Annotated in this window: 51 protein-coding genes and 4 pseudogenes (2 of these 55 only partly in view); 14 read left to right on the top strand and 41 right to left on the bottom strand. The window is 57.2% G+C overall.

Features of this window, described 5'->3' with window-relative positions:
* The 5 genes from RAM80_RS05265 to RAM80_RS05245 all read right to left on the bottom strand — a co-directional run.
* Positions 1–92: the beginning of a JAB domain-containing protein gene (locus tag RAM80_RS05265; RefSeq protein WP_416425176.1), read on the bottom strand. 403 nt of this gene lie to the left of the window's left edge; 92 of the gene's 495 nt are visible here — the first part of the coding sequence; its start codon is at positions 90–92; the stop codon falls past the left edge of the window.
* A gap of 67 nt (positions 93–159) precedes the next feature.
* Positions 160–417: a hypothetical protein gene (locus RAM80_RS05260; RefSeq protein WP_416425175.1), complete on the bottom strand. Its 258-nt coding sequence runs from the start codon at positions 415–417 to the stop codon at positions 160–162.
* A 65-nt stretch (positions 418–482) separates the two neighbouring features.
* Entirely contained in the window at positions 483–1,046 is a 564-nt protein-coding gene (locus tag RAM80_RS05255; RefSeq protein ID WP_416425174.1) for an STY4534 family ICE replication protein, read from the bottom strand.
* A gap of 760 nt (positions 1,047–1,806) precedes the next feature.
* The gene (locus RAM80_RS05250; RefSeq protein ID WP_416425173.1) at positions 1,807–3,789 is read right to left on the bottom strand and encodes a DNA topoisomerase III; all 1,983 of its coding nucleotides are present in this window, start codon (positions 3,787–3,789) and stop codon (positions 1,807–1,809) included.
* 131 nt (positions 3,790–3,920) lie between these two features.
* A complete protein-coding gene (locus RAM80_RS05245) occupies positions 3,921–4,262 on the bottom strand; it encodes a helix-turn-helix domain-containing protein (protein WP_416425172.1) in 342 nt (113 codons plus the stop codon).
* Positions 4,263–4,400: 138 nt separating this feature from the next.
* Between RAM80_RS05245 and RAM80_RS05240 the strand changes: the two genes are divergently transcribed.
* Complete coding sequence (locus tag RAM80_RS05240; protein WP_416425171.1) at positions 4,401–4,628, top strand: hypothetical protein; 228 nt, start codon at positions 4,401–4,403, stop codon at positions 4,626–4,628.
* Positions 4,629–4,728: 100 nt separating this feature from the next.
* Here the strand turns inward: RAM80_RS05240 and RAM80_RS05235 are convergent, their stop codons facing one another.
* The 9 genes from RAM80_RS05235 to RAM80_RS05195 form a co-directional block, all read right to left on the bottom strand.
* Positions 4,729–5,166 (bottom strand): single-stranded DNA-binding protein, encoded by a 438-nt coding sequence (locus tag RAM80_RS05235; protein ID WP_416425170.1) that lies wholly within the window; start codon positions 5,164–5,166, stop codon positions 4,729–4,731.
* Positions 5,163–5,672 (bottom strand): DUF3158 family protein, encoded by a 510-nt coding sequence (locus RAM80_RS05230; protein ID WP_416425169.1) that lies wholly within the window; start codon positions 5,670–5,672, stop codon positions 5,163–5,165. The genes RAM80_RS05235 and RAM80_RS05230 overlap by 4 nt, the downstream gene beginning before the upstream one ends.
* The gene (locus RAM80_RS05225) at positions 5,669–6,430 is read right to left on the bottom strand and encodes a PFL_4669 family integrating conjugative element protein (RefSeq protein WP_416425168.1); all 762 of its coding nucleotides are present in this window, start codon (positions 6,428–6,430) and stop codon (positions 5,669–5,671) included. Before RAM80_RS05225 ends, RAM80_RS05230 begins: the two co-directional genes overlap by 4 nt.
* 255 nt (positions 6,431–6,685) lie before the next feature.
* Entirely contained in the window at positions 6,686–7,894 is a 1,209-nt protein-coding gene (locus tag RAM80_RS05220) for an STY4528 family pathogenicity island replication protein (RefSeq protein ID WP_416425167.1), read from the bottom strand.
* Positions 7,888–8,439: a DUF2857 domain-containing protein gene (locus tag RAM80_RS05215; RefSeq protein WP_416425166.1), complete on the bottom strand. Its 552-nt coding sequence runs from the start codon at positions 8,437–8,439 to the stop codon at positions 7,888–7,890. The genes RAM80_RS05220 and RAM80_RS05215 overlap by 7 nt, the downstream gene beginning before the upstream one ends.
* A gap of 16 nt (positions 8,440–8,455) precedes the next feature.
* Complete coding sequence (locus RAM80_RS05210; protein ID WP_416425165.1) at positions 8,456–10,018, bottom strand: ParB family protein; 1,563 nt, start codon at positions 10,016–10,018, stop codon at positions 8,456–8,458.
* A 60-nt stretch (positions 10,019–10,078) separates the two neighbouring features.
* On the bottom strand, positions 10,079–10,933 hold the full coding sequence (locus RAM80_RS05205) for a ParA family protein (protein ID WP_416425164.1): 855 nt from the start codon (positions 10,931–10,933) through the stop codon (positions 10,079–10,081).
* Between the two features lie 4 nt (positions 10,934–10,937).
* Positions 10,938–11,150 carry an AlpA family transcriptional regulator gene (locus RAM80_RS05200; protein WP_416425163.1) on the bottom strand — a complete coding sequence of 71 codons (213 nt, stop codon included), beginning with the start codon at positions 11,148–11,150 and terminating at the stop codon, positions 10,938–10,940.
* A 119-nt stretch (positions 11,151–11,269) separates the two neighbouring features.
* Positions 11,270–12,001 carry a hypothetical protein gene (locus RAM80_RS05195; RefSeq protein ID WP_416425162.1) on the bottom strand — a complete coding sequence of 244 codons (732 nt, stop codon included), beginning with the start codon at positions 11,999–12,001 and terminating at the stop codon, positions 11,270–11,272.
* Positions 12,002–12,566: 565 nt separating this feature from the next.
* Here RAM80_RS05195 and RAM80_RS05190 point away from each other — a divergent pair.
* Complete coding sequence (locus tag RAM80_RS05190) at positions 12,567–13,613, top strand: hypothetical protein (protein ID WP_416425161.1); 1,047 nt, start codon at positions 12,567–12,569, stop codon at positions 13,611–13,613.
* Positions 13,614–13,688: 75 nt separating this feature from the next.
* On the opposite strand, the pseudogene RAM80_RS05185 reads toward RAM80_RS05190, so the two are convergent.
* The 13 genes and pseudogenes from RAM80_RS05185 to RAM80_RS05125 form a co-directional block, all read right to left on the bottom strand.
* Positions 13,689–14,347 (bottom strand): annotated as a pseudogene (locus RAM80_RS05185) (tyrosine-type recombinase/integrase); the annotation flags it as partial.
* Positions 14,348–14,583: 236 nt separating this feature from the next.
* Positions 14,584–15,066, bottom strand: a complete 483-nt coding sequence (locus RAM80_RS05180; RefSeq protein WP_416425160.1) for an Lrp/AsnC family transcriptional regulator — start codon at positions 15,064–15,066, stop codon at positions 14,584–14,586.
* Positions 15,067–15,079: 13 nt separating this feature from the next.
* Complete coding sequence (locus tag RAM80_RS05175; RefSeq protein WP_416425159.1) at positions 15,080–15,928, bottom strand: ABC transporter ATP-binding protein; 849 nt, start codon at positions 15,926–15,928, stop codon at positions 15,080–15,082.
* Positions 15,929–15,931: 3 nt separating this feature from the next.
* A complete protein-coding gene (locus tag RAM80_RS05170) occupies positions 15,932–16,645 on the bottom strand; it encodes an ABC transporter permease (protein ID WP_416425158.1) in 714 nt (237 codons plus the stop codon).
* Positions 16,642–17,307: an ABC transporter permease gene (locus tag RAM80_RS05165; protein ID WP_416427417.1), complete on the bottom strand. Its 666-nt coding sequence runs from the start codon at positions 17,305–17,307 to the stop codon at positions 16,642–16,644. The genes RAM80_RS05170 and RAM80_RS05165 overlap by 4 nt, the downstream gene beginning before the upstream one ends.
* A 129-nt stretch (positions 17,308–17,436) precedes the next feature.
* Positions 17,437–18,216 (bottom strand): ABC transporter substrate-binding protein, encoded by a 780-nt coding sequence (locus RAM80_RS05160; protein ID WP_416425157.1) that lies wholly within the window; start codon positions 18,214–18,216, stop codon positions 17,437–17,439.
* A 224-nt stretch (positions 18,217–18,440) separates the two neighbouring features.
* Positions 18,441–19,484, bottom strand: a complete 1,044-nt coding sequence (locus RAM80_RS05155) for an ornithine cyclodeaminase (protein WP_416425156.1) — start codon at positions 19,482–19,484, stop codon at positions 18,441–18,443.
* A 28-nt stretch (positions 19,485–19,512) separates the two neighbouring features.
* A complete protein-coding gene (gene ctlX, locus RAM80_RS05150; RefSeq protein ID WP_416425155.1) occupies positions 19,513–20,430 on the bottom strand; it encodes a citrulline utilization hydrolase CtlX in 918 nt (305 codons plus the stop codon).
* A gap of 373 nt (positions 20,431–20,803) precedes the next feature.
* A complete protein-coding gene (locus RAM80_RS05145) occupies positions 20,804–21,415 on the bottom strand; it encodes a DUF3237 domain-containing protein (protein WP_416425154.1) in 612 nt (203 codons plus the stop codon).
* A gap of 61 nt (positions 21,416–21,476) precedes the next feature.
* A complete protein-coding gene (locus RAM80_RS05140) occupies positions 21,477–23,336 on the bottom strand; it encodes a CocE/NonD family hydrolase (RefSeq protein ID WP_416425153.1) in 1,860 nt (619 codons plus the stop codon).
* Positions 23,337–23,368: 32 nt separating this feature from the next.
* On the bottom strand, positions 23,369–24,097 hold the full coding sequence (locus tag RAM80_RS05135; RefSeq protein ID WP_416425152.1) for a TorF family putative porin: 729 nt from the start codon (positions 24,095–24,097) through the stop codon (positions 23,369–23,371).
* A 170-nt stretch (positions 24,098–24,267) separates the two neighbouring features.
* Positions 24,268–25,371: a polyamine ABC transporter substrate-binding protein gene (locus tag RAM80_RS05130; protein ID WP_416425151.1), complete on the bottom strand. Its 1,104-nt coding sequence runs from the start codon at positions 25,369–25,371 to the stop codon at positions 24,268–24,270.
* Between the two features lie 40 nt (positions 25,372–25,411).
* A complete protein-coding gene (locus RAM80_RS05125) occupies positions 25,412–26,686 on the bottom strand; it encodes a serine hydrolase domain-containing protein (protein ID WP_416425150.1) in 1,275 nt (424 codons plus the stop codon).
* 147 nt (positions 26,687–26,833) lie between these two features.
* Here RAM80_RS05125 and RAM80_RS05120 point away from each other — a divergent pair, with 147 nt between their 5' ends.
* The gene (locus RAM80_RS05120; RefSeq protein WP_416425149.1) at positions 26,834–27,445 is read left to right on the top strand and encodes a TetR/AcrR family transcriptional regulator; all 612 of its coding nucleotides are present in this window, start codon (positions 26,834–26,836) and stop codon (positions 27,443–27,445) included.
* A gap of 443 nt (positions 27,446–27,888) precedes the next feature.
* Here the strand turns inward: RAM80_RS05120 and mdlD are convergent, their stop codons facing one another.
* Both mdlD and RAM80_RS05110 read right to left on the bottom strand, forming a co-directional pair.
* Positions 27,889–29,199 carry an NAD(P)-dependent benzaldehyde dehydrogenase MdlD gene (gene mdlD / locus RAM80_RS05115; protein WP_416425148.1) on the bottom strand — a complete coding sequence of 437 codons (1,311 nt, stop codon included), beginning with the start codon at positions 29,197–29,199 and terminating at the stop codon, positions 27,889–27,891.
* Between the two features lie 69 nt (positions 29,200–29,268).
* Positions 29,269–30,867: a GMC family oxidoreductase gene (locus RAM80_RS05110; protein WP_416425147.1), complete on the bottom strand. Its 1,599-nt coding sequence runs from the start codon at positions 30,865–30,867 to the stop codon at positions 29,269–29,271.
* A 171-nt stretch (positions 30,868–31,038) separates the two neighbouring features.
* Between RAM80_RS05110 and RAM80_RS05105 the strand changes: the two genes are divergently transcribed.
* Positions 31,039–32,136 (top strand): helix-turn-helix domain-containing protein, encoded by a 1,098-nt coding sequence (locus tag RAM80_RS05105; RefSeq protein ID WP_416425146.1) that lies wholly within the window; start codon positions 31,039–31,041, stop codon positions 32,134–32,136.
* 79 nt (positions 32,137–32,215) lie between these two features.
* Here RAM80_RS05105 and RAM80_RS05100 read toward each other — a convergent pair whose 3' ends face one another.
* Positions 32,216–32,884 carry a GntR family transcriptional regulator gene (locus RAM80_RS05100; protein ID WP_416425145.1) on the bottom strand — a complete coding sequence of 223 codons (669 nt, stop codon included), beginning with the start codon at positions 32,882–32,884 and terminating at the stop codon, positions 32,216–32,218.
* A gap of 313 nt (positions 32,885–33,197) precedes the next feature.
* Here RAM80_RS05100 and RAM80_RS05095 point away from each other — a divergent pair.
* The 3 genes and pseudogenes from RAM80_RS05095 (at position 33,198) to RAM80_RS05085 (ending at position 35,595) form a co-directional block, all read left to right on the top strand.
* A pseudogene (locus RAM80_RS05095) lies at positions 33,198–34,428 on the top strand (gallate dioxygenase).
* Positions 34,429–34,442: 14 nt separating this feature from the next.
* Positions 34,443–35,135, top strand: coding sequence for an alpha/beta fold hydrolase (locus tag RAM80_RS05090; protein WP_416425144.1), 693 nt, complete (start codon positions 34,443–34,445; stop codon positions 35,133–35,135).
* A gap of 40 nt (positions 35,136–35,175) precedes the next feature.
* Positions 35,176–35,595 (top strand): nuclear transport factor 2 family protein, encoded by a 420-nt coding sequence (locus RAM80_RS05085; protein ID WP_416425143.1) that lies wholly within the window; start codon positions 35,176–35,178, stop codon positions 35,593–35,595.
* Positions 35,596–35,641: 46 nt separating this feature from the next.
* Here the strand turns inward: RAM80_RS05085 and RAM80_RS05080 are convergent, their stop codons facing one another.
* Positions 35,642–36,256, bottom strand: a complete 615-nt coding sequence (locus RAM80_RS05080) for a TetR/AcrR family transcriptional regulator (protein ID WP_416425142.1) — start codon at positions 36,254–36,256, stop codon at positions 35,642–35,644.
* A 142-nt stretch (positions 36,257–36,398) separates the two neighbouring features.
* Between RAM80_RS05080 and RAM80_RS05075 the strand changes: the two genes are divergently transcribed.
* Genes RAM80_RS05075 through RAM80_RS05065 form a run of 3 tightly spaced genes read left to right on the top strand, consistent with a single transcriptional unit; the run spans position 36,399 to position 40,655 of the window.
* Positions 36,399–37,904 (top strand): efflux transporter outer membrane subunit, encoded by a 1,506-nt coding sequence (locus RAM80_RS05075; RefSeq protein ID WP_416425141.1) that lies wholly within the window; start codon positions 36,399–36,401, stop codon positions 37,902–37,904.
* Positions 37,905–37,921: 17 nt separating this feature from the next.
* Positions 37,922–39,100: an HlyD family efflux transporter periplasmic adaptor subunit gene (locus tag RAM80_RS05070; protein WP_416425140.1), complete on the top strand. Its 1,179-nt coding sequence runs from the start codon at positions 37,922–37,924 to the stop codon at positions 39,098–39,100.
* A gap of 13 nt (positions 39,101–39,113) precedes the next feature.
* Positions 39,114–40,655 carry a DHA2 family efflux MFS transporter permease subunit gene (locus RAM80_RS05065; RefSeq protein WP_416425139.1) on the top strand — a complete coding sequence of 514 codons (1,542 nt, stop codon included), beginning with the start codon at positions 39,114–39,116 and terminating at the stop codon, positions 40,653–40,655.
* A gap of 53 nt (positions 40,656–40,708) precedes the next feature.
* Here the strand turns inward: RAM80_RS05065 and RAM80_RS05060 are convergent, their stop codons facing one another.
* The 7 genes and pseudogenes from RAM80_RS05060 to RAM80_RS05030 form a co-directional block, all read right to left on the bottom strand.
* Positions 40,709–41,314 (bottom strand): PqiC family protein, encoded by a 606-nt coding sequence (locus RAM80_RS05060; protein WP_416425138.1) that lies wholly within the window; start codon positions 41,312–41,314, stop codon positions 40,709–40,711.
* Positions 41,311–42,990, bottom strand: a complete 1,680-nt coding sequence (locus tag RAM80_RS05055) for an intermembrane transport protein PqiB (RefSeq protein WP_416425137.1) — start codon at positions 42,988–42,990, stop codon at positions 41,311–41,313. The genes RAM80_RS05060 and RAM80_RS05055 overlap by 4 nt, the downstream gene beginning before the upstream one ends.
* Positions 42,983–43,491: pseudogene (locus RAM80_RS05050) on the bottom strand (paraquat-inducible protein A). Before RAM80_RS05050 ends, RAM80_RS05055 begins: the two are co-directional and overlap by 8 nt.
* A gap of 101 nt (positions 43,492–43,592) precedes the next feature.
* Positions 43,593–44,203 (bottom strand): annotated as a pseudogene (locus tag RAM80_RS05045) (paraquat-inducible protein A).
* A gap of 137 nt (positions 44,204–44,340) precedes the next feature.
* A complete protein-coding gene (locus RAM80_RS05040) occupies positions 44,341–45,336 on the bottom strand; it encodes a SphA family protein (protein WP_416425136.1) in 996 nt (331 codons plus the stop codon).
* A 78-nt stretch (positions 45,337–45,414) separates the two neighbouring features.
* Positions 45,415–46,398 carry an oxygenase MpaB family protein gene (locus tag RAM80_RS05035; RefSeq protein ID WP_416425135.1) on the bottom strand — a complete coding sequence of 328 codons (984 nt, stop codon included), beginning with the start codon at positions 46,396–46,398 and terminating at the stop codon, positions 45,415–45,417.
* 154 nt (positions 46,399–46,552) lie between these two features.
* A complete protein-coding gene (locus RAM80_RS05030; protein WP_416425134.1) occupies positions 46,553–47,875 on the bottom strand; it encodes a PucR family transcriptional regulator in 1,323 nt (440 codons plus the stop codon).
* Between the two features lie 273 nt (positions 47,876–48,148).
* On the opposite strand from RAM80_RS05030, the gene RAM80_RS05025 reads away from it, so the two are divergent.
* Positions 48,149–49,216 carry a hypothetical protein gene (locus RAM80_RS05025; protein ID WP_416425133.1) on the top strand — a complete coding sequence of 356 codons (1,068 nt, stop codon included), beginning with the start codon at positions 48,149–48,151 and terminating at the stop codon, positions 49,214–49,216.
* 63 nt (positions 49,217–49,279) lie between these two features.
* Here RAM80_RS05025 and RAM80_RS05020 read toward each other — a convergent pair whose 3' ends face one another.
* The 3 genes from RAM80_RS05020 to RAM80_RS05010 all read right to left on the bottom strand — a co-directional run bounded on the left by RAM80_RS05020 (position 49,280) and on the right by RAM80_RS05010 (position 52,588).
* Entirely contained in the window at positions 49,280–50,761 is a 1,482-nt protein-coding gene (locus tag RAM80_RS05020) for an aldehyde dehydrogenase family protein (protein ID WP_416425132.1), read from the bottom strand.
* A 121-nt stretch (positions 50,762–50,882) separates the two neighbouring features.
* Positions 50,883–51,704: an IclR family transcriptional regulator gene (locus RAM80_RS05015; protein ID WP_416425131.1), complete on the bottom strand. Its 822-nt coding sequence runs from the start codon at positions 51,702–51,704 to the stop codon at positions 50,883–50,885.
* A 266-nt stretch (positions 51,705–51,970) separates the two neighbouring features.
* On the bottom strand, positions 51,971–52,588 hold the full coding sequence (locus tag RAM80_RS05010) for a TetR/AcrR family transcriptional regulator (RefSeq protein WP_416425130.1): 618 nt from the start codon (positions 52,586–52,588) through the stop codon (positions 51,971–51,973).
* Between the two features lie 197 nt (positions 52,589–52,785).
* Here RAM80_RS05010 and RAM80_RS05005 point away from each other — a divergent pair, with 197 nt between their 5' ends.
* The 3 genes from RAM80_RS05005 to RAM80_RS04995 all read left to right on the top strand — a co-directional run.
* The gene (locus tag RAM80_RS05005) at positions 52,786–54,564 is read left to right on the top strand and encodes an FUSC family protein (protein WP_416427416.1); all 1,779 of its coding nucleotides are present in this window, start codon (positions 52,786–52,788) and stop codon (positions 54,562–54,564) included.
* A gap of 15 nt (positions 54,565–54,579) precedes the next feature.
* On the top strand, positions 54,580–56,055 hold the full coding sequence (locus RAM80_RS05000; protein ID WP_416425129.1) for an aldehyde dehydrogenase family protein: 1,476 nt from the start codon (positions 54,580–54,582) through the stop codon (positions 56,053–56,055).
* Positions 56,056–56,556: 501 nt separating this feature from the next.
* Positions 56,557–56,848, top strand: partial view of an FAD-binding monooxygenase gene (locus RAM80_RS04995; protein ID WP_416425128.1) — the 5' portion only. Its footprint extends 1,589 nt past the window's final position; 292 of the gene's 1,881 nt are visible here — the first part of the coding sequence; the start codon lies at positions 56,557–56,559; its stop codon lies beyond the right edge, outside the window.

Below are 56,848 nucleotides of genomic sequence, written 5' to 3'. Positions count from 1 at the left end.
AACTGCAGGGCCTGCTCGATTAGCGCATCCTCGTTGACGCGCTGGATCACGGCGGGATCGACGGAGTCGACCAGGTTCAGGGTGGTGTTCATGGGACATTCCTCGTAAGGCAGGAGCGCCCCCCAGGGGGAGAGCCCCCGTTGGGTAGGTATCAGTAGTTCAAAGCCGGGTGAAGCGATGCCGCGTACCGTGTAAGCGGCTGCAGCAGGCTTCGCAGGGCTCGGTGGAAAAGTCCTCGATGCCGATGCCGGTCTCAGGATCGAAGTCGGCACTCAAGGGCAGCAGGGCTTGCAGGGCGGCACGCATCCGGGCGATGCGCTGGTCGACCTCAGCCTCGCTGTAATACAGCGACAGCGCGCTGAAGTCCTCAAAGGCCACCGCCTGCAGACAGTCCTCGCAGAGCCAGTAGCTCTCCATGGCAACCTCCGACACAGGTGAAAAAAAGGCGCTCGTGCGAGCGCCTGGTGGGTGGGTCAATCGCCTTAGGCAGACTGACGTGCCGGGGTGGAGGTGCGACGGCTGTTGGCAGCCGGGGCTTGACGGCGGCCGGTAACGGCGCGGGAGGTGTCGGCTGGCGCTTCCTGTTCAGCATCGGCCTCATCAGCCTGCTGCTCCGGTTCAACTGAAGCAGGGGCTTCAGCACGGGGTGCAGCCTTGTAGGTCAGTTGGCCATCGACCTTGATCCACTCGATGAAGATCAACCGACCCTTGAGACTGGCACCCGGCAGGCCTTTGCGCTCACCCTTTTCATAGGTGAAGGCGTCGACCCACAGGTCGCCAATGCGAAAGGCCAGCAGCACCTTGCGATCGGCCTTGACGTCTTCCAGGTGCTCGCGGATCAGACGTTCCGCTTCACCGCCGGCGACCTTGCAGTCGAACCGAGTGTACTCGACGTCATCCGAGGCACCGTGCAGCGCGGCAATGTCGCAGGCCATGAACGGTTGCCCGCGACGTACCGGGACTTCGCGAATACGGTTCAGGTAGCCAATGCCTTGGGTGTGCAGGTTGAAGTAGCTGGTGGGTGCGGCGTTGTTTGCAGTAGCCATGGTGAATCTCCTGTTTGCAAGAAACGCGGATATCCACCAGCCCTGGCGGGAGGTGAGTTCCGCAGGGGAGGTAAGGGTGGTCACAGGACCGGTCAAGGAGCGCTCATCACCGAGGGGGCGGTGACCGTGCGAGCTGCCGAGCGCTGATCGCACTGGGGAAGAACCACCCGTCACGGGCGTAGCCTTCAAGGTTCTGGCTACCTGGGTGCTGTCATCGACAGCAGGGTGCAGCTCATCTATAGATCGAGGTGAAGCCCGCGTCAACAGGGGCTTGAACGGGTCTTCGGCGGCCGGAAGCCAATGGTCTTCAGTGGAAAGTCGCAGACGAAAAAATAGCCCGACGGTCATCAGGCTAGGATGAGGAGGACCACCTTTGACCCGATACCCTGACCGCGAAGTCCATCGCAAAACTGTCGCCGGTCATTCACCTGGTTCAACCGACCCTTGTCGTGGCCTGGATCGGAAACTGCTGGCACGCATCCGCGCACAAAAGGCGCCCAGTCTTTCGCCGGCGGGCACCGGTGCTGAGCATCATCGCCGAGGCGGATGACCCCTGGGGCCTGCTGCAAGCCGCACGGGTCATCCGCCTGGAGGATCTACAACGCCGAAAAGCAATCACGGGGGAAGAGGTGTGGCGTGGCTCCGAACACGACGGTTCGACCGAGCTGCCCGGAGCGAATCGGTCTTGGTTCGCCAACTGGCGATAGGGCACCTTCACTACAACAGCCTCGGCGGGGAGCGTCAAGGTGCCGCGCGCTGCTCAGGAGGAGCGGGGCTTGCGGGTGCGCTTGGGTGTGGCCACCGGCTTGGTGCCCTTGCAGTCCGGATAACGCGAGCACGACCAGAAGGTACCGGTGCGGCCCTTGCGCTGGCGCATGGCGCTGCGGCACACCGGACACGCGGGGCCTTTGGCGGCGGCTGGCACGCGCAGGGTCAGCGAGGCGTGGCTCTGCACCAGTTGCGTGAGCCAGGCGGCCTGCTTGGCCAGGAAGGTCTCGACGTCCAGCTGCCCCGATTCGATGCGGTCCAGCGCCTGCTCCCAGATAGCGGTCATCACTGGATCGGCGACCTCCGGCGGCACCGCCTCAATCAGCGTGTGCGCGGCCGCGGAGGCCGCGAGGCTGCGTTTCTTCTTCGCCAGGTAGCCGTGATCGATCAGTCCTTGAATGATCGCGGCGCGGGTGGCCTCGGTGCCGATGCCGATGCTGTCCTTGAGCTTCTGCTTCAGGCGCGGGTCGGCGACCTGGTTGGCAATGGTCTTCATCGCCTTGACCAGGGTACCCTCGGTATAGGGTTTTGGCGGCTGGGTACGGTGGGCGTTGACCACGGCGTCGAGGACGGGCAGCGACGCACCCTCGCGCAGGGTCGGCAGTCGCTGGCTCGGCTCGCCCGGTTCGCTGCCGTCGGCTTCATCGATCACCGCCTTCCAGCCGCGCACCTGGATCTGCTTGCCGCGAGCCTGCAGCTGGTCCTCGTCGCTCTGCAGCAACACCAACGTTTTCAGGTACTCATGGTCGGGCAGGAACTGCGCCAAGTAACGGGCGCGAATCAGCGCGTAGACCGCCTGCTCGCGCTCCGACAGTCGGCCCAGGTCGAGGGCCACGGCCGTGGGAGTGATGCCGTGGTGGGCGGTGATCTTGCTGCTGTTCCACGCGCGTGAGCGTCGGCCCGGGTCAGCTTCCTTCAGCCATTGCCCCAGCGACGGCGCGCTGGCTGCCAGGGCATGCAGGACACGCGGTACCTCATCGAGCATGCTCTCGGGCAGGAAACCACAGTCAGTGCGCGGGTAGGTCGTGGCCTTGTGGGTCTCGTACAGCGCCTGCGCCGTGTTCAAGGTGTCCTGGGCACCAAGGCCAAGCTTGGCCGAGCAGATCTCCTGCAGTGTCCCCAGGTCAAAGGGCAGCGGCGGTCCTTCGCACACCCGCTCCACCTCGATGGAGGACACTTGCGCCTGGGCGCGCTGCACCAGCCGCTGCGCCGCCCGCTGCCCGACGGCCTCATCGATGCAGCACCCGCTGTCGTCGCAACTGCCGGCAGGCGGCTGCCAGCGCGCCAAAAACACCATGCCTTCGGCCTGCAGATGCGCATCGACGGTCCAGAACGGGCGGGGCACGAAGCTGGCGATGGCTCGATCGCGCTCCACCACCAGGCGCAAGGTCGGCGTCTGCACGCGGCCCACCGGCAGCAGGCCATCGAAGCCGGCACGCCGGCCGAGCAGGGTGAACAGCCGGCTGAGGTTAATGCCCACCAGCCAATCGGCGCGGGAGCGCGCCAGCGCACAGTGATAAAGCAACAGCGTCTGCTCGCCCGGGCGCAGGGCGGCCAGTGCCTTGCGGATCGACGCCTCGTCCAGGGCCGAGAGCCACAGGCGCAAAACCGGCCCCTGGTAGCGGCAGCGCTCGAGGATCTCGCGGGCGATCATCTCGCCCTCGCGATCGGCGTCGGTGGCCACCACCACCTCGTTGCAGGTGCGCAGCAGCTGTTCGATGACCTTCAACTGCGCCGCGACCTTGGGCTTGGCGACCACTTGCCAACGGCTTGGGATGATCGGCAGATCCTCCAGGGTCCAGCGCTTGTACTGCGCACCGTAGGTCTCCGGTGGCGCGGTCTCCAGCAGATGGCCCACGCACCAGGTCACGGTCACCGCATTGCCCTGCAGGCAGCCGTCACCGCGGCGGTTGGCCTGCAGCACGCGGGCGATATCCCGGGCCTGGGACGGTTTCTCGCAGATGTACAGGCGCATGGCTAGGCTCCCCTGATCAGATAGCGACAGGGTGCGGGTGGGGTGGGAAAGATCCAGCGCAAAGCTGAACCGGGCGCCATCGTTTCGGCGTGGCTTAGGGGCGCGGGGGGATGCGCAGAGCGTGAGGATCGTTACTTGGGCGCTAAGTGTGCGGCCATGCGTTCCAGCATCTCGAGGGTGAACTGCCGGTTCTCGTCGCTGAGTTTGTCCAGCAGCGCCGTGATTACCTGAGCCTGGTCCTGTGTGCGGGTGCTAATGGCCATCAACAATTCGGCGGCGGGGCATTCGAAGATGTCCGCCAGCTGCAGCAGCTTGGCTACAGAGAGATCGACCTGACCGCGTTCCAGGCGCGAGACCGCCTCGGCGCCGATATCCAGCCGTACGCCAACCTCCTCTTGGGTCAGGTTGCGGGCAAGCCGAAATTTGGCCAACTGGCGACCGATGTGGCGTGGGCTAGGCTGTTTGACGGGCAACGGGGCACTCTCCAATTCGACCCGTATGGTTGACCATCAACCCGCGTATATGAACGCCCTATAAGGTTGACTAGCAACCTATCGGGGCGTATTTAGCTGAGAAAGAGAGACACGACCTGTCAGCACGAGGAGGCAAACATGGACCGTTCCGATGACGCCGACATGACGGCGCTGGAGATCAAGGCCTACGAGCTGTTCCTGGCGACTCACGTGGAGCCGGACAACCTGCAAGCAAGGGAGACGTTGGCCAGTTGGGTCAAGCAGAGTCCGGCGCATTGGCAGGCGTTCCGTGCCCTGGACCGGCACCTGTACGAGGTGGCCCTGCTGCTGGCGCATGCCCAGCACGATCTCGCCCGCCAGCAGTAATCAAGGGTTGCAGGAGCTGCGGTGGCTGCACGCCGGACAGGTTGCCGGCCCGGCGTGAGCCTCGCGTTGAGCCGGCGCGATTCCACTGACGTCCACTCCCTCACTCCGCTTTGCGCGCGCCTTTCTTGCCGCCAGTCTTGCGCGTCGAGCCGTCGCCCTTGGCTGGCTCGCTGGCTTTCTCGCGCATAGTCACCGACGCCAGGCGGTGTGGCAGGATACCGATGCGCCGCGCTTCCACCTTGAACGTCACCCGCGCATTGTCCTCGCTGTCCTCCCACTCATCCTTGACCGTGCGGCCCTCGACCAGGATCCGCATGCCTTTCTGGAACAACGTGCTCCAGTGCTCCGCGTCGCGGTGCCAGAGCTCCACGGGCGCCCAGTAGCCGCCGCGATCCTCGTAGCCGCCCTCGCGCGGCACCAGGTTGTCGAAATACACGTTCAGCCGTAGCAGGCGCCGTGGCTCATCGGGGTTGGTGTTGAATTCCTGGAATTCGGGGACGCTGCCGATGTTGCCTTCGCCGACAAACAGAGTGCTCATGGGTGCTGCTCCACGGTGGGGGTAGGGGAGTGATCGAAGAGGGTCTCGGCAGCCTGCAGCTTGGTCGCGCTCGCTGTGGCGTGCCGGTGCAGCGAATGCAGGCTGCTCATCTGCAGGTTCAGGGTGATTCGGTTAACCTCCAGCTGCAGCAGCGCCTCGCGGACCGACTGCGCCAGCTGTGGCTGTGCCATCGCCCGCTGCCACACCAGAGCGCCCATGCGATTGAAGTCACGGCTGCGCCAGCGCAGGAAGTTCGTGCCGGCCGCGCTACGCTGCACCACCAGGCGCAGGTCCAGCAGCGAGAAGGGTGGTTGCGCCACGATGGACAGCAACACGCTCATCAGCTCGGCCACCTTGGTTTGCAGGCGCAGCGCGGTATCGGCCAGTTGCTGCAGCTCCCCCTTACCCTTAAAAGGCTTTAAAAGGCCTTTTAGGGAGGCACCCTGTTCGAACTGCCGATAGGCATCGGTTGACAGGCGTCGGGCGATCGCCTCGGCGAGGGTCATGCCACACCGCCTTCGGGCTGGACAGCCGGTTCAGCCGCCACTTGCTCGTCTGGTGCCTCGTCATCGAGCTCCGCCTCATGAGTTACGGCGGGATGGCGTACGGTCGGCGGGGCGAACTGCGAACGCCGCAGGCCTTCGAGGATGTCTTGAGGCGGAAGGCCAAATTTGTCCACGGCGTCGCGCGCGCGAGCATTGTTCGCCGCCATGTCATCGCGGCTGACGCCGGCCAGGCGGTAGCGCTGCGCCAGGCCAAATAGGCTACGCAGCAGGTGCGCACCGCGGTCGATCCAGATTTCCATGTCGCTGCGGCCAATCAGCGCCGTGTGGTGGGCCAGTAGCACCCTCCGCACCAGCGTGTCGTAGTCGGTGAGCAGGTAGACGGCAAGAAACCCCAGCTGGCTGCCGATAAACAGCGGCAAGGTCACCGGGTGGATATTGAGGTTATCGCCGATGTCGACCTGGCTCGGCAGGTCGCGCTCCAGGCGCCCCACCTGCTCGGACAGGGCGAGCATTTCGGTCTTGGCCTGCAGCAGCTTTTCTTCCAGCAGCAGCATGAACCAGTCGGCGAAGGGGTCATCCTGGCTGCTGGCTTGCTTGAGCAGGTTGGTGACGCTGATGTAGCCCGCCATGCCCATGATCGCATGCACACCCTCGCGGGCCAGGCGCCCTTGCCACAGGCGCGCGGCGTGATGGGTGTGCAGCGTGAGGGTGATGCTGCTGCGCAATGAACCCAGGTTGAGTTGGTAGTGGTCGACCATCGCCGGTTCCTCGCCGTGGAGATGGCGCTACCTTGGTTGGTCTGGCAACGGTCGACAGCCATCAATGCGAAGGTGCTGGGCTCACATTGGGAGAGCCTGCGGAACTATCTGGAATCGATTTCGTGAGCATAGTGCCCAGTGAGTACCAGGCAGATGGTCGTGGGTATCGACTCCCTATAACCATGCTACTGAAATATCAATGATCGATTCCCTCCGCGGTAGCACTGGGTGGACTCGATTCGATTTGCATCGAATCTAAGGTGTGCCACTGATGAGTCGACAACGGAGCTTCAGCTCTTCCAGGCATGCCAGCGCCAGGGGGGAGGCATTGCGATTGCCCATTGCCTTTGCCGCGCGGATAACAGGCGCCGAAGGTCGAACAGCCGCCACGGCCGGCGTTGGCCCTGTGACTTCACCTCGGGCGGCCCACAGGGTGAACTCACCCCGACAGGCGCGTTTGATCAACCCCATCAGGTAGGCGATGGGTTTTCGGATCTCACCACGGGCGCAGCGCACCGCCGCCTCATTGATGACCGCTTGGCGCTGTTCGGGATCGAGCTGGTGCAACGCCTGTGCGGCCATGCGCTGCTCCCCCGGGCTTAATTGCAGGCCGTCCGGCCATTGCGACGTTCCGGCGCTCGCGAGCGGTACCGTACTTTTTTTGCTTTGTTCTTTTTGTACGGTACGCGTCGTGTCCGGATTCCGAACGGCTAATGAATCCTTGGTGATGCCACTGGGTTCGGGATGCTCACCCACGACCGCCGCGGCCCGAACGGGGTCCAGACTGGTCCGTTCGGAATTCCTTGGCACGTCGGGTTCTAGTGCCAGAACCTGTTGCGGAGAGGTGGGCCGCGCCACATCAAAATCCTGCAACGCGTCCCCAGGCACGGCAGGGTCTGCGCGCAGTTCCTCGAGCACATGGCGGGCCACGTCGCGCACGCCTTTGATAGCGTGGCTAAGGGCTTGCTTAATGAGCGCCATATACTCGGTGTCTCGAGCGACCGCTTCTGCGGGAGTCAGCGGGTCATCGTGCAGCTCGTAGACGCAACCCCGCAGGCAACCATGCTCGTCTCGTGCGCGCTCGACCAGGGTGAGCCAGCGCGTGACCCGCAATACGTTCAAAGCCCGGGCGATGGTCTCACGCGAAGCTTGGGCGCCGCAGGGGCTGGTGGCCAGATAGGGCTGCAGGTCCTCGTAGCGCGGGGCTCGAAGGTTTTTTTCGCCGACCAGCCAGCGCAGCACCTGCCAGGTATTGCGCTCCAGCGGGGTCAGGCGACGATCCAGCAACAAGGCCCGTGGCATCGCGTCATTGCCGCGGTAAACAAAGCCCGGCTCGCCAGTTTCAGCCGTCGCCATGGACGCCTGCTCGCCGGCCTGTCGCGCCTGCTCTTGCTGCAACCGCTCCAGAACCTCATTGGACTGGCGCACGACGTCACGCCAATCGACACTGTAGAACTTCAGCATGGCGCACCTCCGTACAGCTCGATCTGCTGCCACACCAGCGTCAGGCTGATGTGCTGCTCTTCAGCCAGCATCATCATGGCGTCGAGTGGGTCATTGTCCGGGTCGTCCGCCCGCAACTGGCTCCAGCGGTTCCAGACGGCATGCTCCTGAGCTTCGCTAAGCTGAATCGGTCGGCCTCGGTGCGTCTCGATCTGCAGCACCCGGCGACGCAATGCGGTTTCCGAATGGTCCAGGCCAAAACAGCGGTACATGATGCTGGAACTGGCACCCAGCTTGAGGGCGCGGTTGATCAGGCGCTCGTTCTGCTCATTGCGTTCAGCCTGGATGATCAGCCGACGCAGCACCGTGAGATCGACCTTGATCTCCACCCAGGAGATGCTCGAATGCGCCAGGTGCGAAAGCGTGGTGGGCGGCAGGGATTGCAATACCTTGATGTCCTCGTCGTCCAGGCCCAATGCCTTGCAGCGTTGCAAGCGGCCTTGGTGCAGCTCATGCAGGACCTGGTTGAGCATGGCGTGGTTCAACAGATTGAAGGTCGTACCCATGGGGCACCTCCGGTTATCAGCGAGCGGGCGACAGCAGTAGTTCGATCAAACGTCGGGACGTGCGAACCAGCGAGAGGGCTTGTTCGAACTGGGCATCGGGCAGACGTTCAAGCTTTTGTGTCAAAGCAGGACGTCCCTGCAGAGGCAGGTCATAGACGCCCGTCAGTAGCTGGCCAAACAGCGCCGCCGGTAACTGCTGGCGTTGCTCCTGGTTGACGTCATCGTGCAGGCGCAGCAAGGCCGCCAAGATCAGTTGGATACCGATGCCACGGGTGTTGAGTGACGCAGCTGGCTGCGCACAGAGAACAAACCCCAGTCCGGTCTCTGAGGGTTCGACCAACTGCCGGGCCTCGGCATAACTGGCCAGTTCTGCCGCCAGCGCGAGGCAGCTGTTGCGCAACTGATCGACGTCAGTGTGTTCGTTGGGCAGCGCTGCCAAGGCGTCCACTGACGCCGGCCGGTGTGCCGGCGGCTGTTGGGGCGCTGATAGCGCCGATGCGGTATCAGAGGTGAGGGCGTCTCCCGAATCGACGTCAGGTTGCTCACTGCCAGCTGCCGAGGCGGGGGACGGGTTATGGCCGTCGAGTGTCGTGGCAACCTGACGTTCAGCGTGCCGCACCGAATGAGGTTCCAGATCGGGGGAGCCCGTTGATGTCAGTGGCTGAGGGAGCGGTGCTGGCGATAGCGGCGACGGTGCCACCCCTGGAACGCTCACCCCAGTAGGCTGGTCCTGCAGCAGTTCCAGCGCCAACAACCGAGGTGAGCGCTCCAGCGCGGTCGCCATTGTGTCGAGGAGGGCGTCTTGCACCTCGCTGACGTCCAGTTCCCCAATCGCTTCGTCGAATCCGGACAGGACTTCAAACCACAGCGGGCCGAAGCCACTTACGTCCGCCGCCAAACGATTCCAGGTGGCCTGGGCACGACTGCGCAAGGAAATGACGCGTTCGATGGCGTGTTTGCCGAGGCCTGCATAAAGCCGCTGGGGAATGGCGGGGAGCAGGTGGACCAGAGTGTCGAACATGCGACTGATGTGCGGCTGAGAGATCGGGTAGCCGTCCTTGCTCAAGCGGCTTGCCAGTTCACGCTGGCTCAGTGTGTTTCCGTCCTCCTGCAGCAAATCCCTAGCCTTGGCCACGGCCAGCGCTCGTTCAATGAAGGTCAGCGGGCCATGCAGGTCGCTTTCAGCCAGGTGGCCTAGCAGGGCGTGGGTCTCTGATCGCCACGGCCGGAACAGGCAGGAAATGCGGAAAAAGCGCTCGTCCCGCGTCTCCTGCCACAATTCGCCCAAAATGCTCAAACGCGTGTTGCCGCCATTGCTGATGATGAAGTAGCGTTCGTGCGGCCGGCGGGTAATTGACGGCGGCTGGTCCAACCCGCGTTCGCTGATGGACGCTTTAAGCTCCTCGTACAGCGGGTTGCGGATGAACCGCGGGTTGTGATCATACGGGCGCAGTTGCTCCAGGGTCACCACCATCGGTGTATCACAGGCAGGATCTGCCGGTTGCTCCAGACCAGGCGGGCTGGGAAAGTGGGAGTGCTGCAGCTTGCGGGTGATTTCCTCGGAGGTCGGTGTCTTCATGAGGGCAGCCCGGCTCAAGCCACGACCGTGGACGGACGCGGCAGGGTGGTTGGAGAATACTCAGGAAGCGGTCTTGCGCCTGTCCGAGCCGGTCACTGCCTTGTTCAGTTGGCGGCGCCATTGCGGAAATAGTTCCAAGGCCAGGTCACGCATCACCTGAGCGGCTGGACAGCCGCGGCTGCCCCGCACGGGATGCGGCTCGACACGGTGTACCGGCATCCCGAGAGTGGCGGCATTCAAGTAGGCCACGCGGTCCGGAATGACCGTATCGCAGAGGCTAACGTGCACATCGGCGGCGAAAGTCCCCTGCAGACTCTGCATGATCAGGCGCGTATCTCGGCGGTTGAAATTGACCTGGTTGAGCAGCAGTTTCACCGGCGGCAGCGACACCCCCAGGTGCCGGTAGGGCTCCAATTCCTCGAACAGCCCCAGAGTGCCACGGCGCAACTCTCGCGCCGCAAGCATCTCGGGCGGCAAGGGGCACAACGCGCAGTTTGAGGCGAGGATGGCCATCTCCACGACGACGCTGCGCGCGCCCTGGGTGTCCACGACCAGCACGTCGTAGCCATCGGCAAACGCCGGCAGCAGGTTACGCAGGCGCAGGCGCCCATCGGGGGCGTGCAGTAACAAAGTGTTGAGGTGACCAGCACGGTCATTGGAAACAATCAGATCAAGGCCGGGGATAGCCGTGGCGCTGATGATCTGGTCGGCCACCGTGAGGTTCTGCGCGATCAGCTCGTAGCTGCCGGCGGTGCGGGGATGGGGCAGGGCATAGTAACTGGACAGTGTCGGCTGGCTGTCCAGGTCCAACAGCAGAACGCGCAGACCGGCGTCGGCCAACAAGCCACCCAGGTTGGCGGCGACGGTCGTCTTGCCGGCGCCGCCCTTGGTTGAGATCAGCGAGAGAACGTCCATGGCTTCAGTCCCTGATCGAGAGGCGATCTTGCACCCACTGCTCGATTTCCAGCGAGTCCCAGCCCACCGCGCGGGTGCCGATGCGCCGGCATTGCGGAAACATCCCGGCTTTCATCAGGTTGTAGATATGCGAGCGCTTGAAGCCGGTTTTCTGTTCGACCTCGTCACGACGCATGATGTGGCGATCGGCGGAGGTGGCGATGGTGGCAGGTTGCATGATGTCACTCCTTAGCGCCGGTTGGCGCGTGGTGGGATGTGACCTTCAGTCAACAACGCAAATGGCGGGAAGTCATTGCCAGGCAATTGGTGTAATTGCCTGGCAACGGTGCGCAGGCCTTATTCTTCGTGCTCCAGACAGCGCCGGGCCTCGGCAAATTTCCGATCAAGTGTGGTTTTGCTCAAGCCCCGGATCTTGGCATAGCGTCGAGTGATTTCGGCGATCAGTCCGCTCTGATTCTTGTAGATTGACTGAACCACGCCATCGGGTGACTTGCCGAGAGTGACAGCCAGTATCGAGCCAATAATCAGGTAGAAGAACAGGGTGGAGTCCTCTGGCGGTGGCTCCGACAGGCCGAATCGGGCGAGCAACGCCTGAAGCTGACCGATCTTGGACTCTAACTCTGCGGTTCGCTCGGCATGAGACCGACGTAGCTTGTTCAGTTCACGCAAAGCGACATCCAGTTCTGATTTTTGCGCGAGATGAGCGCCCAGAGAGACGCACTGCGTATGTTCATCAAGGGTCGAGAACAGGAACCTGGGCCTATCATCGGGGTAAAATCGAATGATCCAGCGTCGCAGATCCGAACAGCGGACCGTGAGATAGGCACGATCGACGTCGTTGCCGGGGCCGATCAGATGCCCCAGGTACCACGCTGGCAGCTCACCACTGGCAATCGCGTCGTAGATGCGTTCGGTATAAGCATGTAGGTACGGCCATTGAGGGAAAAGCCCTAAAAGTTTATCGGGGCTGTAGAAGGCCACCGCCAATATCTCAGTTGCATGTTCTGCAAGGTTGCACCAGAGCAAGGCCACTTCGATGGGGTGGTAGTCAGTTTTGAGCGAGAGCATTTGAACATCCTCCCTTGATGTCTCAGTCCATGAGCAGGGCTCTCCCAACAACTGCAATTGGCAAATCGCCTGCGGCCGCGACCCCTATTGAAACGAGGAGTTCAAACTAGCTGGGATCCCGGATCCTTTGGAGACTCGATGTGTGGCTCGTCGTTCATGCAAGCTTGGTAACCGTAATGATACATTTCGCATCAAGGAGCTAATAGCCACCGTCAGCTTGGGCAAACCCATGCGAATAGAGATTTATTTTCAAATAGATGCAGGTGTTCACTTATTCTACGCCAGGAGTTGATCATTTCCGCGCTGTAAAATCCTGTTACAAATAAGTGTTGAACTTGAGGTTCTACAGGCGATTTTGACGGTAGTTCATTCAATCCTGATGCGTAGCGCTCGAATTCAAATCCGTGACGGTCTCTGCGTCCCGCTTCTGCGGCTCAGCAGTTCCTTACTTCGGTAACGGCAGGGCTGTGGCACAATGCCATCTGTCGGCGGGCTAGGTTTCCAATGGACTGCTTTTGGTAGCCTGTCGCTTAATTTGTCGAAGGATCCAGGCGCTCAGGTACTTATGGACAAGGCCGTCACCCGAACCGCGCGATTCACTCATGCCTTAGCTGCGGTGTTCTGCATCATTGTGTCCGCCTGGACTGGCATTGCTCAGGGCCGCGGCGGGGTAGTGCACGTCAGCGGCTATACCCGTTCAAACGGGACATATGTGGCACCCCACTATCGTTCTGCTCCCGATGGAAATTTCGGCAATAACTGGAGCACGGTAGGCAACATCAATCCTTACACAGGCAAGCTGGGGACACTGACATCCCCTCATCAATCATCCGGAGGCTCCTATGCAGCCCCGGTGGCAATTGACCACCCTTCAGCTGCTGTGCAGCAGCCTTCACCAGCACAGCCGGTGCCTAGGCCGAGCAAAGTGTCGTCCAAGCAACATGCTCCTGGATCTCTTCCTGCGCATGCGCAACTGGATTACTCAAGAACAGGTTGGGAGTGTGTCAAAGGCTATCAGCGGGTTGGCGAAGCGTGCAGCCCAGTCAGGGTCCCGCAGCATGCCAAACTCGATTATCTTGGCCATGGCTGGGAATGCGAACGCGGCTACAGAAAGGAGAACGGTGCCTGTTCGGTTGTCGAGGTGCCCCAGAATGCCACGCTGGACTATCTAGGGCATGATTGGCAATGCAGCCGCGGCTACTCGCGCCAGGGGCAACGCTGTCTGGCTCTAGAGTTGCCTGCCCATGCAAAACTAGATTATCTGGGCCACGGTTGGGAATGCGTGAAGGGTTACCGAAAGTCCGGCAGTAACTGCAGCGCCGTGTTGGTTCCAGCGAACGCAACACTCGACTATTTCGGCCACGGCTGGGAATGCGCTAAAGGGTATAGGCGTATGGGGGAAAGCTGTCTGGCGGTGCTGACGCCTGACCATGCAAAACTGGACTTTTTGGGGCACGATTGGGAGTGTGAGAAGGGCTACCGGAAGGCCGGGGATCAGTGCCTTCACTTGCTGGTACCACCCAACGCACGCCTTGACTACTTCGGACATGACTGGGCGTGTAATCCAGGTTTCAGAAAAGCACAAGACAGCTGTGTCGCGGCCAGGCCGTGAGTGCTCGACGGCAAACGCTTCAACGTTCCTGTATCGATCAGACCAGCATTTGATAGCAGCTGGTGCTATCGCTGATCAACTTGCAGCATCGGACGCGGCGTTTTTGCGCAAAAGGTCGAGGTAGTCAGCCCACTGCTGGGCGGCCTCTCTGCGCTGTACCAGCAGTTGCACGCGCATACACGGCGCCCAGCGCGCCCGGCATGCGGTGTGACAGCGACAGCTCCAGCACGATGGGGTCGATGCCCAAGTGTTCATGGGCGATGGTGCGGTAGGTGGCGCGAAAACCATGGGCGGTGATGTCGTACTCCGGCCAGACGTTCTGAAACGATTTGAGCATGGAGGTCGGGTTGATCGGCCGGCCGAGATAGACCAGTGAGTCGAAGACCCAGCCGTTGCCCTCAGCATCCACCACGCGCGTCTTGCGCAGCAGCACCAGGGCCTGCTCGGGCAAGGGTACGATGTACTTGTTGCGGTCCAGGTGCTTGGTTTTGCTGACCACATAACGCCAGTCGGCGCCGACCAGCTCGACGTCCTCCCAGCGCATCTTTACCAGCTCGCCGGGACGCACCGGCAGCATCACCAGCAGGCGCATGGCCTCTGCCACGGCGCCGGCGCTGTGCTCGTCGAGGCGCAGTAAAAAGTGCCCAAGGTCCGCCGGCCGCTCGATCGCCGGGTTGCTGGTCACCACATGGCGAATCTTCAATATCCTCGATATTGCTCAGCGCTAGGAAGCGGGCAGATCAGAGTGAAACTCTGAAGTCCGTTCGCTGAAGTCTCCGGCAACCATTCCGTGCCTTTTAAATCGGTCCTCAGGACTTGCCAGCGGTGTGGCTCGCGATTTGCTATTCAAGTGCACGGCTGCGACAGGAAGCGCTGCAAGGGGAAAACTTCGTGAGTTTTACCCGCGATCAAGCCGGCGGAATGACCAACATGTGCCTGAAGCAAGCCTCAGGCACACCCTCCTCCAGGGCTACGGGGCACTGTCCTTGACCATCGCCAATTCAGGATGCGCCACCAGCTTATCGATGTGTAGCTCCTCATCGTTGAGCCACAACTCGGTCAACACGCGGTAATGCTCCATATCCTTGCAACGCATGCGCAGGCTGTAGTCGAAATGCCCACTGATCAGTCGGCAGTCCAAGACCTGAGGGCACGCCTTGACGGTGCTCTCGAACGCTCGTTGTGCCGCGCGCCCACTTTGATTCGACAACGCTACCAACACCAGCAGCGACAGGCCTGGCGATAGCGTATGGGTGTCAATGATCGCGCTGTAGCCACGAATCACCCCATGGCGCTCCAGCTTGCGTACCCGCTCAAGGCAGGGGCGAGGCGTCAGGTGCACCAAAGTGGAAAGCTTTTCGTAGGTGATGCGCCCGTCATGGCGCAGCACCTCAAGAATTGCTTCATCAATCCGGTCAAGGGTGAAGCTCGCGTTGCTGTCTTTTGTATCCATAAACGGGTCATGTTCACTTCAATCGGTTTGACAGGAATTGCTGCAGCCGTTCACTTTGCGGATTGTCGAGCATAGTGGCCTTCCCCTGTTCCTCCACCAGTCCTTGGTGCAGGAACAACACCTGGGAGGACACCTGCCTGGCAAACCCCATTTCATGGGTCACCATCAGCATGGTGCGGCCTTCCTCTGCGAGCGTCTGGATAACCTTCAGCACTTCACCCACCAATTCCGGGTCGAGTGCCGAGGTGGGCTCGTCGAACAGGATGATTTCCGGCTCCATTGCTAAGGCGCGAGCAATGGCCACTCGCTGCTGTTGGCCTCCGGAAAGGAACGCAGGGTACTGCTCGGCGACGCGTGGTGGAAGTCCGACTTTCTCCAGGTAACTGAAGGCGCGCTCGCGAGCTTGCTGGGCGCTGACACCCAGCACGCGCTGCGGCGCCATGCAGATGTTTTCCAGAACGGTCATATGGCTCCACAGATTGAAATGCTGAAAGACCATGGCCAGGCGGGTACGCAGGTTTTGCAGTTGACGTGCATCCGGGGCCTGCAGCCCGCCGCGGCCATTGCGCAGTTCAATGCGCTGGCCATCCAGGGTGATGGTGCCGGCGTCCGGCTGCTCCAGGAAATTGATGCACCGCAGGAAGGTGCTTTTGCCCGAGCCGCTGGCGCCTATCAGACTGATTACGTCGCCGCTGCGGGCTTGCAGCGAAACGCCTTTCAAGACTTGGTGATTGCCGTAGCACTTATGCAGGCTTTCCACGTTCAACTTGGCTAAGCCTGCAGTGGCTGTCTTCCCCTGCGTGATGGCCGATTCAGAGTGCACGCCGGGGAATTCAGGCGATTGTTTCAGGGACTGGTTCATGACTTAGCCTCGCACGGGAACAAGAAAGCGCATCCACCGACCTTCGGCCAGGCGAAATGCGCCCACCAGGGCAAATGAAAGAAGCATGTACAGCAGTGCGGCGACGCCAAAGGACTGGAAGGTCAGGAACGTCGCGGCGTTGGCATCCCGGGCGATCTTCAGGATGTCAGCCACGGTGGCGGTGAAGGCGAGCGAGGTGGCGTGCAGCATCAGGATCGCCTCATTGCTGTATGCCGGAATGGAGCGGCGCAGCGCCGAAGGCAGCACCACAAAAACATTGAGTTTCCAGCCCCTGAAACCGTACGCACGAGCTGCCTCGATTTCGCCGTGGGGCACATTGCGAATCGCCCCGGCGAAGATCTCCACGGTGTAGGCGCAGGTGTTGAGGACAAACGCGAGCACTGTACAGTTGAAGGCCTGACGGAAGAACGTGTCGAGCACCGTGTTGGCCCTCACGGCTTCGATGCCATAAAAGCCGGTATAGCAGATCAGCAACTGGATATAGAGCGGCGTGCCGCGAAACAGGTAGGTGTAGAACGCCACGGGCCGCGACAACCATCCCAGCGGCGATACCCTGGCCAGGGCGAGAGGGATCGATAGGAAAAAGCCCACCAGCAGACTGATGACCAACAGCCACAATGTCATGCACAGGCCCGATAGGCCCTGACCGTCAGTATAGAGAAATGCCATACCGTACTGCTGCAGCAACTCGATCATGACGTCAGCCCCTTGATACCCGTGTTGTAACGACGCTCCAGCGCCTTGAACAGGCGATTGGAGAGGGTAGTGATCACAAGGTAGACCAGCGCCGCAAGCAGTAGGAAAGACAGGACGCTGTTGGTGCTCTTGCCGGCGTTTTGAGCAGCCTTTACCAGGTCAGACAGGCCAATCAACGATACTAGCGCGGTGGCTTTGAGCAGCACTAGCCAGTTGTTGCACAGGCCAGGCAAGGCGTAGCGCATCAGTTGCGGGAACAGGATCAAGCGAAAGCGTAACGCTCGGCTCAACCCGTAAGCGGTCGCAGCTTCCAACTGGCCGGCGGGCACACTGAGAATGGCTCCGCGGAAATTTTCGGTGAAGTAGGCGCCGTAAATGAACCCCAGCGTCACCACACCTGCCATGAACGGATCGATTTCAAGGTAGCCCAAGCCCAGCCAATCGGTCACATCATTCACACCGATCTGCAGGCTGTAGAAAATCAGCAGGATCAGCACCAGATCGGGCACGCTGCGAACCAGCGTGGTGTACAACGAACCAGCCCCGCGCAGCAGCCCGAGCCGGGATAATTTTGCGCATGCTCCCACCAGTCCAAGTACCAGGCTGAGCAGTAATGACAAGGCGGCGAGTTTGAGGGTCATCCACGTACCCATGGCCAACATCGGCGCAAAGCCGTGCAAGCTCGGCAGGCCAAGGCCTGCAAAGAGTTCTAGGTCATTCACGGGAAAATTCTCTTCGGAAGGAAAGAGAGCAGGGAAGGCCCGATGCGCTGGCCGGGCCGGGTACTCGCCTTACGGGTGGTAGATGTCCAGGTCGCCAACGTACTTGCGCTGGATCCGGTCGAACGTGCCATCGGCATGCACCGCGGCAATTCCCTTATTGATCAGTTCGTGCAACGATTCATCGTTCTTGCGCATGCCCATGGCGATGTCTAACGGCAGCGATGGATCCTGGATAGCCGGGCCTGCCTCAAAACTGGCGCCTTGGGGCGAAGCCAGGAAGTTGAGTTGCGCTTCGAGCTTGTCGGTCAGAGTTGCATCGAGGCGACCGTTGACCAGGTCAGCGTAGTTCTGATCCTGAGCCTGATAAGCCCTGACCTCAGCACCTAGCGGCACCAGCGTGGTGCGGGCATACGCTTCCTGAAGTGAGCCCTGCAACACACCTACTTGCTTGCCCTTGAGGGATTGCGGCGTAGCACCGAAGTCAGCCCCTTTCTTGACCACGACAGCAGTGGGGCTGACGTAGAGACGATCCGAGAACGCGATGTTCTTCAGGCGTGCGGGCGTTACAGCCATGGACGACATCACAGCATCGAATTTACGCGCCAGCAGCGCCGGGATCATGCCGTCAAACTCATTCTGTACCCAGATGCACTTGACCTCGAGCTTCGCGCAAATTGCGTTGCCCAGGTCGATGTCGAAGCCTTTCAACGACCCGTCAGCGGCAACTGATTCGAACGGCGGGTAGGCCGGGAAGACCCCGAATCGAATTTCTTTGGGAGTATCGGCGTAGACCAAGTCAGCCAACAGCGGCAAAAGTGCCAGCGCGAACAATTGTCGAAACGTCACCATGTCAGGTGTCCCTCTCTGTTTTTAGTGGATGTAAGGGCAGTGAAAGTCCGTGAGACTGGTTGTTTAAAATGACTCTTCGGTCATGTTTAGAGTGCATGAGAGCCTTTTGTTATTTTTGTCGTTTGCTGTCACCTCGACTGCCACTATCGGCTGTTAACGAATCCTCGACAGCCGAATCGGCTGGGCGTCGATCGAATTGGGTTGATCAGGCCCGTCTGGAGGCTTCAGGCGCTTTGTCGCACGGTGTGTTCTGTAGGTTTTAGAAGGGCGAACAAATCCTTGGGGTCGTGCAGGTCCGGTACCAGTTCCAGAGGGCTGCCCAAATTCAATGCTTGCGCTACATCGAGCACGTAGCGCAATGCCGAATAGTCCTCGATGGCGAATCCTACCGAGTCAAACAACGTCACCTGCGCAGCCGTCTCACGGCCCATTGCTTCGCCATTGACCACCCGCCAGAACTCAGTCACCGGTGAGTCGACGGGCATATGCTGAATCTCGCCTTCCATGCGGCTTTGCGGCTCGTACTCGACGATCACGCGGGCAGATTCGACGATGTCGCGGTGCAGTTCGGTTTTGCCGGGGCAGTCACCGCCTACCGCATTGAGGTGCATGCCGGGTTCGATCATCTCTGGGGTGAGGATGGTGGCGTAGGCCTTGTCGGCAGTGACCGTGGTGACGATATCTGCGCCGCGCACCGCCTGGGCCACGCTCTGGGCGGTGCTGACCCGAATGCCGGGGTAATGCCTTAAGTTGGCTACCAGTTTCGCCGTGGCCGCCTGATCAATATCAAACAATACGATTTCATCAATGCCCAACAGCGTGTGAAACGCCACTGCCTGGAACTCACTCTGCGAGCCGTTGCCGATCAAGGCCATGCGGCGACTGTTGGGGCGCGCCAGGTAACGTGCGGCCAGCGCTGAGGTAGCTGCCGTGCGGATGGCGGTGGTCAAGGTCATTTCACTGAGCAGCACCGGTGTGCCGGTGTCCACGTCAGCCAGGGCCCCGAAGGCCATCACGGTAAGGCGCCCCTGCTGGGTATTCTTGGGGTGGCCATTGACGTACTTGAAGGCGTACAGACTGGCATCCGACACGGGCATCAACTCGATGACGCCGTCCGGAGAATGGTTGGCCAGCCGTGGGCATTTTTCAAAGTCAGTCCAACGCAAATAGTCTGCGTGAATGTACTCGGCCATTTCGCCCAAGCAGCATTGCAGGCCGTGCTGACGAACCAGTTGGCTCAAGTCCTTGACGTCGATGTAAAGGGTCATGATGGTTTCCTTTTCTAAGGGGAAGGGGTCAGTGCGCAGAGGGCAGGTGGACTTCGGCCAGCATGCAGCGTGCGCTGCCGCCGCCAATTCGCTCGATGTGATCGATGTTCACCACCACCGGGCGACAGTGCCGTTCGATCTGCTGACGCTGTTCATCCTGCAGGGACCGCCAAGCGCTGCGCGACATCACTAACAAGGCTTGGCCCTGGCGGCTGTGCACCTCGAGCATGTTGCCAGCGAAGGCTTCCAATTGGTCGTGGTCCAAGGTCAGAACGTCTTTGCCGGTGCCTTGCAAAGACTGCAATAGCGCTTCGCGTTCAGCCGCAATTGGCAACGCTTCCAGGCAAACCACGGCAAGCGTTTGACCAACGCTCATCATCACGTTGCAGTGATAGATAGGTGCGCCTTGGCGATCGACCGCGTGAAATACGTGGAGGCTGTAGCCCAACTTGTCAGCGAACTCGTGTAGCGCATTTCCATGAGTGCGATTTGAGTGGCAGGCGTAGCTGATGTGATTGACGCGGTCCAGCACCATGCTGCCGGTGCCTTCCAGAAATATCTGGTCTTGTTCCAAGTGGCTGAGGTCGATGGTGCGCTCAACGTTGAAGCGCCCCTTCAGCACATCCAACACGCCTTTAGAACGTTCCAGGCGTCTGTTCTCACCTTCCATTGGGTACAGCACCAAGCTGCCATCAGCGTGGGTACTCCACCAGTTGTTGGGGAAAATGGAATCCGGGGTATGCGGGGCGGGTATATCTTCTACCACCAACACCTCTACCCCTTGGCGTTGCAGGGTATCGACGTAGCCGTCGAACTCCACGAGGGCCATGCGTTGAGTCAGGGCCGGGTCGGTGTCTGGACGCTGGAATCGGTTGCTTGCGGCAGTATCGGGGTTGAAACCAAAGCGCGCGGGGCGAATCATCAGTACGGTGTTGGTAGTTTGCATCGAAGGGGAGTCCATGCGGTGGCAGTGGACTCATTATCGAGGCAAGCGTTTGGCGATCCCGGTCGAGAACGGGTCGGTTAGCAGCCGATTACCGCAAAAAAACGCAAGCTGCGACTGAATCCGTTGCGACAGGGCAGTCGATAGCCGCTCCTGGATTTTTCATGCTTGGCGAGCAGGCTACGTCGGTTAGGGGAAGGCCGGGTTACGTACCGATGTTCATTGGGATAGGACATCCAGGTGCTAGCGTTGGGCCGGAGGATGAGAAGCTGGTCGATAGCGGATGGTGCACGGGGATGGTTAAACTTAAAGAGGCCACCGCCCAGCGACCCGGGCAAACAGAAAGTGGCCCCTGCGCTGGAGCAGGGGCCACTGGTCAGATCCCGTTAATGCGATAGACGCTTATGTCTACCTCCTCCATACCGTCTCCATCAATAGATCCCAAAAAGATATAGTTACTTAGCCAATCATATTTACCCGGTTGGGTTTTGAACGATGGGACGGTGCGGCAATAAAAGTCGGTTTCTTTCATGTCATTCAGCTTCAGGCCCTTGGCTTGTTTGGCAAGACCTGATTCATTGAGGCGCCAAATGCCTGCATTGTGGATAATAATAATCTGACCGTCGTCCGTTTTGAGCCGGTAAAGCGCTTCGACCAAGGTCACCCCGTCATCACGTTCCACCGACATATCGGCGCCTCCTGGCACCACTTCGCCCTTCATGCCGGCGCCCACAAAAGTGCCGCCAATGATTGGGTAATTGATGCGATGACCATCGGCGCCTTTACCCATATCTTCCGGTGGGCCTAGCTTGACGTTGATTTTCATGACAAGTTCATTGCCAATTCGATTAGGCTTGATCTCCGTTAGCCCTTGAGCAGCATTGACGGTATTCAGGCCCATCAATGAATAGAGACCAAGGGCGGCAACCAACCCAGCAGTTTTTTTGACACAGCGGAGCATGATGCAATTTGCATTGAAGGGGCTCATTTGAAGTTTCCATTGGTGACAACAGGTGCACTACCGGGTGGCTAACCCGGTACCGGGTTATTTATTTGAGCGGGTCAGGGCGGCACGGCTGCTTGAGCAGCGTGTTGCAGGCTGGCTGCGCACTGGGAACCGTAACACCAGTGAGTTCACCCAACACCAGGCGCGAAGGGTGCTCGTTGTCATGCAACAGGGCGTTGCGCCCAGGCAGTGAGAACGTGTCGAAGCCATAGCCACCGGTGCGCCCTGGGGCATCGATCCATATACGCAAGCGCGACCCGGAGCGGAAAGCATGGGAGAACGGCGGCAACTCGACTCGGCCCAGCGCCGGCTGGAAGGGAAGCATGGGTTGTATCGCATCTGGTTCGTCGATCCTCCAAGGGCGTAGCGGGGTCGAGCGCTGTGTGTCCAGCTTGCGCGATGACATCCGCAGCCACCCGCGCTGCACATACACTTCCTGACCGCTTGGTAATACTTGAGTCACCGTGACTTGTACGTCCAGGTCCGGCGACATCTGGGTCGACAGCCACAGATCGGCACTGCCTGGGCCATAGGTTAAAAGATCATGCTTCAGCGGCTCGGTGGTATAGGTGAGGCTGCCTTCTCTCCACCCGGGCTTAAGCTCACCCCAGGCGTTGTCGGCCTCGTAAGTATTGACGTCAGGCCCAGCTACTGGATAGTTGTACTCATCGGGTGCTCCAGTGCTTTTACCGTTTTCTACCAGTGCGCCGTGTTCACCCAAAGCAAAAACTACTGGCTTGACTGCTATGGGGTACCGGTCGCGGAAAATGCTCCAGCCGGGCTTGGCTTCTTCGTAGGGTTCATGACGCCCGCCTTGCCCGTCGGACGTCGACTCCTGCCAGACCTCCACATGGGGCTGCTGTGTGAAGCCGTTATCCTGGCCTTTGACGAAGTGGTCAAAGAAGGCAATCAGCTTCTTACGAAAATAATGAGACTCGTACAGATCATGCGGCCCATTGGACTGCACCATCCACAATTGCTTGGGATCGAGGGTGTCCTGATAATAGCCCTCGCGCGCCATCACCGCTTCGTCCTGCCAGCTTTGCATTGACAGAATAGGTACTTGGATTTGGTGGGTACGGTCACGAATGCTGCGCTGTTTCATCCAGTCGTCGCGTAAAGGGTGACGGATCACCTCGTACATCAAAGATGTTGCGCCTATGTTGGTCTGGTTTTTAGCCAGTTGCGCCAGGCAGCGCTGGTCGTGTTCAGACTCAGCGCTGGCCTTGATCGCCTGCCAGCGTTGGTCAACAAACCAGTGCCAGCCAGTAACGAATTCCGGCGCGGGGACGCCACCTGGCGCCCAACTGTCACTCCGGGCATCGCCCAACGTCATACCAGGTGCAATGGCTTTGAGGCTTTTCGGCCGTTCAGAAGCGGTCATCAATTGCGACATGCCGGACCAGGACCAGCCGAACATCCCTGTTTTTCCGTTGGACCAACTCTGGCGCGCCGCAAACTCCACAGCATCACGGCCATCCGTACCATACGCGGGCCCCAGGAAATCAAACGTCCCTTGCGAGCAACCGGTGCCGCGGGCTTGTACTCCCATGACCGCGTAGCCTTGTTCGACCAGTTGCTTATCCAAGTCAACGGAGAACGTTTCGTTGTCGGCTAGGTAAGCAGGGCCCCCAATGCTGCCGGAGTCGTAACCGCTGTAGCGCAGCAAAACAGGGAAGTTGCCTTCACCTTTGGGCAGCAGTACCGAGTAGCGCAACTCGGTCCCATCGGTAGTTTTCAGATAACCCGTCACGCGCTTTGCCCAGAACGGCTGCCAAGTGCGTTCGACAACGGCTTTAGCTGCAATCGTGTCCTGAGCCATTGCCAGTTGGGTGGCAGCACTTATCAGCGCAAAGCTGTACGCGCTGGCCTTGAAGGCTTTTTTGAGAGTGTCTGTGAACATGACATACCTTTAATCAGTGGCGATGGGGTTATTCAAAAGGTCTTTGAAACAGAAGCAACTACCGTGGCTGAGCACACGCTGTCATCCCCCATAATTCCTGCACATTCGGTTTTGGACAGATCGGTATCGACGTAGGAAGCACGCCACGTCATTCCCCATATTTGCTTGCTAAATCCCACCATCCAGTCGTAGTACGTGCTGCGACTCGAACCATCGCGGGAGATATACACATCGTCCTTAGAGTCGGTGATGCCGTAGTGGGTTTCGAACGTCACGTCGTAGGGCAGGGGATAGACGTAGTCCAACGCGGCGACCAGGCGATCGTCACCATGGGGTTTGATGTTATTAGCGTATTTGACCCATAACGTTGCGCCATATGCGCTGAGGTTGCCGACCCACTCGCTGTAGTTGACGATGCTGCTCTTAGGGTATTCGTAATCGATATACATGATCGAGCCCCTAACATCCTCAGTGAGGGGGCGCGAAATACCGATGTAATAGTCACTCTCCCGCCGAGTCTTCAATCCAAAGTCAACGTTGGTGGCAAAGTAGCCAATAAAGGCCCCGCTGCTATGGGTCAACATGGTATCGACAAAAAGTGCAGGGTTGCCTGACGTCAGCGATAGTCCGCCGACACGATAGTCGGTGATGGGGGTAACGGTGATGGCTAAGTTTAAATCATTATTCAGCTCAATGGCGTGGATCGGTAGAGTAATCGAAAATAACGAAACAACGGACAATAGTAATCGTGTTTTTTGCATGCGGCTCCGCTCCGATTGTTATGATTTAAATGGCAGAAAACCTAATTTTATGGGCGTGCTTTTATTGTTGTTTTATTGCAAGGCAGGGGCATTCTTCTGGCGCCCCTATGACGCCTCGTTACTTACGAATATTTCGATTTAGGTGATGCGACGGAGGTTGAGAGCAGCAGCTACTTGCCGCTGCGAACGGCGTTCCACGTTCGCGTCCGTATGCGTTCAACTGGCATCGGTAGTGCCAATAGGGGAAACAGCAGGGCACGTCGGTCATCAGGGACGTACATGTTGGGGTTACTGCGGATGTTCTCGTCCACCAAGGCCGTAGCGTCCTTGTTGGCATTGGGGTAACCGATCGCGTTGCTGACTTTCGCAATTACATCGGGACGCATCATGTAGTTGATGAAGGTAAGCGCTTCCTCCTTGTGGGGAGCACCCTTGGGAATCACCATCACGTCTGCCCAGAGCGGGACTCCTTCCTTGGGCATGCTCATTTCCACCTTCACGCCTTTGCCGGCATTGATGGCCAACTTCTTGGCCAGGGCCACGCCACCGGACCACCCCACGCCAACGCAAATATCGCCGTTTGCCAAGTCCATCCCGTAGCGCGACGAATTGAAATAGGTGATGTAAGGGCGCACGGTGAGCATCAGCGCCTTAGCTTTCTGATAGTCAGCGGGGTCCTGCGAGTGGTCTGGCAAGCCCAGGTAGCGCAGCGCGATGGGAAGGATTTCATTAGGGGCATCGAGGAAGCCGACACCACAGGTGGCGAGCTTTGCCATATTGCTCGGATCCAATACCAGCTTCCAGCTGTCTAAAGGCGCATCTGGCCCCAGGACTTCCCGCACTTTATCAACGTTGTAGCCGATCAGCGTGGTCCCCCACATGTACGGCACAGCGTAAAGGTTACCCGGGTCACTGGTCTTAGCAAGTTCGGCCATGAACGTGTCGTCCAAGTGCTTCCAGTTGCTCAGTTTGCTGCGATCAAGTGGGGTGAATGTACCAGCCTCAATGAACTTGGCCACGTTCGAGCTACTGGGAAAGGCTACGTCATAACCGGAATTACCCGTCAGCAACTTTGCCTCCAGCATCTCGACGCTGTCGAATACGTCGTAGATGGGGCGGATACCTGTTTCGGCCTCGAAGTCCTTGAGGATCTCTGGCGGTAAATACTCTATCCAGTTATAAATACGCACTGTTCTTTGCTCGGCGGCGTGTGCAGACATAGCCAGCAGGCCGGCAAGCAGCACCATCATCGATTTACCAAGAGCTAATTTCATGAATTGTCCTATAGCTTTAGGAGGGGACGGGCTTTGGAATCTACGCATTGAGGTGAGAAGCCAGTGCTCGCATCAGGCGCACGCTATCGGCATCGAACACTCCCTCTGCTTGCGGCAAGGATGACTGTTTTACGATCACCACTTGAGCGGTCATGTCAACGAACAGGTATTGGCCATGGATGCCACCGGCCATCAGGACATTGCTGTGGTCGTTGAAGACATACCATTGGCTGCGATACGAAGCGCCCGGCGTCCACTTTGAGAAATCCGTATTTCTGGCGTAGATGCCTGCATCGCCACCGCAGCTAATACCGTTAATAACCTCTGGGGCCAGTAACTGTTGGCCAGCCAAGGTGCCGCCGCTGGCTAGTAACAGGCCAAAGCGGGCCATGTCACGCAAGGTCGCGCTGAACCCCGCACCGGCTACGCCGCGCCCCCAAGGGTCGGCCATGAAATAACCATCGCGCTGGCAACCTAGTTGGCTCCATAAACGCGTGAGCATCTGCGCACAGGAGATACCCGCCGCACGTTCCATCACCCAGGCCAATGCTTCGGTGGTCGCGGTCACGTAATGAAAGAAACCACCATGTTCGCCGCTTTTGCGCAGTGAAGGTAGAAACTGGTAAAGCGAAGCGTACGCTTTGAATCGATCGGGTGCGGGTAGGAACCCGCAGGCGTAACCAAATTGCGAGCTCTCGGAGTGAGGATCGTCATACTTTTCCGTGTACTGCACTCCTACCGCCATGTCCAGCAACTGTCGAACTGTCGCATCGGCAAACGCCCCGTTGCCGAACTCAGGAACGTAATAGTCGGCCGGCAGTGCAGCATCCAGTATGCCGTCGGCGATCAGTTGCTCGGCCAGCACACCGATCAACGATTTAGTGACCGAAAACATGACGTGTCGGTCATCAGGCTGCTGGCCATTGTAGTACCGTTCAAATACCACCTTGTTTTGGTGCAGCACCATGAACGCGTCAGTGTTGCTGGCCTCTAGATGCTCCGCAAGGCTGATCGAGAGGCCGCAACTGCTTTCAAAGTGGAAATTTTCCAATGCTTGCGGCACTGAGTCCATAACACCGACGCAACCCGCCCCGGCGGCCACCTCAATGGTGGGGCGAAGTTGCGCTAGGTGCCGAAATCCCCAACGGTTGAACGGTGGGCTCATCCAGTTACCCCAAGTGACGAGGCCGGTGTGTGGCGGCGGAAAGCCCTGCATGAGCGGGTTTTCCCGCTGTGGCGCAAGCAGTGCTTCGTGGGCTCTCGCATAATGGCGTGCAAGCACTACGGCTTCGGTTGGGGGAAGGGTTTGACTCATGCTTGTGTCCCTGTTTTTTGCTCTGCATGAAGCAGATGTGTAGTAATAATTAAACCGTTAAAAACCTTTAGTCAATAAAACTTTTGTGTGGAGTAGCTTTGTGGCTAAAATCGCTTCAGTCAAGTCAAGGGTTCTTCAGGAGGCGGTGTGAGCGGATTGCGGGAACAACAGAAGGAAATGCGCAAGCAGGCCATCAGCCAAGCTGCGGTAGCGCTGTTCGCCAGTCAGGGTTACCAGGACACCACCATCGAGCAGATCGCCCGCGAAGCTGGTGTGTCCGTTCCAACGGTGTTCAAATATTTCGGCTCCAAGCAAGAGATCGTCTTAGAGATGCTCAATCAAGAGGATCCAAGCTCGCTTAGCGAAACCTGCGAACGTATGCTCGACTTTGCGGACCCACTCGACGCCCTCTGCCACCTGGAACAAATGCTCATTGACCATGCGCTGAAAGAATTGCCAGCGTCGATCTGGCGTGAAGTGCTACCGGCAATTCTGAGCGGTGGGAGCAACACTTTTTCGGAGCGCTATCGGGAAATGAATGAACGCCTGCTGGCTGAAATTTCCGGTTTGCTCAGGAAGCTTCAAGCCGCCGGCAAGCTACGCGCAGACTTGGATGTGGAACTGGCGGCCTACCTGCTCAATGACTATTCGCACTTGCAATTGTTGCGTTTGACCAGCCAGGAAACGATGGATATGGAAGCTCATCGATATCATGTCAGAAGAACGTCAGGGCTCGTGCTTAGAGGAATGCTTGCCTAAGGGCAGACCGTTCGAAAGAAGCTTGGGCTGCAGCGATCTACGACCCAGGGTGTGCTTCCATAACGTCATGTTTGTAGACAAGTACCCCGTGAGAGGGGCGCCTTCATTAAATTTATGACGTGTAACTGAAGTCATACTCTTTGCCGCTCGGGGCCTGAAGCTCAAGCTGGCCTGATGCGAGCTTGCTGCTCTTCACACCATTGTCGACGCACTGTTCTGTGCTGAATGCGTTGCGTCAAGCCGGGCGCTTATATCAAATGTTGGGAGGGCTCCCGGGTTAGCATCGAGCGCAGCCAGTCGAGCCAGTCCACAGAGACGAAGGTTCGCGGGGCACGTCGTACACTACTTCGGGTAGGGCCCTCTAAACGATCGGGAAAATTGGCCGGCAGACTGCGGGGCCCTCATCGTCAAACCCGGCGGCCCGCGTCCTTGATGCCTGTTCGCTATCCGACTATGCGCACCGATTTTTTGTGGGTGAACGCCAGAAAGCTGTAGTGACCGTGGTACTCACCCATACCCGACGCCCCGACGCCGCCGAAGGGTAAGTAAGGTGAGAAGGCATGCACCATTACGCCATTGACCTGGGCATCTCCCGACTGTACCTGGTCAATGATCGCAGTGGCCGCCTGGGTATTTCGGCTGAATACATAGAGCGCCAGGGGCTTGGGGTGGTAACGGTTGATTTCATCAACGGCATTCTCCGTTGAATCGAAGGTCAGTACGGGCAGGATCGGTCCGAATAATTCCTCCGCCATTAGCGCATCGTCCCATTGCACGCGATCTACTACTGTGGCGCTGAACAGGCGTTGCTCAGTATCGGCTTGGCCACCCACCAGAATCTTGCCTGCGCTGCTGGCCAGGAGGCCCTGCAAACGGGCTACCTGTTGGCTTGTCACCAGCTTTCCGGTAGAGCCTACCTCGGGCAGGACCTGGCGGATTTTTTCCACCAGCCGCGCAAGCAGTGCGTCTTTTACGCTGGTGTGAGCGTACAGATAGTCGGGGGCAATGCAGGTCTGGCCGCTGTTCATGAACTTGCCGAACATAACCTGTTCAACCACTTGATCAAGGTCGGCGTCAGGTAACACCAAAAGCGGACACTTACCGCCCAACTCCAACACAACGGGGGTCAAGTGGACGGCCGCCGCCTGCATCACGACTTTGCCGACATTAGGACTGCCGGTGAAGAAAATGAAGTCAAAGGCAAGGCTCAGCAAGTGAGTGTTTTCCTCACGGCCGCCCTGTACCACAGCAATATAGTCAGGTGGAAACGCCTGGGTAATGATGGCCTCAATTACTGCAGATGTGCGCGGAGTGGTTTCCGATGGTTTGACGATGCAGGTGTTGCCGCCCACGATCGCGCCGATTAGCGGAGTAAGGGTCAGGTTGAGCGGGTAGTTGAAGGGACCGATGATATAGGTGACCCCAAAAGGCTCCTGGGTCACGTAGCAACGCGACGGGGCGATGAGGTCCGGGGTGGGCACTTCCTTGGGCGCGGCCCATTCATCCAGGTGCGCCAGCGCGAAGTCGATCTCATGGATGACCTCGCCTATTTCTGCCATGTCGACGTGTTCGCGCGACTTGCCCAAGTCATCGTACAGGGCTTTGTAAAGTGCTTCGCTGTGATCGACCAGGGCAGCCTTGAGGCGCTCAAGATTTAGCTTGCGAAACCGGATGTCTAGGGTCTGGCGGGACGCGAAAAACGCTCGCTGGCGGGCGAAGATAGCATCAATGCTTTCAGGCGTTGGATAGCTCATGCAAACTTCCTCGTCAAAAAATGAGCCGCGCGCGGCGGCCTCGCAGGGGTGTATACGTAGGGCATCGGGTCAACGTGGGTAATGTTCGCGGCAGAACAACTTCGCCGCGTGCAGAGCCAATGCCTGCGTTGGCGCATTGGTGTTACCACTGGTAATGTTGGGCATGATCGAGGCGTCGATGACTCGTAAGTGCTCTACGCCCTTGACACGCAGATGGCCGTCGACCACGGCTCCCTTGTCTTTGCCCATTCGACAGGTTCCCACCGGGTGCCACATGGTGGTGGCCACGCGTTTTACCCATTCGCCGATCTGCTGGTCCGATTGCACCCCAGGTCCTGGGGAGACTTCCTCTTCAATCACGTGTGCCAGGGACTGCTGCGCCATGACGGTCCGCATGGCTTTAACTGATTCAACCGCGACATCGAGATCGAATGCATGGCCAATGAAATTGGGGTTGATCAACGGCATGGAGGTAGGGTCGGAGTCTGCCAACCGTATCCAGCCGCGGCTTTTGGGTTGTAACACCACCAATTCAAAGGTGATACCAGCACGCGAGCCAGTGGGGCTCAGACCATCCTTGGAAATGATGGGCATGTGGTAGCATTGCACCGTGGGTTCGCCGTTGAAGTTCAGCGGGTCCCAATAGGCCACCGTCTCTATGCCGTTGCCCGAGGCTGGGCCGTCCTTCGTGAGGATATAGCGCAGACCCGCTTTGAGCGTTCCCAGCCCCTGGGCGACGTTCTGATAGCCCAAATTGCCGGTCACGTAGGCACTCAGGGGAATGATCGGGTGATCATGGAGGTTTTCGCCGACGCCTGGTGCGTCGACCTTCACTTGAATACCAAAGTCTTCCAACTGCGCCTGCGGCCCGACACCCGAATGCATAAGGATTTTCGGGCTGTGCACTGCACCTGCGCTAAGGATTACATGGGTGGCCTGAATGTGCTGTTTGCTTGAACCGATGATGGCTTCCACCCCTACCGCGCGGTTGTCGTCGATCAGCACGCGGGTTACGGTGGTGTTAGTCAACAGCGTAACTCGCCCGCTGTCCAAATGACGGCGTAAGTGCGCGTTTACCGCACTGCAACGACGCTTGTTATCGATGTTCGACTGCACCGGCGATACGCCGATTTGGCTAGCACCGTTGTAGTCGGGGTTATACGGCAGACCGTATTCCTGGAAGGCCTTGAGGCAATACTGGTTCAACTCGTTGATGCCCTTGGGCAACTGCACCGCCAAGTTGCCACTGATGCCGTGATGCTCATTGTGGAAGGTGTCGTTTTTTTCCTGCTCAATGAACGCGCGCCACATGCTGCTGTAGTTCCAATCGCCTTCGCCGCCGGTTGCCTGGTCCCAGCTATCGAAATCGCGTTTCTGCCCGCGCACATAACACATCGCATTGACCGAGGTGCCGCCGCCCAGCACCTTCCCCGAGCGGAAGCGCCGCTCGGTACCATGCTGGGGGACGGTGGAGTGGTGCCACACATGCCTGTCCTTGGCCAAGATGTTGCCGAAACCCGCTGGAATGTGAATCAGTGGATCCGCGTCCTTGCCGCCGGCTTCGATCACCGCGATATTGGCGTCGGTGTTTTCCGCTAGGTAACCGGCCACTACGCAGCCCGCGGCGCCACTCCCCACAATCAGCACATCAAAGCTTCTAGTTGTCATGTTTTTCCACCGTACAGGACCCTGCGTTGTTTTTATCTCGCTCCAGTATTGGTGGGGCCATCTTGTCCAGCTATCGGACATGGGTCGCAGTTGGGCTTCCTGGGAAAACGTTTGGCTGACGGTTTCGGGTGAAGTAGTGTTACAAAACTGAACAATAGGACTTAGGCCGAGATGAAAGTGAGTGTGACGCACCATAACGGGGCTCAGTCCGGTGGCTACCATGATTGTCTGCGAGCCGCGAAGCACGACATTGTCAGCGGCGTTACCGTTACCGACCCGGTGATTGCCCAGTACCTGCGCAACTCCTGGAAGCGAAGTTACGAACTAGGTATCCATCCGGAGGATCGACGGCTGTCAAGACATGATCATCCGTTGTTCGTGATCGATGACGACGATCGCTTGTTTTCCGCCATCGTCGATCAGGAGATAAATGCTATCTGGGAGTCATTCGGCGGGGAGCATTGGGCGGTCTACTGCACCAACGCAAAAGCAGTGATTGTGCGTGCCCGCCATGGCAGCAACCCGCGGGCACGGGCATTTGCCCTCCATGTAGGCAGGCGCATTCAGGAATGCGATGTGGGCACTACGGCCCCTGCTTGCGTGCTGCATGAAAAGGTCGCGATCACCCTGGTAGGCGCCGAGCACTACCTAAATGAGTTTGCTGATATGTTCTGCTGCGCGGTGCCAGTGTGGGGCCCTTGGGGGACCCTGATTGGTGTGCTTAACGTGACCGGCAGCGAGACGTTCAAATCGCGACTGGTGGTGCATAAGCTTCAGAGTGCTGCAATAAAAATCGAGAATCGCCTGTTCTTGGCTGCGCACGATATGAACCTAGTATTCAAAATTCACCACGATGCGGACTTCATCAATACCCACCTGGCAGGTCTTGTTGCCGTGAATGCATTTGGCGATGTGCTCTCAGCCACCCGCAATGCCCTGGAAATGTTCGCCCCTATTGATCCACTAGGCAAACGTATTAACGTTGCCGAATTGTTCGTGGATGGCTTCATTGCGACCCAAGGCTACTGCCAGAAAACCAGCCTGCGCAACGGCATTGTGTTCTACACGCAGGCCTGTATCGGCGAGGCTTCCCACGCGTTGATCGAGGACGTCGCGGTGACCCGAAATGCTTCTCTGCGTGAGCGTGCCGACTTACATATCTTGGATATCGTACGCCAATGCGGTGGGAATATTTCTAAGGCGGCGAGGGTGCTTGGACTATCCCGGACTACACTCTATCGGACGCTAAACAGGAAAGCTGGTGACTGAGCAGGGGACGGGTGCCACACGGTGTACTATTCTCGCCGTCGGCCTGAGTGCCAGTCCGGCAAAGCGCTAACGTGGGAGATCACACGTTCATACTGTGCCTTTGGGTTGCTGCGTGTTCTCGAAGAAGCATTTCCACACGCGTTTCTTCACCCCTACTGATCGCGTCGACGATGGCGTGATGCTGCCGGTGCGCGTAGTCCAAGTCCTGCTTGATGAATTCGATGCTAGTGCTTTGGAACGTGACCATATTCGGCGCAACAAACGGGACGGCGCAGCATCGGGCAACGAGATCGTTGAGAAGCGGATTTTCAGCACTCTGCAAGAGCAGTGCATGAAATTGATGGTTCATCTCTCCGTAAGCCTGTTTCAATTCGTCAATCGTCACATCTTCTTTCAGTAACGCATCACCTTTAGCCAGGCACGCACGCAACGCCGAAAACTGCGCGGTCGACAACCCTTGACTTGCGCACTGCCGAGCAGCCACACCTTCCAAGGTTGCTCGCAGATCAAGAGCTGCGATGGCTTCCTCAGTGGTGAAGGACTTCACCGCATAGCCTCTCTTGCCGACGGCAACGAGATAGCCTTCTTGAGCCAGAGTGGGAAGCGCTTGCCGCACGGGTGTTCGGGAGGTTTTTAGGAGATCCGCCAGAGCGGCTTCGGTGATCCGTTGCCCTGGTACAAGGTCACCGCGCAAAATTAATTGCCGAACCTCCAGCGCCACCAGTAGGTGCTGCTTCTGTGACGTCACTCGACTCTCCACTGTTTGTCGATTATCTCCCGTTACGTCGGGATCCACGCTGAAATCTTATCACGACTGGGATAAATGTCCGGTTGCACTCGGGATCCTGTCTTTAGAGTTTCTGAAAATTTTTTATTTTTCTCGTTGCTAGGGATCCCAAGAATTGTTTTTTGCTTGACTCTCATGTTGATTGATAGCTAGTCTGGATCCCGTTACTGCTATTCGACATGTAGGGTCGCGGGATTCAATTGGGATCCGAATGGGAGTGGTCACACCATTCCTATCCTGGCGATGAACAGGCAAAACATGGAGCTGGAAGCAAATGGCAAAAATTTTAGGCGCGATCGGGACATCTCACGTGCCAACGATAGGCTTGGCATACGACAAGAAAAAGCAGGATGATCCCGCATGGGCCCCTTTGTTCCGGGGGTATGAGCCTATTGCCAAGTGGCTAAAGGAGAAGCAGGTTGACGCCTTGGTATTCTTCTATAACGACCATTGCACGACTTTTTTCTTTGACCTTTACCCCATGTTCGCATTGGGGGTGGGCGAACGTTTTGACATAGCTGATGAGGGCAGCGGGCCTAGAGACTTGCCGCCTATTCGGGGCGATGTAGCGCTTCAAGCCCATATCCTGGAATCACTTGTCAACGACGAGTTCGACATCACCGTATTCCAGGACAAGCCGATTGACCATGGGTGTGCGTCACCGCTCCCGCTACTTTGGCCCCACGATCCCGATTGGCCAGGGGTGGTAGTGCCCATTGCAGTCAACGTCCTGCAGTACCCTCTGCCAACACCACGTCGGTGCTACCGTCTCGGCTTGGCCGTAAAGCGCGCGGTTGAGTCATATCCTGAAGATATTAACGTCGTCGTGGTGGGTACAGGCGGACTCTCGCACCAGATTCACGGCGAGCGTACCGGGTTCAACAACACTGAATGGGATATGGAGTTTTTGGACTTGCTGGAAAATGACCCAGAAGTATTAACCCGCATGACTCATGCAGACTATGTTCGTTTGGGCGGTGCGGAAAGCGTTGAACAGATCATGTGGCTCTCCATGCGAGGCGCCGTTGATGGAGCGCTGCGCAAGGTTCACCAAAGCTATTACCTCGCCACGACAACTGCAATGACGGCGGTCTTATACGAAGTTGTGTGAGCATTATCCAACTTTCAACTTTGAAGGCTCGGCTATGAATCCTCAGGTCCAAGGTATCGAAGCGCTGGGAGGAACCTACGTTTTCGATCTTCGTGTTAGCAATCGCACGCTTAGTCTAAACCGTTTTTTGTGGAAAATGGTCAATGCCGAATGGCGTGCACGGTACGAGAGAGATCCTCATCGGCTAATGGTTGAAGCCGGACTCAATGCGGTCGAGATAGAAATGGTTACCCGTCAGGACTGGCTAGGATTGGTCAAATACGGTGCAAACTTCTTCACCCTTGAGAAATTTGTTCGCGTTGCAAAACTCAACAATATGCAGGTCTATGCGATCATGCGCGGTGAAACCTACGAAGCATTTCTGGGGACTCGAAAAGTTCCTGCGTTGCGTTAAATGGGATCTCATCAATGAAACAACATCTCTTGCTGTTATCGGGTCTGCTCTGTGATGAGACGGTATGGGGGAAAATCATTCCCGGCTTGGAGCATTGTGCTCATGTCACCCCTTTGGATTTTCGAGGGCTGGACGCGATTGAGGAAATGGCAAAGCAAGTTCTGCGGTACGCTCCTGACAATTTTAATCTCGCAGGCCACTCCATGGGTGCGCGGGTAGCTTTGGAAGTCTTCAAGCAAGCGCCTGCTCGCGTTCAACGTCTTGCCTTGCTGAATACCGGGGTCCATCCCGCGAAGCCGGCAGAAAAGGAAAGCCGCCAGGTTCTGTTAGACCTCGCAAGAACTCAAGGAATGCGGGCGATGTCGCAGCGCTGGTTACCTCCAATGGTCCGACCCGAGCATACCGTGGACCCGCAGGTGATGGAACCTCTTCACCGCATGGTCGAGTCCATGACGCCCGAAATTTTCGCGGGGCAGGTTCACGCTCTGCTTCACAGGCCGGATGCTACAGCGCAACTGGCGAACATTCGCATTCCGACACTTGTCGGCGTTGGTCGGCACGATTGCTGGAGCCCTGTGGAGCAGCATGAGTTCATAGTAAGCCACATCGCAGGAGCGCAATTACGCATTTTTGAAAACAGCGGTCATATGGCCCCTTTCGAGGAAGCTTCGGCGGTCTTGGAGGCGCTCTTGACCTGGCTCCAATGATGCTCATGAGTTTTTTCTTCCCTCCTATAAGAGTTTCCATATGAACGATATCGAGCGTTTACTCATCGAGAACGCTTGTCACAAACAAATCATTAGATTTGCGAGGTTGTCCGATCTCGGTGACTATGAAGCGCTTGTCGCGATGTTTACCGAGACCGCCACCTTTTCACGACCCACTAAGCCGGACGTGCCTTTGGTTGGTCGTAGAGCGATTTTCGATGCCTTCGAAAATCGTCCGTTGCGTAAGAGTGTTCACTTGGTCAGTAATATAATTGTTGACGTAAAGGATTCTGATAACGCGACTACGAGAAGCCATATTGCGCTTTTCACCTCACCTTTAACCGTTGAGCTGGCTCATAAGCCTTACTTAGTCGGACATTACGAGGATGAACTGCAGCGTGTGGATGGTCAGTGGCTGTTCGCATCTAGAATCGGGGGTGTCGACTTTAAAATCGAATGAGGTAGCACTCGTTTGAAACTTGGCTACTTTCAGTAGTTCGAGCTGATTAACGTGTGCCAGCACCAGGGCCGTAGGCAAGCAAAAAAACCGCTAACGCCCGTTTAACAACGTCACGGACCAGTTGCCGCGTGGATACTTTGATCACCCCCAGAATACTCAGCTCCATTAGCTCTGCCTCATATAGCCCCCGCAAGTGGGCGGTAGCAACCCTGGCATCACAGCTTCGCAAATGGCCTTGCTGTATATACTGCTCCAGTAGGTCCATGACCATTTGCCAGCCTCGCTTGGGCCCTCGTTCATGAAACATCACACCTAGGTCTGATCGGCCGCCTTCATGATTGGCAAGCCTGCGCACTGCCAACATTTGGGGGGCAAGCACCGCCGTAAGGTAGTGTATGCCGAAATCGAGCAACATCTTTTCCACTGCGACCTGAGGATCGAGCAGAAGAAACGCTGCTTTTACCTCGTCGACGGCGTTCTCGCACATGACCTCAGTGAACAATTCCTCCTTGGATTCGAAATAGCTGTAAAGCGTCGCCTTCGAAGCCCCCGCCCGCAGAGCAATCTCGCCCATCGCCGCCTGTGCGAAGCCAATTTCGCTGAAGACTTGAAATGCTGCATCGATGATTTCTTGTCGTTTTTTCTCTGTCTTGGTGCGCATTACACGTTCTTCGTCGATTGCTGTGGCGCCGCAGTTTACTAAAAACGACCGATAGGTTGGTTTTTTGTTGACAGTGGCAATGCGCCTGCTCAAAAATTACATAACTGAACCGACCGGTTCATTTATGAGATGAAAAAGTACTATGTACAAATCAGGATCCTTCCCGGCCACGGTGCTAGTCGGATTGGCGATCGTCGGCCTGCTGGGTGCCTGTGCGCCAATGCCGACATTGCCGCAGCCAACCGCGGCTAAGCAGTTGTCCAGCTACGCTACGACGCACAGTTTTGAGCCGCTGGCCCACGCGGATTCGCAGTGGCCTCGGGAGAAGTGGTGGTACCGATATAACGATGCCCAGCTTAATGCCTTGATCGACGAAGGCCTAAAGGGCGACCCGACACTTGCCCAAGCCCAGGCGAGGTTGCTGAGAGCTCAAGGATCAGAGCAGCAGACAAACGCATCACTTTTACCAGGCTTGAATGCCCAAGCCTCAGTGGAGCGTAAAAAACAAAGTTACAACAATGGAGTGCCGGCGGAGTTTGTGCCCCAGGGCATGAATACCTATGGCAGCGCGGAGTTTGACTTCAGCTACGAGCTGGATTTCTGGGGCAGGAATCACGCTGCGCTTGCCGCCGCCACCTCCGAGTATGAGGCCGCTCAGGCCGATATCGCCCAGGCTCGCATGGTGTTGGCGACTTCGCTAGCGGAGGCTTACGCTGACTTGGCCCGCCTGTATGCCGAACGCGACGCGGACGAGGCTGCAATGAAGGTCAGGGTAGAAACCGCGCAGCTATTTGCCGAACGCTTCAACCAAGGTTTGGAAACCCAATCCAGTGTGCACCAGGCGCAGTCGCGCGCAAGCACGGCCCAAGCCACTTGGCTGGAGACTGACGAATCCATAGCACTATGTCGCAACCGCCTTGCAGCCTTGCTAGGGGCCGGCCCGGATCGTGGGCTGAGCATCGCCCGCCCGAGTATCGATTTCGCTAAGTCCACGGGCCTACCGGACAGTATTGCCCTGGGGCTGTTAGGCCGTCGACCGGATGTCGTCATTGCTCGTTTGCGCGCTGAGGCGGCAGCGGCACGTATCAATGAATCGCGCGCGCAGTTTTATCCCAACATCAATTTAAGTGCGATGGTGGGAGTGCAATCGTTGGGGTTGAACATGCTCGGCAAGTCCGGCTCGGATGTAGGGAACATTGGGCCAGCCATATCATTGCCCATTTTCAATGGGGGACGCTTGCGCGGTCAGTTGCGAAGCGCCCGCGGCACCTACGATGAGGCGGTCGCGAATTATGACGAAACCTTAACCAAAGCGCTGCATGACGTCGCAGACACGATTGCCAGCGAGCGCGCTCTGGGGCCGCGCCTCGATGCAACCAAGGCCTCGTATGACGCCGCTGCACAAGCGCGACAAGTCACTGAGAACCGCTACCGCGGAGGTCTAGACAGGTACCTGGATGTCCTGAACGCTGAAGACACAATGATCGCTGCGCAACGGAAGCTTGCCGATATCAAGGCACGCCGCTTTGCACTTGATGTCTCGCTCGTCAAAGCATTGGGCGGCGGTTATATCAGCGTCCCGACCGCAGGTGCGGTAGAGCCCCCAAGTGCAGAGCCCCCCACTTCTACCATTTCCCAGCACTCCTGAATTATAGGCGTTAGACCATGTCTTCCTTGCAATCACCGATGGCAGACTCTCCTGCCGTACTCGATACATCCGCGGCTGAACCTGGCCAAGGCTCTTCTCGACGCAAGTCCCTGTTGCTGGTGTTGGGCGCAGTGGTGGTGCTATGCGCGCTGGGTTATGCAGCTTACTGGTATTTTATCGGCTCGCGCTATGTGTCTACTGACAACGCCTATACCGGGGCGGAGTCCGCCTCCATCACGCCCGCTGTGAGCGGCATCGTTCAAAGCGTTCCATTCGTCGATACGGCCAATGTCCACAAAGGCGACGTGCTCATTGCCATCGACGATACGGACGCAAGGCTGGCAGTCGAACAAGCCCAAGCAGACTACGACAGTGCCGTACGCAAGGTACGAGGCTATCTAGCCAATGATGCGGGGCTTACGGCCCAAGTGCAGGCCCGCGCCGCTGATGAGCGCCGCATGAGTGCACAGATTACGTCCGCCAAGGCTGATTATGATCGCGCACTATTGGACTTGGGGCGTCGCCAGGTGTTAGTGGGTTCCGGCTCGGTGTCCGGAGAGGAACTCAGCAATGCTCGCACTACGCTAGCGACTGCAAAGGCGAGTCTCGAAGCCGCTCAGGCCTCGAAGTTACAAGCTGTCGCCAGTCGGCAGGTCGCCATCGGTTCACTCGATGCCAATAAGGTACTGATTGCGGACACTACCGTTGCCACCAACCCGGAAGTTCTGCATGCAAAGGCCCGGCTGGAGCAGGCCTTGGTTGACCTGGATCGCACACGCGTGCGCGCACCGGTAGATGGTGTGGTCGCCAATCGTCAGGTGCAGGTGGGGCAACGTGTACAGCCTGGCATGACATTGCTGACGGTGGTGCCTATAGATAGTCTTCACGTGGACGCCAACTTCAAAGAAGTACAACTGAGCAACGTGCGCATCGGCCAGACTGTCAGCCTGGTCGCCGATTTGTATGGTAGCGACGTTGTATACCATGGCGTCGTCGCCGGCTTTTCGGGTGGCAGTGGTTCTTCGTTTGCCATGATTCCGGCTCAAAACGCGACTGGCAATTGGATCAAGGTAGTGCAACGCTTGCCGGTGCGAGTGAGCCTTGATGCTAAGGAATTGCATGAGCATCCACTCGGGATCGGCCTTTCTATGGACGCCACGATCGACACCCAGAGCGTTGCGGTCAGTGCGCACTAAGAGGATGAACATCATGTCCTCAGGAAAGTCTAACGACCTGCAGTTACCACCCCTGACGGGCGGCGTGCTAATCGCTGCGGCATTGATGCTAGCCGCTGCAAACTTTGTGGCCGTGCTCGACACCACAATCGCTAACGTATCGGTACCCACCATCGCGGGTAGCCTGGGCGCTTCTTCCAGCCAGGGCACTTATGTCATTACATCCTACTCGGTGGCCGAAGCTGTAACCGTGCCCCTCACGGGGTGGTTGGCCAATCGCTTCGGGACAGTGCGGACCTTCATCGCTTCGTTGATTTTTTTTGGTCTGTTTTCCGCGCTATGTGGCATGGCCAACTCGCTGAGCATGTTGGTGATGTTTCGGGTGTTTCAAGGGTTGGCAGGCGGCCCGCTGATGCCACTCTCGCAAACCTTATTGTTGCGTATTTTTCCGAAAGAAAAAGCCGGCGCCGCCCTCGGCTTATGGAGTATGACAACACTTCTGGCGCCTATTATGGGCCCGGTGCTGGGTGGCGTTATCTGCGACCAATTGCACTGGGGTTATATTTTCTTCATCAACGCCCCTGTAACGCTGCTGTGTGGGTGGCTGGGTTGGCGCCTGCTAAAACGCTATGAAAGCGAACTGCTGAAGGTGCCTATCGACACCATCGGGTTAATACTACTGGTGATTTGGGTCGGAGCCTTGCAGATCATGCTTGACGAGGGTAAAGACCAGGACTGGTTTGCCTCTGCCGAAATTTGCCTGCTGGCAATAACTGCAGCGATCGGCTTCGCCGCTTTTCTTATCTGGGAATTGACGGATCGGCATCCGGTGGTGGACCTGCGTATTTTCCGCCATCGTGGGTTCAGCTCCAGCGTCATCACGGTCACCCTTGCGTTTGGGGCTTTTTTCGGCGCAACGGTCGTGACGCCGTTATGGTTGCAAAACTACATGGGCTATACCGCCACGTGGGCGGGCTGCGCGACGGCCATGACGGGGGTACTCGCGGTGCTAGCCGCCCCCTTTGCCGCGGGCATGTCAACGCGCATGGATGGGCGGTGGCTAGTGTTCTTTGGCGTGATGTGGATGGGGCTCATTACGCTACTGCGCACCCACGCCAATACCGATATGCCGTTTTGGGGAGTGGCTTTCCCACTTCTGCTACAAGGCATTGGCATGCCTTTCTTTTTTGTCCCGCTAACAGGGCTCGCGCTCAGTAGCGTGGAGGAAAGCGAGACAGCCTCTGCGGCAGGCCTAATGAGCTTTTGTCGAACATTCGGCGGAGCCATTGCCACTTCGTTGACCAACACCGTTTGGGAAGACAAGGCCAAATATAACCGGGCGGAATTGTCTGGATTGGTCGATCAGGGGCAGCGGTATGCAACACGGCTGATGGACGCGGGTTGGAGCGCGGACCAGGCTCGGTTACAGATCAGCGACACGGTGCAGTCCCAGGCGGTTATGTTGGCGACCAATCAGCTATTCATGGCGGTGACCTTTTGTTTCGTCATCGCAGCACTGGCAGTATGGATAGCACCCAGGCCTACGCGAGTGGCTGACACTTCAGCGGCGCACTAGATTCGTTGCCAGGCATGGGGTCATGGTTGACCCCATGTACTGTCATCTTGGCGTCAAGGGCATGGCGTTGTTGGCTGGCTTGCCCACCGCCGAGCGGTGCCAGCCATGGTTTGAGCCAACTGGGCAATGAGTTGCTGATGAGCCGCGACAGTATCGTTCAGGCTATTACCGGCGGGCTTTTCCAGCCGGGTACTGCAGGTGAGAGAGCGACGCTGTTGATTGCCGTCGCGTTGGCTCAAGCTCCACATAACATCAATTAATACGTAATTTCCCGGCAGTGATTCAAACCGCCTGACGTCTATTTGCATGCTCAGTAAAGGACGGACATTGTCTTTGGGCATGTTCGCAAGGTTGCGGATACCCAATTGATGCTCCAGTTGATCACCCAGCGCGCCGCTGAACTCATCGGCCAATGGCGCGCTCCATCGTTCGTTCTCCAAAATCGCCAACTCGCCTTGACCTTGGCGCACCACTAACTGCGGCTGGTCGGTTTGTACTGGGATCCGCACAGATACTAGCTGGAACTGGAAGGGCGCAGGCGTTGTCCTGGTAGCCGTAGCCGTAGTCGTAGGGGGCGATATCAAGGTGTAGTAATGCGGTGGTGCCGAACTGCATGCCGCCAGGAACAGTGCAGATAGGGCTGATACTCGGCGAATCATGGTTGGGTCTCTTCTGCAGAGCTAGGTGGACTCGGCTGGTCAATGTGTAGGGCTCCGGGTTGGTTCTCCTGGACGCGTCCTCGTATCAACGCCTCAGGGTGGCGAGCCAGAAAGTCTGTTAAAACTCGCACCGAGCGCGCGGTGCGCTGAACCTCATCCATCGCTTGGCCAAGTTGTTGGCGCTGTGGAGAGTCCTCGGCGAAGGTATCGTTAGCACCAGCGATGGTCTTCTGTGCTTGAGCCAGGGTCTCGTGCATCTGTGGCAAAACATCTCCGTTCACCTGTTTGAGCGTTTTTTGAAGTTCGCCCAAGCTGCCGTTGAGGCTGGCGGCAATCTGGTCGATAGGCAGCTTGCTGAGTTTGTTGGCAAACTCTTGCAACTGTTCCTGCAACTTATCCAGGCTGCCTGGAACGGTGGGAATAACGAGTGGCTGCGCGGCGGTATCGACAGTCATGGGCGGCGCATCCTTGACGAACCCCAACGAAATATACAATTGACCTGTCAACAGGTTGGCGCTTTTGGCCTGGGCGCGCAGGCCATTTCTGATGAAGCCTGCCATAAGCCGGGCGACTGCCGCGTCATTAGGTTTCCCACCGATCGTCTGCATCAGCTTATCTTTCGCCTGGCCCATGCGGTCGGGGTAAATCACGGCATCCACCTGGGTGGGGAACGTTTGATGGGCCGGGTCGAAGTCCAAGGCAACAGCAGTGACTCGCCCCAGTGTTACTCCGAGGAACTCGACTGGCGCACCTACCTCCAATCCTTTGAGGTTCTGGTCGAAACTCATGTGGATAGCACGTGCTTCACCATCAGCAGGAGCCAACGCAGTGTCGCGATCGGGGAACAAAGTGAATATCGCGTTTTCATCAGCGGCAGGTGCAGCGTCGGTGCGGGCGGGTTCAACAAACGCCACCCCTCCGGAAATAATCGATGACAGGGATTCGGTGTTCACCTTCAAGCCGCCGGCGCCCAGCGAAACATCGATTCCGCTGGCATTCCAGAAGCGAGTGTCTGAGGTAACGAACTTGTCGTTGGGTGCGCGGATAAACAAGTCCACATCCACACTTTTTCCGTCTTCTGCCATTCGGTAGGCCACTACTTGCCCAACCTGTAAGCGTCGGTAATAAACAGGTGAGCCGATATCTAGAGAACCAAGGCTGGTGGTATGAAGCGTAAACCTTTTACCCTTTTCGCCAAAATTGACAGGTGGAGGATTCTCCAGCCCTTCAAATCGGTTGACCAATGCATGCGAATACCCGGCATCAGCTCCGATAAATGCACCCGAGAGAAGGGTGTCGACACCTGAAACGCCGGCAGCACCTATCCGCGGGCGCACGACCCAGAACCGCGAGTCCTGGGAGGTGAACGGTTTTGCCGACTGGTCCAGTTCTATGGTTGCCTCAATGTGGCTGCGATCCGTGCTAAAGCTGATAGCTGTCACCTTGCCGATCACCACATTTTTATACTTGACCACAGTTTTGTTGGCTTCCAAACCGTCTGCAGTAAGGAAACTAACCATAATCCTCGGTCCAGCGGACACTGCACTGTGCACGAGCATGGATATCCCGACCAGGGCAGCCGCGATGGGAACAAGCCAAACCAGTGAGACATTGAATCGGCTCTGTCGTATTTCGGGGTCGGAAGGGGTAAGGGGGTAATTAGGATATTCAGGCATCTTCAACCTCTGCGTCCCAGATAAGCCGGGCATCGAAACTCATGGCAGCCAACATTGTCAGCACCACAACCAGTCCAAAAACAAAATGCCCATACGCGGCGCGATCGTGCTCAAGGAATGAAATTGCACCAGCGCCGCTACTAGCGCGACTACCAGCACGTCGAGCATCGACCAGTAGCCGATGACCTCAATAAAGCGATAAAGCTTGGCGCGTTCGCGCATTGCTACGGTGTTGCGCCGTTGGCAGGTAATCAAAAGCGTGCCCAAACCGATGAACTTGACGCAGGGCACGGCTATGCTGGCGATGAATATCAACAGGGCAATATCCCATTCACCAGCCTGCCAAAACTCGATTACGCCGCTCATGATGGTGTTTTCGGTACCGCTGCCGAGGATGTTGGTGTACATCACCGGCAACAGATTTGCGGGCAAATAACAGAGCAGGCTGGCAATCAGATAGGCCCAAGTGCGGGTAAAACTGTCGGGTTTGCGTAGATGCACGGTCGCCAGGCACCGAGGGCACCGCACGATGCCCGAAGGGCAGGCCAGTGCGCAGGTGTGGCAAAGCATCAGGTTCTCGGTGCTGGCCTTGGGCGCAATGATCATGTCAGTTGCCCTTCAAGGTCAGCCCACAGGCGTCGGGTACCTTTGCCGGAAATGAAGGTCAGCAGCACGGTTAACATCCCCAGTGCCCATAGGCCCAGGCCGGGTTTACATCGAGCATTCCCCCCAGCTTGACGATAGCTACCAGTACTCCCAACAGGCAGACCTCAAGCATGCTCCAAGGACGCAAATGCTCTAGCGCACGCATGCATAAACGAAACCCCGGGGCCGCTCGCCCGATTAGTGCAAACGACAGTAGCCAGCACAACAGGACTACCTGCAGCAGTGGCGCGATGATAATGGTCAGCCCCGCAACGACTGCGATCACGCCGAGTTGCGCCTGCGCCAGTGCTGAGACTGCCTCCGATAACGTTGCCTGATTGCACAGGCCTAGCATGCTGATCCTGATAACAGGGAGAAAATTGGCTGTCAGAAAGAGCAAAGCGGCAGTGACCGAGAGGGCTAGTAAATGCTGCACGCTGAGCGTGTGGGAGCTCAAGATGACGGCACCGCACCGACTGCAAAGCGCAGTGTGCCCTGCGCAAAGATTGACTGAAAGGTATAGCGAGTCGCAGTGTTCGCAGATGAGTCGGTCAAAGGAATAAGACATTTGGGTCAACACATACCAAGGGCCAGGCATTCTCTCTTAACTATACCAATCGGTCTAGTTAAGAGGCTGGTTTCTTCCGCGTCTGCGCAAGAAGCCAGCCGGTGGCAAGGCGATTTGGAAAAGTGCCGAGGGCCTAGTCAGAGATGGAAGGCAACCCGCAGCTGAATAAGCAGATCATTCTTGGCGCGATTTTCCACACCTGATTCTTGGTACACGTTGAACCACAGGCCATCACCGGGGCGTATTTTCCAAAACAGACCTGGACCCAAGCCAAGCACTTTTTCGCGTGAGTCTTCCAGACGACTACCGTTGACTTTGTCGTCCGTCAACTGGCGAAAATAATAGCCATTAAGCCCAGCGGAAACGTTCGGAAAAAACTCATAAGACGCGGTAAAGTTAACCCAAGTGGCTTGGCCCGCTTGGGTATCCTCGACAGCCCGTCCTTGATAGAACTGTGCAGTGCTGCTGGCGGGGTCGTTATTTTTGAAGTTATAGAGGTAGTACCAACGCCAGCTCATTTCCCAGCGTGGAGCGGGCATCCATGTCGCTGCCCAATAAGGGTTGGCAGAGAAGAAATGCGAACTGGCGTTGATGTCCTTATGCTCGTCGTACTTACCGGTGGGCAGGATAAAATCCATCGAGACGCGCTGAACGAAAACTGGTCTGCCGTGGGCGTCGACGATAGGATCAAATTGAATCAGCGGACCTGCCGTGATGTCGCCCAAGCCGGTAGCATTATCCTTCAGAGATGCGCCGTTAGAGCCAAACGTGCCATCCAGTGCAACGACTGGCAGCAGCAAGCTCCACCCCAAGTGGGCTCCACCTCCAATGGATTCGGGGCTGTAGTAGGTTACTTGATTGAGCCACTGGACCGCGCTGATCTTGGGATCGTCGAAGGCGCTTACTTTTTGGCCGGAGTTTCCGCGGATGGAACTGGCGCTGCTATATCGCAGATAGCTCTGATAAGAGTAGCCGGGGAGCCCGGCAAAGCCATCATAGAAACTGGTGCCCCCCAAGTTTATACCGGAGGGCTGACTGACCCCCGGCGGAGGTGGGCCGTCAGCAGCCGGGGTCTGGCCACAGTAGGCCGAGAATGCAAGCAAGGAGGACAACACGGTATGCTTTATATTCATGATGTAGCTCTATTGTTAGTATTGTGAGCAGCGATGGGACTTTTGATACTCATGACCTAAAGGCACGAGTGATTGGCGTTAGGGATGCACGTCGGGGTCCTTGATATTCGCAGCGTTGACTTGCTGCTGGCGTAAGTACGGACAGCCGGAAATGGCAGTCTTGTCCTGATCAGCGCCGGCGGTAGCTGAAGCAGGAGGAGCAGGCTCCGAACGTCGTCCCCCATTTCGTCTTTCCGTGTAGGTATCGGCGGGGTCAGGCGCGATGTGCTCGCCCGTCCATAAAAAAGCTGCCGTGAATAGCCTGAATGCTTTGACTACTAATTTTTTGGGGCGCTTAAGGTCATACGCCTCAATCAGGTGATCGGGATAGAGGCTAGTGATCCATTGATATACCAGTGGGTGTAAAAGCCTCGGAAAGTATTTTTCAGCAAACTGTCTAATGATTGCCACAGCTGCAAGATTACCCATCTCATGTTTGGGTACAACTTCACCTTCCCAGGTATCCATGAATGCCATTATTCCCTCAAAGCTGTCTGGAAAACCAGTCAATGGCTCGCCAGAGGTAGCGTTGCGGAAAATGGTAGACATTTTTGCCCAGTAATGGACGGCCGCAACTTTTTCATGCTCTGATATGCCTTTGAGTCCAACCCTTAACATGAGCCGATGCATGCCCGCAGCCTCATAGCAGAGCGTGTAAATGTACGTTCCGTTCCGATCGAAGCTTTCAGGGTAGGTCTTAGCGTAGTGCTGGTGAATGCGGTTGATCGATTCCACGTTCTGCCGGGTTTTTTCATGGTGAGACCCGTAATGCCACCAGACTTGCATTTTCCATGAAGTGTCGTCCGATCGCGCGTCGGCTTTCTTCAGGATTTTGCCATCGCCACCATCGAAGAGCGGAAGCGCATCAAGCCTGCGAACGAAGAAGTGCGGGAAGGTCACGGCATAGATTAGGTTCATGATGAAATCAGTGGGCCGGTACGCGGCAGCTAGTTTCCAAACTTCATCATAGTCCGTGGTAGGGTCGAGTTGCTGGATACGTTTTGCAATCCAGTGACGAGACATGGCTGATACTCTCTTTTTTTTATTTTCGGTGTGACCCTTAGGGCCGTTTGGTGCACGCGATAACCATATGCGGTATCAGTACCGTTATCTTCGGTATCTCAAGCCAAATATTCAGGCTATTTTCGTATCCTAGTACCAAAAGGGTGACACACATTCATAAGGTTGGCCGATTCTCCGAACCTTCGGTATCTTCCTCTCTCAGCACGCGAACGGCGAAGTGATTGACCAGATGAAGGGCGCACCGGAGTTCAAGCTCACGCTCTTTAATTGGGTAGGTGAGCAAATCCTCTAGTTGTTGCAGGCGGTACACCAGCGTATTGCGATGAATGCCAAGGCTTTCAGCACCATGCAGCAGACTGTGCCCCGAGTTCAGATAGGCGTTGAGCGTTTGGCGGTACCCCTCGGCCTTGGCTGAGCTTTCGGCAAGCGGCCCAAGTACGGCTTGCACATACCAAGCCGCCTTCTCTAGATCTTGACCTACCAAAATCGTCAGCAGATGGTCTGACCACCGCAAAACCCCCTTGACGGAGGACGGTATTGCAACCTTGCTCACATCGCTCGCTTGCAGGTGGGTTCGTCGAAATCCTGCCAGGCCTTTTGCCGGTTCTCCTGCGGTGCACCGTATTCCGCGCACATTTGCAATCGTGTCTCCCAGACGTTTGAGTTGTGCTTGAGTGGGAGGGTGTGGAGTGCTTACCCAGGCCCATGTAACGTGTTGCGTGGCGGCTACAAATAATGCAGTGCTGCCAATCGCTGCATCTTGCAGACTTCTCTGCAACTTGCCCAACTCTGCACTGTGTTTGGTGTTGATGTCGGTGATGATCAGGCCGATATGAAAGTGACTCAGGTCCAAGCCATGGTCGTCCCTGATCTGATTGAAACTCAGTGATTCCAGAGAAACTTCATTACTGATCAATTTTTCAACTAGCGCTCGACGCTTGGCGATCTGTCCCTCCATAAGCGTTTGGCGCTCTTCCAGATAGGACAGCACAAACCGCTCAATCAACTCATCTACGACACCGGCACCGCTGGTGACCAAGCGTTGAACTGCGCCTGGAGAGATAGCCTGGCCCGCACTAGCTGTCAAAAAATTATTGATCCAGACGATCTGGTTGCCGCGCATATTCTTGACGATACTGCTGAAGGGAACTTCACGCCGCGCCGCTTGCCGAGCCATTGATGGAATTAGTTTGAGCGTCTGATGATCATTGTTTTTCCCCACACAACTCATGAATATATCGAGGATAAGCGTTTCTAAATTTAGCCGAATCTCAGACGTGGGCAGGTCGGGGACAGACTGAAATTCGCCCTGGAGGCGCTCCATTGAAATTGCTGCCTCCTCGAGCGCCCAAGCAACGGCATCTTCACCCATGGCTTGCACCGCCCAGTCTAGTTGCCGCACGGATACCAATGCGCCAGCAATTACTTCTTCACACGGCGCCTTGGGATGCAGATGGAAATAAAGTTCGGCCGGCACGCTTAACTCCTTACGTTTTAATCTTTAGTGGGCGCAATTTAACCAGTGGTGGTACCAGTGTAGGCGACCCTCGTACTGCGGTACCAAAATCGCTGCGCCATTTAGCGCCCCAGACTGGAGACGTGGGCGCCATTAGGTCCTAGGCTAGGGAGAGCCAATTGTAAATCGAGAGGTGCCAAGGCAATGTGGATGCTGGCAATCTGCACATCTGTGCAGAGACATTGCCCGAGGCCCCTTTTTGTACTCGCTGTGTATGAAGATGAGAGGATTAATATGTCTGCCCCAAAAAAGTGGATTCAAGCCAAGATTCAAAGCCTCGATCCACACGAGGATTACATTGAAATCTGGCGGTTGTCGAACAGCTACGGGCTGAACGATTTCATGCAAAACTTCATCTATGCCTTGACCTTTCCCAATTTCGTCGTTACCGATTGGGGGTCCCGAGCAGTCTGGCGCGAGGACGGTGGCAAGGTCGTTTCCCGGTCTACCTCGCGTGTTGAGCAGACGGGCAGTGCCAATGCACTGTGGTGGTTTTATGGGCCTCGCGACAGCCGCACGATAAAATCAGTTGAAGGCATCAACAACCTGCATGCTCACTGGGCCAAGCAGTACCCTGGCGCGTTTTCCTATAATGATGATTACGTGTACGTATGCGCGTTCACCGCAATCACCATGCACCGCCTGAAGCTCAAAATGGGTGCCCCTGGCTTGAGCGAGCACGAGAAAATTGCCGCCCACTTGTTTTGGCGGGATATGTGTGATTTGTTCCGAGCCGAGAATGACCAGCCCATCACGGGCTATCCCGATAGCTTCGATGGCCTGGTCGAGTTCTGTGAAGCGTTTGAGAATTCCCCAAAACCAAAACTGGAGCGTGGCAATCTCATCATCACCGCGATCCACGAACAGTTCGTTTTCCGGTTCTTCCCCAAGGAGCTGCACTGGTTCGGTCATCAGCTGTTGCGTGCCATGTCGTTGACTACCACATTGGATACCATGCAGGTTGATCGCCCTGACCCCGCTGCCGCGCAGTTGCTGCCTCAGCTGGTCGGTTACATTTTGGGCACTATGGAAATGAACTCGGACGATCCGACCCAAGCCTACATCGAAGAGCGGATGAGCATGTCCAGTGAGGACAAGGCACAGACTCGCAAAGGCATCCAGGAGCTCGACAAACAATTTCCAGAACACTATGTGGAAAAATACAAGGACGATCCAAAGTTCAAAGGATGTCCTTTCCATGCCGCGTTGGGCGGTGACACTACGCCGCAATCCACCGCCGAGAAGCAAAGCATCAAATCCATAGAAGCACAGGTAGCTGCGTTGGGGGGCGATGACGACTGACTTCGCAAGCTCCTATTGTGAAACACAATCAGCCCTACGGGGCTGATTGTGTTTTGGTCCAAATCAGAACGGGTAGTTATGCCCCCCAGGCTGCCAGGTTATCCAGTGGGCTCGAGTAAACTCCTCCAGAGCGTAGTGACCGTTGAAACGGCCCAGTCCGGAATTCTTTTCGCCGCCAAAGGGGGCGTTTGGCTGATCATCCACAGTAATGTCATTGATGTGGGTCATACCTGCCACGATACCTCGCGCAAAGCTCAGCCCACGTGCCATGTCCTTGGTAAACACCGCACTGGACAATCCATATTCGCTCGCATTGGCAAGCTGTAGTGCGTGGGCCTCATTGTCAGCCACCATCAATGGCAGCAGAGGTCCAAATGTTTCTTCCCGCGCAAGAGCGTCATTTACTTTCACATTCCCGAATACATGTGCCGGCAACAGCAACCCCTCGGCGGGGCCGCTGCATAAGGGTTTGAGACCGGCGCTCTGGGCTTCATCAATTTTGCGTAGTAGACCGCTCAGTTGGGAGTGGTTCACCACTGGTCCGATCACGGTGTCCGATTCGTCCGGGTTGCCGGTCTTGAGCTTGCGAACCCTCTCTACCACCAGATCCACGAAAGCCGGATATAGGCTGCTGGCGACGATCACGCGGTTGACGCTCATGCAGATCTGTCCTTGGTGCAAAAACCGACCTACAACGGCAGCATGGGCCGCAACCTCAACGTCTGCATCGTTAAGGACTACCAGCGGCGCATTACCGCCCAGTTCAAGCGCAACGCGCTTGATGTGTTTGCCGCCGGTAGCAATCCGGCCTACGTTACGGCCCACATCAGTTGACCCGGTGAACGAAATCAGGCTGGGAACCGGATGCTCGACGAAGGCGTCACCAATTTCTGATCCGGCCCCTACTACGACATTGAGCGTGCCGGCGGGGAAGCCAGCAGCCTCAAACAGATAGGCAATCAAGAGGCCACCGGTGACAGCAGTATCACTGGCCGGCTTTAGTACCACTGTATTACCGACTGCCAGGGCCGGCACTACCGAGCGCATGCTGAGGTAGAGCGGGAAGTTCCAAGGGCTGATGACGCCAACCACACCTAGCGGGTCGCGGAATACGAAGCTTTGTTCGCCCGGTTTATAGCTGGTCAGGATCCGACCCTCAACCTGCATGGGCATAACGGCGCACTCACGAACAAGGTTCAAAGTGCTTTGCCACTCGATGGTAGCCTTGATCCGGGTACTGCCCGATTCCCTGATCAGCCAGCCGATGATTTCTTCACGACGCTCCTCAATGATGCACGCCAAATTCTCCAATAACGGCACCCGTTGCCGAGCATGCTGGGCGGCCCATTCCACCTGTGCCGTTTGAGCGGCGAGGTAGGCGTCATCAAGATCGCGGACTGAGGCCAAGGGCATGTCCAGCAACAGGTCGTTGTTGTACGGGTTACGGTTGTCAAGGCGCCTGCTTGACTGGCCTGGGCGCCATTTACCGCTGATGTATTGATGACCCTGGATGCTAAAGGCGGTAGGTGCTTGCTGATGGCTCATGTGAGGCCTCCATGGGAAGGGCGGGCAGTGATGGTTTCGTCACGCATCATTGGCTGCGATCGCGGGGTGATCTGACGGGTGTAAGGGTTGTCATTTTTGTTCCCTCGGTGCCGCGAGGCTTTCAGTCCAAGCGTTCTGGTCTGTAAGCTAGCGCGGCCATGAGTTGCGAAAGGTTGTCGGCCAGGGTCAGCATCTGCTGGCCTTGTATTTCGTCGTGCTCGCTGTTTCGTTGCGAGGATGGGCGTACGCAACTGATGCTGCCCACCACCTTGCTGTCGCTATCGAATATGGGGGCCGCCAGCCCGAAGACTTCCACATCGACTTCGCCACTGCTCAGTACATAGCCCTGCCGGCGTAAGCGTTGCAGTGAGCGCCTGAACTGCTCCCATGTGGCACCCAGGTTGCTGGTGGCGACCTCTTGGGGATTCTCCAGAAACAGCTGGCTTTGTTGCCTCGAACTCATGTTGGCCAGAATCACCTTGGATGTCGCCCCCATGAACAGCGGGCGGGGAGAGCCGCGCGAATAGCTCACCCGGTCTGCCAGGCTGCCGGTTTGATGAATGCAGACGACTTGATCTTTGAACAAGCGGCACACCAACCAGACTTGCTCGCCTTCCCACTGTGGGAACATCTTCTCCAGGCTTCGAGCGGCCCGTACAAGCGGATCACTGACCCTCAATTGGCGGTCCCAAGTGATGATCCTGGCGCCCAGTGAATAACGCCCGGCCTCTGACTGAAATAGTAAGTTGGCATCGGTCAGTTCGCGGACGTAACGATAGGCAGACGAGCGGGTATAACCCAAGGCGGCGCTCATGCCATCCACCGTCCAGATGGGATGCTGCTGGGTGAATAGGTCAAGGATGCGCAACATGCGCTCAAGGCTTGATCCCTTGCTTTCATGCAGTTGTTCACAAGCGGCTTCAGCGTCAATTGGTTGTTGCATTTCAGTGCTCTTTTACGAATGAAGGCACGGGCGCCCACGTTTCAGGTGTCCGAGGGCGAATGCGCATGCCTGCTTTTGTTTTTGTTGTCACGGCATACGTGGCCTTGACTGAGGCTGAATCTATACCTGCATACAAATCCTGTAAATCAGGATATTTGATAAAATCCCATTTTACGGGATTTTTGTGCGATATGCGCCATTCAGTAGCCAACAGAGCACGCTTAGGGAGCCTCCTATTCTCAGGGGGGAAAGCATGCGACCTCTCATCATGAGTTGCTCGCTCTTGGTGCGTATGCGCTGAGGAAAACCTCTAGGGCGCTATCAATTGCCTGATTGACAGATCCGCTCTGAGGCTCGTGAGCCAGTCCCCACAGCTGCTGTTCAACGATGCCTGCCTCACACAGGACTTTGAAGTGAAGCGCACAGGTTTGTGGATCAGCCTGACGCAGTTGCTCTTGATCCATAGCGCTAGTGATAACGCTCATCAAATCATTCAAGGTCCTGCCGGGCCCGTTGGCGTAGAAGATTCGGCTAAGTCCAGGCGCGCGAAGCGCCTCGCCGATAATCAGGCGGTGGATAGCTAGAATCTCGGGTTTCAGCGACAACCTGAGCAGGTTGTGGGCCAGTACACGTAGCCTGATTTCGAGTGGTGCGCTCGGACTGGGTAGATCCAAAAGGTTGTCGCAGACGTCGATTCCAGCGGCGACGACGAATGCTTCAAACAAACTCTCTTTGTTTGGAAAGTAGTTGTAGAGGGTCATTCTTGATCCCCCGACTTCAGCTGCAACGGCAGCCATGGAGACGGCGGCGAAACCGTGATGCAGAAAAAGCTTGCCTGCCACTTCAAGAATGACCTGTCGACGTGCCTCGGTTTTGACTCGCATGGCATTCCTCCGCCCCTATAACTGGACAGCATTGTACATTTATATTGACTGCTGGAAAGGCATCTTCTATAAATGAACGGCTCGGTTCAATAAAGGGGTCAGGAGGTGGTTTTAGTGCTCGACATAAATAAGGCAGGCAGCGTGCTGAACGTGCGGCGGGCGGGTGTGACGTGCCAATAGTGAAGCCCTTGTACAGCATGGGGCGCCAAAGAAAGCTTCCCGCTTTAAAAGGCTGCCTATCGTTGTGGCCATCGCGCGCCGCTGCGCTTTTCAGTGCTCATACAACCGCAGCAGCGCTTATGGCCTTGGTGATCGCACAATGGTGTGGTCTGCATCATCCTTGGTGGGCGGCCATGACCGTCTGGCTGGTAGCCCAGCCTACACGCGGACTGTTTATCGCCCGCATTGGCGCCAGGCTCGCTGGCACGGCCGTCGGAGCGATGGTGGGGGGAATGCTTCTAGCGTTGTTTTTTGATCACCACGTTTGGCTGATGATGGCCCTGGCAGCTTGGATCACCCTGTGTGCAGGGGCCGGTAACCTATTTCGGCATTTTCGTAATTACGCTTTCGTTCTGGCAGGTTATACAGCCGCGATCGTTGCGTTGTTCGGTATCCTCGATCCAGTGTTCGATGTCGGTCTTGCGTTAGGGCGCTTGTACTGCACCGTCATAGGTGTGCTTGCGTCCGCATTGCTGTCCTGGCCATTTACGGCAAGGTCCGAGTTTCCTGACCGCCTACGAGCACGTCTTGAGACGCTGGTCGTGGCCGCAGTGGGATATAGTCTTCGACGTCTGCGCTCGGCTGGCGCGCACGATGGAACTGACCTGAATATCGTGCTGAGGGAAATGGCCGAGTTCGACGTCTTGCTGGATCAAGTCGCGGCAGGCTCGGGTAGCTCCCGGCAGTTTGCAGCATGTGCCAGGCACACACTCGATGCGATCGGCGACCTTCTGATCTGGTCCAGTCACTCCGCTGTAGGCGGGTCATTGCGGATATGCATGGACGTGACGGCAGCGATGCAGGGGCCTGCGGCAGTTCCAACGCTCAGGGCGGTTATTTGTGAAGTTTGCAGACATCCTCAAAACCTGGCCACAGGGCAGATATTTGTTGATAAGTTGAACTACATTTGTACCTCCTTGGATAGGCCCGAGCCACTGCGGGTATCTCTTGCTACGCGTCTAAAACAACACAACTGGCGCAACGTGGGTGTTGCGGCGATTCGGCCCCTAACTGCCATGACCATTGCCACGCTGGTGTGGTGGTCGTGTGATTGGTCCTATGGCCCGGTGATGGTCATGACCGCCGTTCTATTCGCTTCGCTGTTTTCCAGCCACAAACAGCCGGACGCTGCGATGAAAGATGTATTAGCAGGTACTTGCGTCGGCATTGTGTTGGGATTGGGGTATCGCTTCTGGTTGCTTGAGCTAGCTACCTCGCCTTGGCAGCTTGCCTGTTTCACTGCGCCATTCTTGCTTGTAGGGGCGTTGCTGATGGCTCGGCCCGCGACTGCGAAAATGGCTATCGACTTGAACATGACCTTCCTGCTGATTGCACAACCGAGTCTGCAAACAGACACCACCCTGACCCACTCACTTTGGCAGGCATTGGCTATCCTGGGCGGGGTTCTGACGGCAGTCTTGACTTACCGCCGGCTGGTGCCGAATGCGCCGCATAGCGATCGATTACGGCTGGCCCAGCGCATTGCCGTGCTGACCTTACGATTGCCCAATACGCAAAGCGCCGCAGCCCGTACGGGTCTTTATGAGCAAATCAAAGTGCTCCTGGCGCAGCTGAATCGCATCGATAAACAGTCAACAGCATTGCTCAGTGCCGCATTTGAATGCGCAGCGATTGCACAACACATGTGTGATCACATGTTCGAGGCAAGTCGCTGTACAGCGACCGATGACCACTTGGTGCAAATCGTTGCAGCCAAGCTAATCACGCATCTGCAACCTCATCCCTACCACCATTAGATAGGAGACATTACCGTGTCTGACCGTCCTTCACTTTGGCAGAACTTTACCGGCCAATACATTGCGGGCGCTTGGCGCTCTGGCAGCACTCGCAAGGTTCTTGAGAATCGCAACCCGTTTGACGATTCGTTGCTGACAGAAATTTCGTTGGGCGACTCCGCCGACCTAGACGAGGCGTATCGGGCCGCCGCCATTGCCCAGAAGGCCTGGGCGTTAACTTTACCCGCTGAGCGCGCTGCGCTGTTCATGCGCGCCGTGACCATTCTGGAGGCACGGCATGAAGAGATTGTCGAATGGCTTATTCGCGAGTCTGGCAGCACGCGGACCAAGGCAGAGATAGAGTGGTCCGCCGTGCGTTCGACCATGATCGCAGCGGCGACAATGCCGTCAAAAGTGGTGGGGCGTATCCTGCCAATTGATACGCCCAACAAGGAAAGCCGTGTATACCGTAAACCGCTTGGAGTCGTAGGCGTTATCAGCCCCTGGAACTGGCCGATGCATCTTTCGAACCGGTCGATTGCGCCGGCATTGGCACTGGGCAACACAGTGGTTGTCAAGCCGGCTGACGATACGCCCGTGACGGGTGGGCTGCTGCTGGCGAAGATATATGAGGAGGCAGGGTTCCCCCCTGGTGTTCTGAATATCGTGGTTGGGGACGTTGCCGACCTGGGTGATGCATTCACGTTGCACCCTATCCCCAAGTTTATCTCATTCACCGGTTCAACCCGGGTGGGGAGGCACATCGGCGCCTTGGCGGTGACTGGCCCTACGCTAAAACGCGTGGGACTGGAGCTGGGGGGTAATGCCCCTTGCGTGGTGCTTGATGATGCTGACCTGGAGTTAGCAGTGCATGCTGCGGTGGTAGGACGCTTCTTGCATCAAGGCCAAATTTGCATGAGCAGCAATCGAATCATTGTAGATGCATCGCTACAAAAGGATTTCGTCGAAGCATTCGTTGCGCGTGTACGACAGCTGAAGGTGGGCGATCCGAATCTCCCGGACACGGTGATTGGCCCATTGATCAACCGCCGCCAGTTAGAAGGTGCCGTAGCCAGGATCGAGGCGGCTAAAGCCCAGGGTATCGAGTTGGTGCTGGGGGGCGCAGCGGCGGGCCAGGTCCTGCCGCCCCATGTTTTTGTCAACGTCGACAACTTGAGTGACCTCGCACAGGCGGAGCAGTTCTGTCCTGTTGCACCGATTATCACCGCCCGTGATGAGGCGCACGCGCTGGAGCTGGCGAACCAAACTGAGTTTGGGCTCTCGTCTGCGGTTTTCACGCAGAACGAGGGGCGTGGGCTGCGATTTGCCCAGCAAATTGAAGCAGGTATGACCCACATCAACGACATCTCGGTGAACGATGATCCAAACAACATGTTTGGAGGAGAGAAGAACAGCGGGATCGGGCGATTCAATAGCGAGTGGATCATCGCCGAGTTAACCTGCGACCATTGGATTTCTGTGCAGCACAAACGGCGTACCTACCCGTTTTAAGGTGTTTACTGATGTGCCTGCCGAACTGGCGCCCATGAAAAGCGTCAGTATCGGCACGGGTACATCGGTTGATTATCGGTCTTCTTCGCCCCCCGGGCATTCCCAAGAGTCGCTGGGCCTGCAAAGTTGGCGCACCGGTTGCGCTCCTCCTGGAAAACAGTCCGCCTGCCGTTCTGCAGCCAGGTGCCAGACCTGCTCATTGTCCAGGTTTAGCTGGCAGCACTCCTATTTTGGGCTGTCGAGCTGATGTCAGGCACCTAACTCTGCCAGCCTGAGCCGCCCCTTCGAAGATTTACAAAAAAAACTCGGAATACTTAAAACGTTGGAACAGCGCTCTATCTCAGGGGTTTCAGCGCCTGAATTTTAGGCAGCACTCCGATTCCCCTCTGTCCACCACTCTGATTCGCATGACGGTATCGAAAAGAGGGGTTGAAATGGTTCGTATACTGAGCATATTGTAATGGCGAGTCGCATTTCTTAAAAAACAACAAGGACAATGCTATGCAATTCCACCTAAATGGTTTCCAACCTGGCGATCCAGAGCTTCATCGTGCGGAGCAAGGCCAGGGGGTATTGCCAGAAACAGTCGATGTATTGATCGTCGGTAGTGGGCCCGCGGGCCTGGTACTGGCGGCGCAGCTTGCGAAATTCCCGAACATCATTACCCGCGTGGTTGAGCGCCGTGGCGGCCGACTGCAGTTGGGTCAAGCCGACGGGATCGCCTGCCGCAGCGTGGAAATGTTCAACGCATTTGGCCTGGCTGAAAAATTGGTCCGCGAGGCTTACTGGGTCA

It is taken from the genome of Pseudomonas sp. App30 (genome assembly GCF_047947025.1).
Lineage (GTDB): Bacteria > Pseudomonadota > Gammaproteobacteria > Pseudomonadales > Pseudomonadaceae > Aquipseudomonas.
Note: the sequence above shows the minus strand (reverse complement) of the source record. Positions and strands in the feature narration are given on the sequence as shown.

Excerpts from the sequence above, each read along its gene's own strand:
- RAM80_RS05260 (WP_416425175.1), bottom strand. The coding sequence starts at position 417 with ATGGAGAGCTACTGGCTCTGCGAGGACTGTCTGCAGGCGGTGGCCTTT.
- RAM80_RS05255 (WP_416425174.1), bottom strand. The coding sequence starts at position 1,046 with ATGGCTACTGCAAACAACGCCGCACCCACCAGCTACTTCAACCTGCAC.
- RAM80_RS05250 (WP_416425173.1), bottom strand. The coding sequence starts at position 3,789 with ATGCGCCTGTACATCTGCGAGAAACCGTCCCAGGCCCGGGATATCGCC.
- RAM80_RS05240 (WP_416425171.1), top strand. The coding sequence starts at position 4,401 with ATGGACCGTTCCGATGACGCCGACATGACGGCGCTGGAGATCAAGGCC.
- RAM80_RS05235 (WP_416425170.1), bottom strand. The coding sequence starts at position 5,166 with ATGAGCACTCTGTTTGTCGGCGAAGGCAACATCGGCAGCGTCCCCGAA.
- RAM80_RS05230 (WP_416425169.1), bottom strand. The coding sequence starts at position 5,672 with ATGACCCTCGCCGAGGCGATCGCCCGACGCCTGTCAACCGATGCCTAT.
- RAM80_RS05225 (WP_416425168.1), bottom strand. The coding sequence starts at position 6,430 with ATGGTCGACCACTACCAACTCAACCTGGGTTCATTGCGCAGCAGCATC.
- RAM80_RS05220 (WP_416425167.1), bottom strand. The coding sequence starts at position 7,894 with ATGCTGAAGTTCTACAGTGTCGATTGGCGTGACGTCGTGCGCCAGTCC.
- RAM80_RS05215 (WP_416425166.1), bottom strand. The coding sequence starts at position 8,439 with ATGGGTACGACCTTCAATCTGTTGAACCACGCCATGCTCAACCAGGTC.
- RAM80_RS05210 (WP_416425165.1), bottom strand. The coding sequence starts at position 10,018 with ATGAAGACACCGACCTCCGAGGAAATCACCCGCAAGCTGCAGCACTCC.
- RAM80_RS05205 (WP_416425164.1), bottom strand. The coding sequence starts at position 10,933 with ATGGACGTTCTCTCGCTGATCTCAACCAAGGGCGGCGCCGGCAAGACG.
- RAM80_RS05200 (WP_416425163.1), bottom strand. The coding sequence starts at position 11,150 with ATGCAACCTGCCACCATCGCCACCTCCGCCGATCGCCACATCATGCGT.
- RAM80_RS05195 (WP_416425162.1), bottom strand. The coding sequence starts at position 12,001 with ATGCTCTCGCTCAAAACTGACTACCACCCCATCGAAGTGGCCTTGCTC.
- RAM80_RS05190 (WP_416425161.1), top strand. The coding sequence starts at position 12,567 with ATGGACAAGGCCGTCACCCGAACCGCGCGATTCACTCATGCCTTAGCT.
- RAM80_RS05180 (WP_416425160.1), bottom strand. The coding sequence starts at position 15,066 with ATGGATACAAAAGACAGCAACGCGAGCTTCACCCTTGACCGGATTGAT.
- RAM80_RS05175 (WP_416425159.1), bottom strand. The coding sequence starts at position 15,928 with ATGAACCAGTCCCTGAAACAATCGCCTGAATTCCCCGGCGTGCACTCT.
- RAM80_RS05170 (WP_416425158.1), bottom strand. The coding sequence starts at position 16,645 with ATGATCGAGTTGCTGCAGCAGTACGGTATGGCATTTCTCTATACTGAC.
- RAM80_RS05165 (WP_416427417.1), bottom strand. The coding sequence starts at position 17,307 with ATGTTGGCCATGGGTACGTGGATGACCCTCAAACTCGCCGCCTTGTCA.
- RAM80_RS05160 (WP_416425157.1), bottom strand. The coding sequence starts at position 18,216 with ATGGTGACGTTTCGACAATTGTTCGCGCTGGCACTTTTGCCGCTGTTG.
- RAM80_RS05155 (WP_416425156.1), bottom strand. The coding sequence starts at position 19,484 with ATGACCCTTTACATCGACGTCAAGGACTTGAGCCAACTGGTTCGTCAG.
- ctlX (WP_416425155.1), bottom strand. The coding sequence starts at position 20,430 with ATGCAAACTACCAACACCGTACTGATGATTCGCCCCGCGCGCTTTGGT.
- RAM80_RS05145 (WP_416425154.1), bottom strand. The coding sequence starts at position 21,415 with ATGAGCCCCTTCAATGCAAATTGCATCATGCTCCGCTGTGTCAAAAAA.
- RAM80_RS05140 (WP_416425153.1), bottom strand. The coding sequence starts at position 23,336 with ATGTTCACAGACACTCTCAAAAAAGCCTTCAAGGCCAGCGCGTACAGC.
- RAM80_RS05135 (WP_416425152.1), bottom strand. The coding sequence starts at position 24,097 with ATGCAAAAAACACGATTACTATTGTCCGTTGTTTCGTTATTTTCGATT.
- RAM80_RS05130 (WP_416425151.1), bottom strand. The coding sequence starts at position 25,371 with ATGAAATTAGCTCTTGGTAAATCGATGATGGTGCTGCTTGCCGGCCTG.
- RAM80_RS05125 (WP_416425150.1), bottom strand. The coding sequence starts at position 26,686 with ATGAGTCAAACCCTTCCCCCAACCGAAGCCGTAGTGCTTGCACGCCAT.
- mdlD (WP_416425148.1), bottom strand. The coding sequence starts at position 29,199 with ATGAGCTATCCAACGCCTGAAAGCATTGATGCTATCTTCGCCCGCCAG.
- RAM80_RS05110 (WP_416425147.1), bottom strand. The coding sequence starts at position 30,867 with ATGACAACTAGAAGCTTTGATGTGCTGATTGTGGGGAGTGGCGCCGCG.
- RAM80_RS05105 (WP_416425146.1), top strand. The coding sequence starts at position 31,039 with ATGAAAGTGAGTGTGACGCACCATAACGGGGCTCAGTCCGGTGGCTAC.
- RAM80_RS05090 (WP_416425144.1), top strand. The coding sequence starts at position 34,443 with ATGAAACAACATCTCTTGCTGTTATCGGGTCTGCTCTGTGATGAGACG.
- RAM80_RS05085 (WP_416425143.1), top strand. The coding sequence starts at position 35,176 with ATGAACGATATCGAGCGTTTACTCATCGAGAACGCTTGTCACAAACAA.
- RAM80_RS05080 (WP_416425142.1), bottom strand. The coding sequence starts at position 36,256 with ATGCGCACCAAGACAGAGAAAAAACGACAAGAAATCATCGATGCAGCA.
- RAM80_RS05075 (WP_416425141.1), top strand. The coding sequence starts at position 36,399 with ATGTACAAATCAGGATCCTTCCCGGCCACGGTGCTAGTCGGATTGGCG.
- RAM80_RS05070 (WP_416425140.1), top strand. The coding sequence starts at position 37,922 with ATGTCTTCCTTGCAATCACCGATGGCAGACTCTCCTGCCGTACTCGAT.
- RAM80_RS05065 (WP_416425139.1), top strand. The coding sequence starts at position 39,114 with ATGTCCTCAGGAAAGTCTAACGACCTGCAGTTACCACCCCTGACGGGC.
- RAM80_RS05060 (WP_416425138.1), bottom strand. The coding sequence starts at position 41,314 with ATGATTCGCCGAGTATCAGCCCTATCTGCACTGTTCCTGGCGGCATGC.
- RAM80_RS05055 (WP_416425137.1), bottom strand. The coding sequence starts at position 42,990 with ATGCCTGAATATCCTAATTACCCCCTTACCCCTTCCGACCCCGAAATA.
- RAM80_RS05040 (WP_416425136.1), bottom strand. The coding sequence starts at position 45,336 with ATGAATATAAAGCATACCGTGTTGTCCTCCTTGCTTGCATTCTCGGCC.
- RAM80_RS05035 (WP_416425135.1), bottom strand. The coding sequence starts at position 46,398 with ATGTCTCGTCACTGGATTGCAAAACGTATCCAGCAACTCGACCCTACC.
- RAM80_RS05025 (WP_416425133.1), top strand. The coding sequence starts at position 48,149 with ATGTCTGCCCCAAAAAAGTGGATTCAAGCCAAGATTCAAAGCCTCGAT.
- RAM80_RS05020 (WP_416425132.1), bottom strand. The coding sequence starts at position 50,761 with ATGAGCCATCAGCAAGCACCTACCGCCTTTAGCATCCAGGGTCATCAA.
- RAM80_RS05015 (WP_416425131.1), bottom strand. The coding sequence starts at position 51,704 with ATGCAACAACCAATTGACGCTGAAGCCGCTTGTGAACAACTGCATGAA.
- RAM80_RS05010 (WP_416425130.1), bottom strand. The coding sequence starts at position 52,588 with ATGCGAGTCAAAACCGAGGCACGTCGACAGGTCATTCTTGAAGTGGCA.
- RAM80_RS05005 (WP_416427416.1), top strand. The coding sequence starts at position 52,786 with ATGGGGCGCCAAAGAAAGCTTCCCGCTTTAAAAGGCTGCCTATCGTTG.